The 57,671-nt window shown below is 59.2% G+C and carries 51 protein-coding genes (1 of these 51 only partly in view); 28 read left to right on the forward strand and 23 right to left on the reverse strand.

Features of this window, described 5'->3' with window-relative positions; all coding sequences use genetic code 11:
- Positions 1–13: 13 nt before the first annotated feature.
- The 12 genes from M0412_RS21780 to M0412_RS21835 all read right to left on the reverse strand — a co-directional run bounded on the left by M0412_RS21780 (position 14) and on the right by M0412_RS21835 (position 14,227).
- Complete coding sequence (locus M0412_RS21780; RefSeq protein ID WP_269702342.1) at positions 14–1,261, reverse strand: glucarate dehydratase family protein; 1,248 nt, start codon at positions 1,259–1,261, stop codon at positions 14–16.
- A 1-nt stretch (position 1,262) separates the two neighbouring features.
- Positions 1,263–2,060: a sugar phosphate isomerase/epimerase gene (locus M0412_RS21785; protein WP_269702343.1), complete on the reverse strand. Its 798-nt coding sequence runs from the start codon at positions 2,058–2,060 to the stop codon at positions 1,263–1,265.
- Positions 2,057–3,091 carry a hydroxyacid dehydrogenase gene (locus M0412_RS21790; RefSeq protein WP_269702344.1) on the reverse strand — a complete coding sequence of 345 codons (1,035 nt, stop codon included), beginning with the start codon at positions 3,089–3,091 and terminating at the stop codon, positions 2,057–2,059. The genes M0412_RS21785 and M0412_RS21790 overlap by 4 nt, the downstream gene beginning before the upstream one ends.
- Positions 3,088–4,257: an SGNH/GDSL hydrolase family protein gene (locus M0412_RS21795; protein ID WP_269702347.1), complete on the reverse strand. Its 1,170-nt coding sequence runs from the start codon at positions 4,255–4,257 to the stop codon at positions 3,088–3,090. Before M0412_RS21795 ends, M0412_RS21790 begins: the two co-directional genes overlap by 4 nt.
- A gap of 16 nt (positions 4,258–4,273) precedes the next feature.
- Complete coding sequence (locus tag M0412_RS21800) at positions 4,274–5,023, reverse strand: SDR family NAD(P)-dependent oxidoreductase (RefSeq protein ID WP_142842964.1); 750 nt, start codon at positions 5,021–5,023, stop codon at positions 4,274–4,276.
- 17 nt (positions 5,024–5,040) lie between these two features.
- Positions 5,041–7,371, reverse strand: a complete 2,331-nt coding sequence (locus M0412_RS21805) for an alginate lyase (protein WP_269702349.1) — start codon at positions 7,369–7,371, stop codon at positions 5,041–5,043.
- Positions 7,372–7,442: 71 nt separating this feature from the next.
- Complete coding sequence (locus M0412_RS21810; protein WP_269702654.1) at positions 7,443–8,972, reverse strand: extracellular solute-binding protein; 1,530 nt, start codon at positions 8,970–8,972, stop codon at positions 7,443–7,445.
- Between the two features lie 60 nt (positions 8,973–9,032).
- Positions 9,033–9,914 carry a carbohydrate ABC transporter permease gene (locus M0412_RS21815; protein WP_035223884.1) on the reverse strand — a complete coding sequence of 294 codons (882 nt, stop codon included), beginning with the start codon at positions 9,912–9,914 and terminating at the stop codon, positions 9,033–9,035.
- Positions 9,915–9,925: 11 nt separating this feature from the next.
- Entirely contained in the window at positions 9,926–10,855 is a 930-nt protein-coding gene (locus tag M0412_RS21820) for a sugar ABC transporter permease (protein ID WP_142842962.1), read from the reverse strand.
- The gene (locus M0412_RS21825; protein ID WP_269702355.1) at positions 10,852–11,967 is read right to left on the reverse strand and encodes an ABC transporter ATP-binding protein; all 1,116 of its coding nucleotides are present in this window, start codon (positions 11,965–11,967) and stop codon (positions 10,852–10,854) included. The genes M0412_RS21820 and M0412_RS21825 overlap by 4 nt, the downstream gene beginning before the upstream one ends.
- Positions 11,968–11,997: 30 nt before the next feature.
- Positions 11,998–12,708, reverse strand: coding sequence for a GntR family transcriptional regulator (locus M0412_RS21830; RefSeq protein ID WP_052819159.1), 711 nt, complete (start codon positions 12,706–12,708; stop codon positions 11,998–12,000).
- Between the two features lie 292 nt (positions 12,709–13,000).
- Positions 13,001–14,227 (reverse strand): MFS transporter, encoded by a 1,227-nt coding sequence (locus M0412_RS21835; RefSeq protein ID WP_269702359.1) that lies wholly within the window; start codon positions 14,225–14,227, stop codon positions 13,001–13,003.
- 121 nt (positions 14,228–14,348) lie between these two features.
- On the opposite strand from M0412_RS21835, the gene M0412_RS21840 reads away from it, so the two are divergent.
- From M0412_RS21840 to M0412_RS21905, 14 genes are all read left to right on the forward strand, one after another.
- The gene (locus M0412_RS21840; protein WP_174374476.1) at positions 14,349–14,942 is read left to right on the forward strand and encodes a TetR/AcrR family transcriptional regulator; all 594 of its coding nucleotides are present in this window, start codon (positions 14,349–14,351) and stop codon (positions 14,940–14,942) included.
- 178 nt (positions 14,943–15,120) lie between these two features.
- Positions 15,121–16,875, forward strand: coding sequence for an alkaline phosphatase (locus M0412_RS21845; protein ID WP_142842959.1), 1,755 nt, complete (start codon positions 15,121–15,123; stop codon positions 16,873–16,875).
- A 114-nt stretch (positions 16,876–16,989) separates the two neighbouring features.
- A complete protein-coding gene (locus M0412_RS21850; RefSeq protein WP_052819162.1) occupies positions 16,990–17,454 on the forward strand; it encodes a hypothetical protein in 465 nt (154 codons plus the stop codon).
- A 4-nt stretch (positions 17,455–17,458) separates the two neighbouring features.
- Entirely contained in the window at positions 17,459–18,148 is a 690-nt protein-coding gene (locus M0412_RS21855; protein WP_269702364.1) for an ABC transporter ATP-binding protein, read from the forward strand.
- Positions 18,145–19,602: an FtsX-like permease family protein gene (locus M0412_RS21860; protein WP_142842957.1), complete on the forward strand. Its 1,458-nt coding sequence runs from the start codon at positions 18,145–18,147 to the stop codon at positions 19,600–19,602. The genes M0412_RS21855 and M0412_RS21860 overlap by 4 nt, the downstream gene beginning before the upstream one ends.
- A 259-nt stretch (positions 19,603–19,861) precedes the next feature.
- Positions 19,862–20,320, forward strand: a complete 459-nt coding sequence (locus M0412_RS21865; RefSeq protein ID WP_142842956.1) for a DUF1801 domain-containing protein — start codon at positions 19,862–19,864, stop codon at positions 20,318–20,320.
- 254 nt (positions 20,321–20,574) lie between these two features.
- A complete protein-coding gene (locus M0412_RS21870) occupies positions 20,575–21,612 on the forward strand; it encodes an NAD(P)-dependent alcohol dehydrogenase (RefSeq protein ID WP_142842955.1) in 1,038 nt (345 codons plus the stop codon).
- Positions 21,613–21,987: 375 nt separating this feature from the next.
- Positions 21,988–22,872 (forward strand): helix-turn-helix domain-containing protein, encoded by an 885-nt coding sequence (locus M0412_RS21875; RefSeq protein ID WP_269702367.1) that lies wholly within the window; start codon positions 21,988–21,990, stop codon positions 22,870–22,872.
- Positions 22,873–22,969: 97 nt separating this feature from the next.
- Positions 22,970–23,881 (forward strand): ABC transporter substrate-binding protein, encoded by a 912-nt coding sequence (locus tag M0412_RS21880; protein ID WP_080820364.1) that lies wholly within the window; start codon positions 22,970–22,972, stop codon positions 23,879–23,881.
- 71 nt (positions 23,882–23,952) lie between these two features.
- Positions 23,953–25,455, forward strand: a complete 1,503-nt coding sequence (locus M0412_RS21885; RefSeq protein WP_269702372.1) for a sugar ABC transporter ATP-binding protein — start codon at positions 23,953–23,955, stop codon at positions 25,453–25,455.
- A complete protein-coding gene (locus tag M0412_RS21890) occupies positions 25,445–26,422 on the forward strand; it encodes an ABC transporter permease (RefSeq protein WP_142842952.1) in 978 nt (325 codons plus the stop codon). Before M0412_RS21885 ends, M0412_RS21890 begins: the two co-directional genes overlap by 11 nt.
- A gap of 39 nt (positions 26,423–26,461) precedes the next feature.
- Positions 26,462–27,193, forward strand: a complete 732-nt coding sequence (locus M0412_RS21895; RefSeq protein ID WP_269702374.1) for an SDR family oxidoreductase — start codon at positions 26,462–26,464, stop codon at positions 27,191–27,193.
- A 90-nt stretch (positions 27,194–27,283) separates the two neighbouring features.
- A complete protein-coding gene (locus M0412_RS21900; RefSeq protein WP_269702376.1) occupies positions 27,284–28,894 on the forward strand; it encodes an FGGY-family carbohydrate kinase in 1,611 nt (536 codons plus the stop codon).
- 57 nt (positions 28,895–28,951) lie between these two features.
- Positions 28,952–29,677, forward strand: coding sequence for an SDR family oxidoreductase (locus tag M0412_RS21905; protein WP_065117861.1), 726 nt, complete (start codon positions 28,952–28,954; stop codon positions 29,675–29,677).
- 104 nt (positions 29,678–29,781) lie between these two features.
- Here M0412_RS21905 and proP read toward each other — a convergent pair whose 3' ends face one another.
- The 3 genes from proP to M0412_RS21920 form a co-directional block, all read right to left on the reverse strand.
- Entirely contained in the window at positions 29,782–31,302 is a 1,521-nt protein-coding gene (gene proP, locus M0412_RS21910) for a glycine betaine/L-proline transporter ProP (RefSeq protein ID WP_269702380.1), read from the reverse strand.
- 160 nt (positions 31,303–31,462) lie between these two features.
- Positions 31,463–31,759 carry a PRC-barrel domain-containing protein gene (locus tag M0412_RS21915; protein WP_003522015.1) on the reverse strand — a complete coding sequence of 99 codons (297 nt, stop codon included), beginning with the start codon at positions 31,757–31,759 and terminating at the stop codon, positions 31,463–31,465.
- A 229-nt stretch (positions 31,760–31,988) separates the two neighbouring features.
- A complete protein-coding gene (locus M0412_RS21920) occupies positions 31,989–33,965 on the reverse strand; it encodes a bifunctional diguanylate cyclase/phosphodiesterase (RefSeq protein ID WP_269702393.1) in 1,977 nt (658 codons plus the stop codon).
- A 339-nt stretch (positions 33,966–34,304) separates the two neighbouring features.
- Between M0412_RS21920 and M0412_RS21925 the strand changes: the two genes are divergently transcribed.
- The 4 genes from M0412_RS21925 (at position 34,305) to M0412_RS21940 (ending at position 39,210) form a co-directional block, all read left to right on the forward strand.
- Positions 34,305–35,144 (forward strand): inositol monophosphatase family protein, encoded by an 840-nt coding sequence (locus M0412_RS21925; protein WP_142842949.1) that lies wholly within the window; start codon positions 34,305–34,307, stop codon positions 35,142–35,144.
- Between the two features lie 55 nt (positions 35,145–35,199).
- Positions 35,200–35,808, forward strand: coding sequence for a dual specificity protein phosphatase (locus tag M0412_RS21930; RefSeq protein ID WP_269702395.1), 609 nt, complete (start codon positions 35,200–35,202; stop codon positions 35,806–35,808).
- Positions 35,802–37,487, forward strand: a complete 1,686-nt coding sequence (locus M0412_RS21935; protein WP_269702397.1) for a metallophosphoesterase — start codon at positions 35,802–35,804, stop codon at positions 37,485–37,487. The genes M0412_RS21930 and M0412_RS21935 overlap by 7 nt, the downstream gene beginning before the upstream one ends.
- A gap of 79 nt (positions 37,488–37,566) precedes the next feature.
- The gene (locus tag M0412_RS21940) at positions 37,567–39,210 is read left to right on the forward strand and encodes a Na/Pi cotransporter family protein (RefSeq protein WP_142843015.1); all 1,644 of its coding nucleotides are present in this window, start codon (positions 37,567–37,569) and stop codon (positions 39,208–39,210) included.
- Here the strand turns inward: M0412_RS21940 and M0412_RS21945 are convergent.
- Positions 39,207–40,193 (reverse strand): LacI family DNA-binding transcriptional regulator, encoded by a 987-nt coding sequence (locus tag M0412_RS21945; RefSeq protein ID WP_142842946.1) that lies wholly within the window; start codon positions 40,191–40,193, stop codon positions 39,207–39,209. The two genes, M0412_RS21940 and M0412_RS21945, sit on opposite strands and share 4 nt — an antisense overlap.
- A 517-nt stretch (positions 40,194–40,710) precedes the next feature.
- Between M0412_RS21945 and M0412_RS21950 the strand changes: the two genes are divergently transcribed.
- The 7 genes from M0412_RS21950 (at position 40,711) to M0412_RS21980 (ending at position 48,822) form a co-directional block, all read left to right on the forward strand.
- Positions 40,711–42,564, forward strand: a complete 1,854-nt coding sequence (locus M0412_RS21950; RefSeq protein WP_269702399.1) for an iron ABC transporter permease — start codon at positions 40,711–40,713, stop codon at positions 42,562–42,564.
- Entirely contained in the window at positions 42,564–43,697 is a 1,134-nt protein-coding gene (locus M0412_RS21955; protein WP_046801011.1) for an ABC transporter ATP-binding protein, read from the forward strand. The genes M0412_RS21950 and M0412_RS21955 overlap by 1 nt, the downstream gene beginning before the upstream one ends.
- A 34-nt stretch (positions 43,698–43,731) precedes the next feature.
- Positions 43,732–44,856 carry an ABC transporter substrate-binding protein gene (locus tag M0412_RS21960; RefSeq protein ID WP_269702402.1) on the forward strand — a complete coding sequence of 375 codons (1,125 nt, stop codon included), beginning with the start codon at positions 43,732–43,734 and terminating at the stop codon, positions 44,854–44,856.
- 14 nt (positions 44,857–44,870) lie between these two features.
- Complete coding sequence (locus tag M0412_RS21965) at positions 44,871–46,019, forward strand: ABC transporter substrate-binding protein (protein WP_269702404.1); 1,149 nt, start codon at positions 44,871–44,873, stop codon at positions 46,017–46,019.
- A gap of 95 nt (positions 46,020–46,114) precedes the next feature.
- On the forward strand, positions 46,115–47,185 hold the full coding sequence (locus tag M0412_RS21970; protein WP_269702657.1) for an ABC transporter substrate-binding protein: 1,071 nt from the start codon (positions 46,115–46,117) through the stop codon (positions 47,183–47,185).
- Between the two features lie 60 nt (positions 47,186–47,245).
- Positions 47,246–48,163 (forward strand): inositol monophosphatase, encoded by a 918-nt coding sequence (locus M0412_RS21975; RefSeq protein WP_269702406.1) that lies wholly within the window; start codon positions 47,246–47,248, stop codon positions 48,161–48,163.
- 32 nt (positions 48,164–48,195) lie between these two features.
- The gene (locus M0412_RS21980) at positions 48,196–48,822 is read left to right on the forward strand and encodes a dual specificity protein phosphatase (RefSeq protein ID WP_142842939.1); all 627 of its coding nucleotides are present in this window, start codon (positions 48,196–48,198) and stop codon (positions 48,820–48,822) included.
- Between the two features lie 120 nt (positions 48,823–48,942).
- Here the strand turns inward: M0412_RS21980 and M0412_RS21985 are convergent, their stop codons facing one another.
- The 3 genes from M0412_RS21985 to M0412_RS21995 all read right to left on the reverse strand — a co-directional run bounded on the left by M0412_RS21985 (position 48,943) and on the right by M0412_RS21995 (position 52,609).
- The gene (locus M0412_RS21985; RefSeq protein ID WP_269702408.1) at positions 48,943–50,499 is read right to left on the reverse strand and encodes a TerC family protein; all 1,557 of its coding nucleotides are present in this window, start codon (positions 50,497–50,499) and stop codon (positions 48,943–48,945) included.
- A 332-nt stretch (positions 50,500–50,831) separates the two neighbouring features.
- The gene (locus tag M0412_RS21990; protein ID WP_269702410.1) at positions 50,832–51,482 is read right to left on the reverse strand and encodes a DedA family protein; all 651 of its coding nucleotides are present in this window, start codon (positions 51,480–51,482) and stop codon (positions 50,832–50,834) included.
- 110 nt (positions 51,483–51,592) lie between these two features.
- The gene (locus tag M0412_RS21995) at positions 51,593–52,609 is read right to left on the reverse strand and encodes a DUF1402 family protein (RefSeq protein ID WP_142842936.1); all 1,017 of its coding nucleotides are present in this window, start codon (positions 52,607–52,609) and stop codon (positions 51,593–51,595) included.
- 230 nt (positions 52,610–52,839) lie between these two features.
- Here M0412_RS21995 and M0412_RS22000 point away from each other — a divergent pair, with 230 nt between their 5' ends.
- Positions 52,840–53,508: a transglutaminase-like cysteine peptidase gene (locus M0412_RS22000; protein ID WP_142842935.1), complete on the forward strand. Its 669-nt coding sequence runs from the start codon at positions 52,840–52,842 to the stop codon at positions 53,506–53,508.
- A 31-nt stretch (positions 53,509–53,539) separates the two neighbouring features.
- Here M0412_RS22000 and M0412_RS22005 read toward each other — a convergent pair whose 3' ends face one another.
- Both M0412_RS22005 and phnF read right to left on the reverse strand, forming a co-directional pair.
- Positions 53,540–53,764, reverse strand: coding sequence for a hypothetical protein (locus M0412_RS22005; RefSeq protein ID WP_142842934.1), 225 nt, complete (start codon positions 53,762–53,764; stop codon positions 53,540–53,542).
- A gap of 17 nt (positions 53,765–53,781) precedes the next feature.
- Positions 53,782–54,504: a phosphonate metabolism transcriptional regulator PhnF gene (phnF, locus tag M0412_RS22010; RefSeq protein ID WP_269702413.1), complete on the reverse strand. Its 723-nt coding sequence runs from the start codon at positions 54,502–54,504 to the stop codon at positions 53,782–53,784.
- 106 nt (positions 54,505–54,610) lie between these two features.
- Between phnF and M0412_RS22015 the strand changes: the two genes are divergently transcribed.
- Positions 54,611–55,330, forward strand: coding sequence for an HAD family hydrolase (locus M0412_RS22015; protein WP_269702415.1), 720 nt, complete (start codon positions 54,611–54,613; stop codon positions 55,328–55,330).
- Positions 55,327–56,007, forward strand: coding sequence for a pyridoxal 5'-phosphate synthase (locus M0412_RS22020; RefSeq protein ID WP_269702417.1), 681 nt, complete (start codon positions 55,327–55,329; stop codon positions 56,005–56,007). Before M0412_RS22015 ends, M0412_RS22020 begins: the two co-directional genes overlap by 4 nt.
- A gap of 66 nt (positions 56,008–56,073) precedes the next feature.
- On the opposite strand, the gene M0412_RS22025 is transcribed toward M0412_RS22020, so the two are convergent.
- Together M0412_RS22025 and M0412_RS22030 are read right to left on the reverse strand one after the other, a co-directional pair.
- Complete coding sequence (locus M0412_RS22025; RefSeq protein ID WP_269702419.1) at positions 56,074–57,159, reverse strand: ABC transporter ATP-binding protein; 1,086 nt, start codon at positions 57,157–57,159, stop codon at positions 56,074–56,076.
- Positions 57,156–57,671, reverse strand: the 3' portion of a protein-coding gene (locus M0412_RS22030) for a carbohydrate ABC transporter permease (RefSeq protein WP_046801001.1). The gene runs 312 nt beyond the window's last position; 516 of the gene's 828 nt are visible here — the last part of the coding sequence; the start codon falls outside the window, past its right edge — the gene reads right to left on this strand; it ends in the stop codon at positions 57,156–57,158. Before M0412_RS22030 ends, M0412_RS22025 begins: the two co-directional genes overlap by 4 nt.

The following is a 57,671-nucleotide window of genomic DNA, read 5'->3' on the forward strand; positions in this document are numbered from 1 at the left end:
CGGCCATGCAGGCTTACCAACGCGGCACACGCCTTTCATAATCGGGGTCGAAGAGCTTCATGTAGGCTGTGTCGTCGCGTTCCTTCATCGCGGTCTGCTCATAGAGAGCCGCAAGTTCGGTGAGCTTCTGCCGATTGAGGCTGACACCAAGTCCGGGCGCTGTCGGCACATCCAGACGACCGTTTCGGAATGTGAAAGGGGTGGCCTCGATCACATCGACGCCTGTCCATGGGTAATGTGTGTCACAATCGAAACTGAGGTTCGGCGTTGCGGCGGCCACATGCACCATTGCAGCAAGGGTAATGCCAAGGTGGGAATTTGAATGCATGGAAACACCAAGCCCCAGCGTCTCGCAGGTCTTTGCGAGATGGGTCGAAGCGCGCAATCCGCCCCAATAATGGTGATCGGACAGCACGATCTGCACCGCATTTTTACGGAAGGCGTCGGCGATCTGGTCGAATTCCAGAACGATCATGTTGGTGGCGAGCGGGATTGAGGTTGCGGCCGCCACCTGCGCCATCTGGTCCATGCCGATGACCGGATCCTCGAGATATTCCAGAATATTTTCAAGCTTGCGGGCAATATAGATGGCCGTTTCCACCGTCCAGCCGCCATTGGGATCGATCCTCAGGGGGTGATGGGGGAAGGCTTGCCGCAGCTTCAGCATCGTCTCGATCTCGAGATCGGGATGCAGCACGCCGCCCTTCAGTTTCAGCGATTGAAAGCCGTAGGCGTCGACCATTTTCCGGGCTTCGCCGACCATCTGGTCAGGGGTCAAAACCTCCCCCCATTCATCCGCTGCTTCGCCGATATGGCCTGCAAATTTGAAAAACAGATAGGCGCTGAAAGATACGCTTGTGCGAACCGCGCCACCAAGCAGGTCTGAAACCGGCCGGCCGAGCAGCTTGCCCTGTATGTCAAGGCAGGGGACCTCGAAGGCCGAGGCAACCACATCCGTCAGCTTGTGATCGGCGACAGCCGATTTGGCATTGATGCCGCCACCGCCCGGCAAGGCCGCGATGACACGCGATTTCAGTTCGTGAAGATGAAACGGGTCCAAGCCGACGAGGGCTGGCGCGGCGCGGCGCAACCCGTCCAGCGCCTTGATGCTTCCGTAACTTTCCCCAAGCCCGGTCGTGCCGTCGTCGCATATGACTTCGATAATGGTGCGCAGCGCATGGGGTTGATGGACACCCTTGCAATTCAGCAATGGCCGGTCTGGAATGGCGACCGGAGTGAGGTGGATTTCGGCAATGCGCATATCAAGAAACTCCTTGTCGCCACCAGTGGCGCGCAGCCTTCAGCGCGTCTTCCAGTGGTGGCAGTTGAGGGTGCCAGTGGCGTTCCCATTCGAGGCTGAGGGGAATTTGCCGTTCGTCCGGCTGGAGCAACGAAAGCAGTTCCGCGATGGGAAAGTCGCCCTGGCCGGGCAAGACGTAGCGCCGTTTTCCGTCTCTATCGGTCGTGCTGTCCTTGACGTGCAGATGGACGACGTTTTTTGCGACGTGGTGCCAAAGCATTTTGAGATCGGTGCCCCTGGCCCATGTATGATGGGTATCCCACAATATCCGGGCCGTCGGCACGTATTCCAGAAAAGCGAGCAGCTGATCGAAATCGGCCAGCGCATCATGGGTTTCGATCATCAGCTCGACATTCAGCCCGCGTGATTGCCGCAGACCTTGCCACTCGTCCAGCAGCGCCGCTGCGCGATCCAACTCCTCCGCCCCAATTGTTTTGCCACCGTCGAATATCCGCAGACAGGCGATGTTGGCAGCTTCTGCCCAATCGATGAAGGGGTCTAGCTCGGAGAGACTACTGCTGCCGAACAGCCGCATGGATGTGTTGAGAGCGGCAATTCTGAGGTTGCGTTCGGTCAGGAAGGCGGCAAATCGGGCAGGGGTGCCGAACTCGGCAACGAGCGCGGCGATCAGGTCTATGGTGCCGGATAGTGCGCGCAATTCCACGCTTGTTACACCATGGCGGTTTGCCAGATCGGCCGTCTCATGCAGGCTGAGTTCGGAGCAGCCGAGGGTCGAGAAACAATAGTTGGAACCGCTCATGCCATACGCTCCATATCCTGCTTATGGACCGGGTGAAGGGGCGGAAGACCCGCCACAAAGCGTTCAATCTCGGTAATGGCCAGATCGGAAAGTGTACGCAATTCGTTACCCAGCGCCCCGGCTATATGAGGGGTGAGCACGACATTGGGCAGGTCATAAAATGGGCTTTCCGTTGGCAAAGGCTCGGGTTCGGGCGTGTCGATCAAGATGCGCAGCCGTCCGGAAAGCGCCTCGGCCAACAATGCATCGTGATCGACGAGCCAACCCCGCGCGGTGTTGATGAAGATGGCATGATCGGCCATCAGTGCCAGTTCGCGCGCGCCGATCATATGGTGCGTTTCCGGCAGGATCGGCGCATGCAGCGAGACCACATCGGACCATGCGAGAAGCTCGTCCAACTCCGTTTTTCTCGCGCCGAGGGAGGCTGCTTCTTCTGCTGAGAGAAAGGGATCGTAAACGACGATCTCAAATTTGCTGCGCGCCAGCATCTCCATCACCAGCCGCCCGATGCGTGAGGCACCGACAATGCCGACCTTGCGGGCATGATTGCCGAGATGGGCCAGGCTTTTGCCACGCCTGCTGCCAAAAACACCGGTGCCGCGCTCTGCCCTGTGTTCATCCCGCAGCCGAAAGACATCCTTGCCGCACATGATGATGGCCGCATAGGTAAATTCGGCAACCGGCACGGCCATGGCGGAAGCCGCAGTCGTGACGAGAATATCGGACGTCTCCCAGAACTCTGCGGGTGCAACCATCCGCACCGACGATGCGGCATAGGCCAGCATTTTCAGCCGTGGTGCGCGTGAAAGTCGTTCGCGGGTGAGGGACGGCGTACCCCAGGCGGCGAGTAGAATATCTGCTTCGGCGAGAGCTTCGGCACCTTCCGCCGTGTCGAAATCCGTATGGGGAAAACCCGGAATGATATTCGTTATGGCATTCAACCGCGCCCATTCGCGCGAACCGAAAAAACCTTCGGGGAGCTCGCTGCGCATGGCAATCAGCAGGCGTGGTTTGGTCTCATAGTGTTTCATGCGCGCACCGGATTTGAAATAGGGCGGATGTCGATCTTGGAAACATCGATCTCGATCGGTTGCGAACCGGACTTCAGGATTACATCGAGAAAAAGCGCAGGCGGTGTTTTGCCCGGCCGCAGTTTCAGGGGAGGGGTCCTTAACGCGCCTTGCCACTGTGCCGACGGAAAGGAAAAAAGCCTGCCGTCATCGGCGCGAAACGGTGCGAGCGCTGTCACTGCCTGTCCTTCGTCTGCGACATCTATCAGTCGCAGCGATATTCCCAGAACGCCCTCATGGGCCGGCACCTCCACGTCGCAGATCGCTTCCACCCAGACGCCGATGCCGGGGTGGACAAGCTGCCCGCCGAGACGATGGTTCTGCTCACCCGTTTCGGTAACGATCCGGGCCGAGAGATCCGATGCGAGATTGCCGGCTGGATTGTTTACCGGATCGAAGCAATCATCCTTGGAAAGGAGCCGGGCCGGCGCACGGGGCACGATCGTTTCGAGATAATCCGCCAGCAACTTTCCGACGGCAAACGCGCCGGGTACGGAAAAATGGGTTCCGTCATCGGAATAGCCGGGATATGGCTCGCCGAAATCGCTGTTGGGATCGACCCACGCCGCGTTCCAGTCGAAGACATGGCAATTGGCGTTGTTTGCGGCAAATTCGATGCTTCGCCGGTTTATCCAGTGCGCCTTGGCTCGCTCCGCACCACTCGGTGGCCATTTCCCGACGCTGCGCGCCAGAATGGGAAGCAGGATCACGGTCTTGCCGGCGGCGAACAGGGCCGAAGCAATCCTTGCCCGTGTGTCGGCAATCGTCTGGCGCGTTTCCACCATCATGTCGTTGGTACCGGCATCGACAATGACGAGATCGAAATCCGATTGCAGCAACCGTGGCAATCGCCGCTCGATCTCGACCGCCTTTTGGCCGGAGACCCCGAAGTTGAGGCCGGAAAAGAACCGGCTGACACCGGGCCGGTTGCTCGGCTCCCAGCCGGGCGGCACGGATGGATCGTGATGAACCGGGCAGCAAAGCCTGCCATGCGACAGGACCTCGGCCCAGCTCATCCAGCCGCGTGCCGATGTGGCAAGCGAGCTGGCGTCGCCAATATGGTTCTGCTGGACGAGCGAGGTGCCGAGAATGGCAATCCGGCTCGCCCTTGGTAACGACACGGACATGGTTTTTACCGGGATATCAGGAAAACAGGACGCCGCCATTAATGTCGTAGCAGGCGCCGGTGACATAGGCGGCATCGTCAGATGCGAGGAAGGCAACCAGACCGGCGACGTCTTCGCTCGACCCTTCGCGCTTGAGCGATGTCGCGCCGGCCACCCGTTCGCGCACCTCAGGCTTGGTGAAGGTGTCGTGGAATGTGGTTGAGATCATGCCCGGGCAAACGGCGTTGACGCGGATATCGGGGCCGACTTCCTTGGCAAGCCCGCGGGTGAATGTCATCACGGCACCCTTGGAGGTGGCATAGGCAAGAGCGCCGGGGCCGCCGCCATCACGGCCAGCCTGCGACGAGAAGGTGACGATGGCGCCACCCTTTGCCATTTTGGGCAATGCGGCCTTCGCCGTCAGGAACAACGATGTCAGATTGACGTCGAGGACCTGATGCCAGAAGGCTTCATCCATCTCTGCAATTGTCTTGCGGGCGATCAGGCCGCCGGCAACATGGACGAGGCCATGGATCTCACCGAATTTGTCGGCAGCTGCGGATATGGCCGCCTCCACCTCGGTTGCTTTCGTGAGGTCCGCTCTGATCGCCAGAGCCGAACGGCCAAGTTTCTCGATTTCGGCGACGGCCGCGGCCGCGCCTTCTGCGGCACCATTATAGGTGAGAACGACATTGGCGCCTTCCTGCGCAAAACGGAGGGCACATGCCCGGCCGATATCCCGGCCAGCGCCGGCGACAACAACGGTCCTGTTGGTAAAACGCTGCATTGGAAAACCTCGTATGATTAGAACTGTTTGGGGAGAGAGAGCTTGAAACGCTCGTCATCGACATCACTGAAGTAGATGTCGGTGGAAAAACCCTGGTCATCGATGAAGCTGAAGATGCGCTTCGGCTCCTTCAGGCTGTAAGGCACGAGAAGGGTGACAAGGCGATGCCGGGTGGCGGCCGGAACCGTGGCGCAGACATGGTGGTGAATGTCGAGCCCTTCGAATTCCTTCGGGTCGATATCGGGAAAACCTGCCACGGCGCTGATTTGCGGTGTGCCGGCCGAAGAATAGACGAACTGTCCGTAGAAACCGGCTTTCTGGCCATTGTAGCGGAAGCTCGACCTGCCGGTCTGCGGGGCTCCGAGTGTATGGCAAAGCCATTGCAGTTCCTGGGGTTCCGAACATTCCACCTCGTCGACAATCACGAAATAGCTGTCATTGACGAAGTGGGTTTCCCGCAGCACCTTTTGAACCAGCGGGTTCGCAACCTGATAGGCGGCGGTTGCATCGCCGACGATGCGAACATGGCCGGGCTTTTCCTCCACCGAGACGATACGGCCGGCGGCGCGGCGCGCCAGCGCCTTGTCCTTTTCCGCATATTGGCCTTTGCCGCCGATCAGCACGGCGTTTTTCGACCGTGTCTGACGCCGCCAGTTCAGATGCATCTGCGAATTGAACGCCACATAATAACCGGACTGGATCGCCAGATCTTCGCCATGGGCATAAAGCACAAAGGCGTTCTGGTCGCCGTGGCTATGGCTGAGTGAGCCATAGGGGCTGGATTTGAAGACGAATTGCAGATGCTTGTCCGGGTCTTCCATGTCTTTCTGGATGGTCGCCCAACCGATATCATCGAAAACGGCGAGTGCCGGCAAGTCGGCGGGCGACACGGCTTCCACCTGCCGGTAATCGTGGCGATAGACGAGATCGTCGAAGTTCAGGTCCCACCAGCCGTAATTGTAAAACGCCATTTCAGTGCCGGTCGCATCGGCCTTGATGTGATCGAAATACCATTGGTAGTGGCCATTGCCGGTGACGCCGGCGAATTGCCGGACGTTGTAGCCGAGTTTCAGGCCGGGAAGATCGCCGAGCGTGGAGTCGTCGCCGAAGTTGGCGCGACGGGTGCCGGGCGCCTTGGTGTAAAGCGGGAAGCGGCCGGTATTCTGGAAAAACGGCCGCTGATAAAGGTCGTAACCGATATAGGAGCGGATCAGGTTGGCGGCCTCGATGAGATAGGCCATGCCTGTCATCCAGTAATGTGGACCTTCCGCCCAGCCGCCATCGGTTCCGGCCCATGGCGAATAGAGCGTGGCGAGGAATTCGACGGTATAGTCGAGCCATTCTCCGGCCTCATCGCTTTCGCCCTGAAGCGCGATGCAGGCCGGTGTCAGCACAGCCGAGAGCGAACGCACCGCATGGCTGTCATAGGGAAAGACGTGAATGCGGGCATGTGCGATGACATGATCGGCAACTTCCCGCGTCCGTTCGAGAAGAACGGATCGAACGGTCCTGCGTTCGTCTTCGCTCAGGTGGTCGTACAGCCAGTCATAACCCCAGGCGAGTGCTACGACGACACGGAACCCCGCCTCGTCATTATAGGCGCGCGAGGTCGCCCCTTTCGGGTCCCAGGCGGCGACGGCCAGCAGCCATGTGCGGGATGCATCGAGAAGATCGTCACGCTCGAGCACACGGCCGGCGATGGCCAGGTGCCGGATCGCATAGATCACTTCCTGGCAATCTATATACATCTGCCGCCAGAGCGTGGCGACACGCATGTTGTTGGGATAGGGCTGCGGTTCCGGCATAACCGGCCGCTGCAGCCATGGTTCAACCGATTTTTCGTAAAACTCGGTCCAGCCGCAATGGTTGGGGTCCTTCGCAACGGCATCGGTGAAGGCGCTCAATTGCCCGGAGTTGAGCCACAGCCGGGGATGGCTGGTTTGCGCGGCGGCGTGGCGGGCAGACCTGCCGGGCAGCGGCGTTTTTGGCAGTGCGGCACCGATCTCGAAACTGCGCACGGCGCTCCAGTTGGAATGCGCTGTTGCGGATTTCTGATCCCAAAGCGCGTAACACCAGTGATAGTGGCCCTCCGGCAGCGCTTCATCCGGTGTGAAGAAATTCCAGGCGAGATCTTCGAAGACGAGCGTTTTTTTGTCCGCAAAGCCGGGATCGGTTGAAATGCGCAGCACGTAACGCGCGCCGTCGTCGATATCGGGTAGCCATGAAAAGCGCGGAGGGTTCTCCGTCGGCTGTGCTTCTTCGCTCGGCTCGTAGCCAATGGTCAATGAGCCCGGGCGGGGTTCATCGAGAAGTGTCTGTCTGGAGATGGCCGGGGCAGAGGGACGCATTGCGCTCTAACTCCTATGAAAACAGATGGGAAAGGATGGCGGCAACAAAGCCGCCATCATGGTCGGAGGGTTTATTGCGCCGCCTTGTACTGGCGGTCATAGGCCGATTGCATCATCTTGATGACCTCGTCGTAACCAAGGGCGGTGAGGCGCTTTTTGTAGGCGTCCCAGCCGGCATCGACGTCCTGGGCGCCGAGAATCCAGGTCTGCTGCATTTCGGTCATGTAGGTGAGGATGCTCGGCCAGTAGCGGTCGAAGGTCGCCTTTTCCTCGGAGTTCAGGGAAACGCCCATGAACTCGTCCTTGAGGCAGTTGCACTTCTCGTACATGTCGATGCCTTCAAGCGCGATCTTGTTTGTCCACTGGCGCTCATATTCGTAATCCATCCAGTATCCGCGCGGGATCGCCGCACCGACTGCCCATAGCTGGGCATTGACCGGATCCTTGTTATCGAGGATTTCCTTCTTGAACTGCGGTTTGCCGTCGACCATTTCGTAAGTGAGGCCCTCGACGCCGAAGTTCGACAGGATGCGGCCCTGCTGCGAGAACCAGAAGTCGAAATATTTGATGGTTTCGACGGGGTGTTCGTTGGTCGCCGAAATGGCCCAGCCAACGGGCTGGACACGCAGGCGGCGGGAATCTTCGAAACGCTCACCTGAAACTGTCTTGGGCGGCAGCATCGGCTTCAGCGCAAAACCTTCGATCTTCGGTGACAGGGCGTCATTATAGGTCGAGGTGCTGGCAAACCAGTCATGTGTCATGCCGCCGAGATTGTTGCCCAAGAGATATTCGCGCGAGCGGGCACCGCGGGTGAATATTTCCTTGTCGATCAGCCCTTCCTTGTACCACTTGGCGACATTGGAAATGCCGGTCTTGTAGTTTTCTTCCGCCCAGGGGTGACGCAGTTTTCCGTCATAGACCGCAAAGTCGCCATAACGCTCCGATCCCGAAACGCGGGCGTCCCACAGATTGATGAGGCGAACGGCATCGATTTCCTCACGGGCAAAATAAGGCACCTCATCCTTGAGGCCGTTGCCGTTGGGGTCCTTGTCGCGGAAGGCTTTCAAAACCTCGTAGACCTCCTCCGGTGTCTCCGGCTGCTTCAGGCCAAGCTTGTCGAGCCAGTCCTGGCGGATGAACCAGCCGCGCGAGAACTTGCCATCGGGCACATAGGGAATGAAATAAAGCTTGCCATCCGGTCCGGAGATGGCGTTGCGGATTTCCTTGTGGCTGTCGAAGAACGCCTTGAGATTGGGGGCGTTTTCCTCGATCAGCTCGTCGAGCGGAATGAATGCGCCCTCCAGCCCGTAACGGATGAAGTCTTCCTTCAAGCCGCCGGTGGCGTCGCCGCCGACGATATCGGGAAGATTGCCCGAGGCGATCAGAAGGTTGAAGGCGTCGCGGCTGCTGGTGGTCGCCAGCGACGCCACGTTGCGGACATGAATATTGGTGATTTCCGCGGCCTTCTGCTCCACCGGCCATTTTTCCGAATAGACGTATTTGTCGCGGAAGTGGAAATGGATCGCCAGTTCCAGCGGGTCTTCGGTGATCTTGCCCGTATCCTGTGCCAATGCCGGCAGGGACAGGGTTGCGGCTGTCATCAACGCCAGTAGGGGCGCGCCTTTTCGTAGTGCTCTCACAGGTTCTCCTCCCTTGTGCTGCTACTCTTTGACCCCACCCAGCAGAATTCCTTTGGTGAAATACTTCTGCGCGTAGGGGTAGATGATGAGGACTGGAATGATCGACGCGATCATGATCGCCGATGTCACCGTCTCGAACGAATAGTGGGCGGTGAGCAGGCTTGAGGCGAATTCGTCATTGGAGTTGAGGTCGACGATGACGCGCTTCAGATAGACCTGAAGCGGGATTTTTTCCTCGCCGCGCAGCAGCACCATGGCCCAGAAATAACCGTTCCAGCGCGACACGATGCAGAACAGCGCGACGGTGACAATTGCGGGTTTCGACAGTGGAATGAATACCTTCCACAGCAGCTGCAATTCGCTGGCGCCATCCATCTTGGCAGCCTCTTCGAAGGATTTCGGCACGGCTTCGAAAAAATTGCGCAGCAGAATGACGTTGAACGCATTGGCCGCGAAGCCAAGAATGATGCCGAAGCGGCTGTCGAGAAGCCCGAGATCGCGCATGTTCAGGAAGAAGGGGATCATGCCGGCGTTGAACCAGAGCGTAAATGCGATGGCGATGTTGAAGAAGGTGCGGCCACGCAGGCGTTTGCGCGAAAGGGCATAGGCTCCGGGGATCATGATCAGCAGGCTCATGAGCGTGCCGCCGAAGGTGTAGATGAAGGTGTTGCCATAGGCGACCCAGAACATCCTGTCGGACAACACCCGGTCATAGGCGGCAAGTGTGACATCGACGGGCCAGAGCGTGACGCGGCCGGCGGTGACGGCAGCGCCCGAGGAGAGCGAGACCGACAGCACGTAAATGAAGGGATAGAGCGTCGACAGGACGAACAGGCCGAGAAGAATGGCGTTTGCCCAGCCGAAAATCTTGTCGCCGCGGGAATAGAGATTGAAGTTTGCCATGTTTCAGCTCCTCACCACAGCGATGTCGACGAGACTTTTCGGCTGATGCGATTTGCCGAATAGACGAGGACGAAGGCGATGACGGCGTTGAACAGGCCGGCGGCCGTCGCCAGATCGTATTGGGTGCCCTGCAGGCCGGTGCGGTAGATGAAGGTGGAAACGACGTCCGCCGTCTCGTAGGTGGATGGGCGGTAAAGCAGGATGATATATTCGAACCCGACTTCGACCAGATTGCCGATGCGGATGATCAGCATGATCACGATTGTCGGCAGGATGCAGGGCAGGGTGATGCGCCACATCATCTGCCAGCGCGACGCGCCATCCACCCGGGCGGATTCGTAAAGCGTCGGGCTCACGCCGGCGATGGCGGCGAGATAGACGATGGATTCGAAGCCTGCCTCTTTCCAGACGGATGAGCCGATATAGACGGGGCGGAACCATTCCGGCTGGGTCAGGAAGTAGATCGGCTCAAACCCAAGGCCTTTCAGCATAAGATTGACGATGCCGATTGATGGCGAGAGGAAATTGATGACGATGCCGGCGACGATCACCACCGAAATGAAGTGCGGCAGGTAAACGACCGTCTGCGCCCAGCTGCGGGCAATGCCGCTTTGAATTTCGTTGAACATCAGGGCCAGAATGATCGGCACCGGAAAGGCGAAGATCAGGCCAAGGCCGCTGATGGTGATGGTGTTCCAGAAGGAACGAATGAACATGTCATTCTGGAAAAGCTCCACGAAATTCGCAAATCCGACCCAGGGGCTCTTTTCGATGCCGCGAAAGATCGAGAAATCCTGAAATGCGATGACCAACCCATACATGGGTTTGTAAAGGAAAACCGCAAACCAGATGAGCATCGGCGCGAGCAGGAGATAGAGCTGCCAGTCGCGGCGCATGTCTTCCTGAAGGTCGTGAAGGCGCCCCTGAAAATCCTGTTTCATGGCCGCGCTCCATCCCGGGTTTTGAGCGATCTCCCGGTCGCCGCATCAAAGACATGGACGCGTGCGGTATCGATGGAAAGTCGGTTGACGCCGTTGAGGGCATGGTCACCATAAAGCGTTTCGGCTTTGGCGATGAATGGCTGGCCATCGGCCTTCCCATGCAGCAGTGCTTCGGCGCCCAGAGGTTCCACGAGGTCGATGCTGCAATTTAGAACATCACGGCCATCGCCAGCCTCCACCGACATGATTTCCGGCCGCACACCGAGCTTGACGGCCTGTCCTTGCGTTGCGTTCTTCGCGAAGGCATCGGGAATGTTGAAGCGCTGCCCGGAGCCGCCGCTCAGGACAACGGTGACACGGCCGTCATGGCTTTCGATCGTCCCGTCCAGAAGGTTCATTGGCGGGGAGCCTATGAAACTTGCGACAAATGTGTTTGCCGGCTCGAGAAAAACCTCCATCGGCGAGCCGACCTGTTCGATATGGCCGCCATTCATGATGACGATGCGGTCGGCAAGTGTCATCGCCTCCACCTGGTCGTGGGTGACATAGATGCTGGTGGCCTGCATACGCTTGTGCAGCAGCTTGATTTCGGCGCGCATGTGGGTGCGCAGCTTGGCATCGAGATTGGAGAGGGGTTCGTCGAACAGGAAGATTTTCGGCCGGCGCACGATGGCGCGGCCCATGGCGACGCGCTGGCGCTGGCCGCCGGAAAGATCGGCCGGCTTGCGGGCCAGATATTCGCTAAGCCCCAATATCTGTGCGGCTTCCGCAACGGCCTTGTCGACGACGGCCCGCTTCTCACCCCTGACGCGCAGGCCGAACGCGATGTTCTCGGCCACGCTCAGATGAGGGTAGAGCGCATAGTTCTGGAATACCATGGCGACATCGCGGTCTTTCGGTGCGACCTTGTTGACCACCCGGCCGTCCATCGAAACAGTGCCGTCCGAGATGTCCTCCAGTCCGGCGAGCATGCGCAGCGTGGTGGATTTTCCGCATCCCGAAGGACCAACGAGGACAACGAATTCCTGCGGCTGTATGGAAAGATTGATACCGTGGACGACTTCGAGGGCGCCATAGCGCTTGACGACGTCGTTGATTTGAACTGCAGACATGAAAGGCCCCTCCTCAAAAGCCTTGAATGTTCAGTCAGGCGTCTTCGACCCCCGTGAGGCGCGCTTCCTCGTGACGCGCGTGTTGACCTGCTCGATGAAGGTCCAGATCTTCGGGTTCTTGGAGAGTTCTGCGATCTTGGTTTCGAGTGATCCGAGATGGCGCTGGACGGCTTCGCGTGCGGCCTCGATATCGCCCGACTCGATGGCGCTGACGATCGCTTCGTGTTCCTCGATCACCTTTTCAGTGCGACGAACCGCAAAAACGCGCTTCAGATGGCGCATCCGGTCCATTTCGCCTTTCGCCTGATTGACGACGCTCCAGGCGCCGGGAAGGCGGGCTGCGGCGAAGATGGTGCGGTGAAATTCCTCGTCCAGCAGGAAGAAATCCGTGAATTCCTCGTCCTCGGCAGCGGTGCGCTGCTGGGAAATGCAGGTTTTCAGACGGGCGATGTCTTCCAGCGAGTGCCGCTTGGTTGCCTCGATGACGGCGCCTTCTTCCAGCTTGAACCGGATGAAGCATGCTTCCATGTAACGCTGCACGTCGATGGGCGAGATATAGGTGCCGCCCTGCGGCACGACAGTTACGAAACCTTCTTCGGAAAGGCGAATGATCGCCTCGCGCACCGGCGTCTTGCTGACATGCAGGAGCGCTGCGATTTCCTTTTCCGACAGTGCACGCCCGGGAAGCAGCTTCACTTCGACAATCAGTTTGCGAAGCAGGGCATGGATCCGGTTTGTCATGTTTCCATCAGCCGGCAAGTCTCGCGGGGTGACGAGTTCGGACAATGGCAGCGATGGAAACTCAAGAGCGTTAGACATATCAATTACCAAACTGAGATATCAGATTATGTAGTGACATATCTATTGTGTTTTTGAGAGTCAAGCGCGAATGATCGGTTGGGAAGCGCCACGCCGAAAAACCGGAGCGATCTTTTGATCGCTCCGGCGCAAGGGTTTTGATTTTGAAGGGAGTTTCAGCGAAGGCCAAAAGCGCCTTGCGGGCATGATAATGCCAGCTGTTTTGCCGCCGTTATTATTCCGCGGGCTGTACCGCACATGCTGGGTCGGAGGGTCTCTGCTCTCCGGAAAGGCTGCGCTGACCGAGGCCAATGATGGCGACTGTCGAAAGGCTGGCAACAACGGACATCCAGAAGCCGTTCGTGGGGCCGAAATTATCGATGACCCAGCCGGAGATGAAGGCGCCGAGCGCCATGCCGATACCGATGCCGGTCATCACCCAGGTCACGCCTTCCGTCAGCATCGATTCCGGCACGCGGCGTTCGATAAGGCCGAATGCGGTGATGAATATGGGCGAGATTGCAACGCCGCTAAGGAAAACCGCAAAGGCGAGCAGGGCAACGGTCGTGGTGGCAAAGAGAAGCGGCAGGGCGGTAAGCGCAAGGACGCTGACGGCGATCAGCAATTGCCGTTGCAACGGCATTTTCGGATTGATCGCGCCAAGCAGCAGGCCAACAACGAAAGAGCCGATGGCATAGACACCGATGACAAGGCTGGCGGCTTCCGGCTGGCCGAGCTGTTTGGTGATGGCCACAGCGCTTACCTCGGCCGTGGCGAAGGTCGAGCCCACGAAGATCAGGGCGAGTGTGATGATCTGGACCGGCCGCAGCCGTATGGCCGATTGCTGCCGTTTGCCGCCTTCCACCGGGCGCACCTTGGGTTCCGTCGACCGCTGCAGCAGGAAGGCAAAGGTGCCGAGCGCCAATGAGGCCGTGCTGATCATCATGCCCGCTTCCGGAAAGAGCGAGACCGCAAGCCCGACGGAAAGCGATGCGCCGGAAATATAAACCAGCTCATCGGCGGCGGATTCAAAGGCAAAGGCCGTGTTCAGCTCTGGCCGGTCGCGGAAGATTTCCGTCCAGCGGGCCCGCATCATGGCGGGGATGCTGGGCATGGCGGCGGCAAGGAAGGCTGAAAGGAACAGGGTCCAGACCGGCCACCTCTGGTTCGTGGCGAGGATCAGAACCACAAAGGCGATGACCGATATGATGGTGGCCGGGATGAGGACCCTGCTCTGGCCCTTGCGATCCACCAGGCGGGAGATCTGCGGTGCCGCAGCCGCATTGGTGAGTGCGAAGGTTGCCGAGACGGCGCCGGCAAGCCAATATTCGCCATGGGTCTGGGAAAGCATGGCGACGATGCCGATCGGCGCCATCGCAATTGGCAGGCGGGCAAAGAAGCCGGCAGCGGAAAAGCCCTTCGCGCCCGGAGCCCTAAAAATTTCTCTGTATGGATTAGACATCGGGATGCACCTTGTTCAGGGAGTATCTACCACACACATACGTGGCGTATGTGAATGAGATAATTGCATACGTCGCGTATGTCAACTAATATACGTGATGTATGTGGACTACGGAGAAAAAATGCGCAAACCCCGCAGTGAAATGATTGCCGAGACACGGGCAAAGCTGCTGTCCGCCGGTCGCAAGGCATTTGGCAGTATCGGTTATGCCGAAGCGTCGATGGACGACTTCACCGCCGAGGCGGGGCTGACCCGTGGTGCGCTCTATCACCATTTCGGTGATAAAAAGGGCTTGCTGCTGGCGGTTGTCGCTGAGATCGACGCGGAGATGACGAAAAGGCTCTGTGAGATCTCGTCGAAAGCCGCGACCCGGTGGGACGGTTTCATTGACGAGAATGTCGGTTATGTCCGCATGGCGCTTGAGCCGGAAATCCAGCGGATCATGTTTCGCGATGGACCGGCCGTGCTTGGTGATCCCTCCCGCTGGCCAAATGCCAATGGCTGTATCTCCGCCGTTGCGCGAAGCCTTGATGTGCTGAAGCAGGAAGGGACGATCACCGATATTGACCCGGAGGCGTGTGCCCGTTTCATCAACGCGGCAAGCAGCAGCGCCGCCCAGTGGATCGCCAATTCCGACGATCCTGAGACGACTTCCAAACGGGCGGTTGAGAGCTTCCGAACCTTGCTTGAAGGGTTGCGCATTCACAAAGGCTGATGCGCGTCCGTTCAGGCGGGCACCTCTCGACTGAAGGGAGAGCGGCGGCGTGTTGAGCGCCGCCTAACAGCTTCCCCGTCAGCGCAAGCTTTCACGACATGGCAATCAGCAAGTCATCCAACTGTCATATGGCGGGTCTAGGAGAGGTTGTGGTTTTCACATGTCTCGTGAGGGGAATATGCGCAAAATTGTTGCTGCTTTGGTCGCTACGACCTTTCTTGCCGGCGCCGCTCAGGCTGCCGAGGTCTATCCGCTTGATCGTGCTACGATCCTGACCGGTTCACCGTTTGATTTCAAAGCGGAATTCGACGCCGTCGTAAAGCCGGAAGACGTCAAGATCACCGTCAATGGCCAGGATTACAAGGCTGTTCTCGGCAAGGACGTCGAGTTCGTTGCCGAAGAGAAGAACAAGGACAAGGTTCTTGGTTCGGCCGTCATCCTGCGCGGCATCACGCTCGCCAATGCCGGTGACTACAAGGTTGAAGTTTCGGCCGGTTCCGAGACCAAGAACGTGACCTGGACGGTTTATGGCACGCCTGCCCAGGCGAAGGCCAAGAATGTGATCTTCCTGATCGCCGACGGTCTGTCGGTTGCCCATCGCACTGCCGCCCGTATCATGTCCAAGGGCATGACCGAGGGCAAGGCCAATGGTCGTCTCAACATGGATGACGTGCCGCCGGTTGCCTTCATCGGCACCTCCGCCACCGACGCCGTCGCCACCGACAGCGCCAACACCATGTCGGCCTACATGACCGGCCACAAGACTGCCGTGAACGCTATCGGCGTTTATGCTGACCGTACTCCGGCTTCGCTTGACGATCCGAAGGTCGAAACGCTGGCTGAAGCCCTGCGCCGCCAGACCAAGAAGTCGATCGGCATCATCTCCACCGCCGAACTGCAGGATGCGACGCCGGCTGCCGTTGTTGCCCATACCCGCAAGCGTGGCGACAAGGCCGACATTAACGGCATGCTGTTCGACGTGAAGCCGGATGTGCTTCTCGGCGGCGGTTCCGCCTACTTCCTGCCGCAGGCGACTGCCGGTTCCAAGCGCAAGGACGACAAGGACTATATCGCCCTGTTCAAGGAAGCCGGTTACACGCTGGCGACCAGCAAGGCTGAACTTGCAACGGCTGCCGGCACCAACACCGGCAAGATCCTTGGCCTGTTCCACACCGGCAACATGGATACCACGCTTGACCGCGAGTTCCTGAAAAAGGGCACCACGGGCAAGTTCCCGGACCAGCCGGGTCTGGTTGAAATGACCAAGGTTGCGCTCGACAGTCTGTCGAAGAACCCGGAAGGCTTCTTCCTGATGGTCGAAGCGGCCAACGTCGACAAGATGTCCCATCCGCTCGACTGGGATCGCGCTGTCGTCGATACGATCGAATTCGACAAGGCCATCGGTGTCGCCCGCGAATTTGCGGCCAAGAACCCTGATACCCTGATCATCGTCACCGGTGACCATACCCACGGCGTTTCCATCATCGGCACCGTTGATGATGACAAGCCCGGTACGGACATGCGTGAAAAGGTCGGCACCTATGCCGAAGCCGGTTTCCCGAACTACGAAGACAAGGACGGCGACGGCTATCCGGACAAGGTCGACGTTTCGCGTCGTCTGTTCCTGAACGCCAATAACGGTCCGGATCATTACGAAACCTTCCGTCCGAAGCTCGATGGCCCGTTTGCGCCGGCCATCCAGAACGAAAAGAAGGAATATATCGCCAACGAGCAATACAAGGATGTTCCCGGTGCCGTGCTGGTCACCGGCATCATTCCGAAGAGCTCCGACAGCGGCGTACACGCGGTTGATGACGTCGTGCTGCAGGCCGAAGGACCGGGTGCCGAAGGCTTCCGCGGTTACATGGAACAGAGCGATGTCTACAAGGGTCTCGCCGAAGCTTTCGCTCTCGGTGCCAAGCAGACCAACTAATATCTGAACGGGGTAAGGGCGCGCCACCATGGCGTGCCCTTGCCGTCATTTACGGTCCTGCATTGCCGGCCAAGACGGCTGACGATGAAAGACCTTTCAGGAAGGAAAATGGTCATGAGCAAGCCTGATCCGGCGCGGTTCAATCGCCGCCAGACCCTTGGTCTCATTGCTGGGCTGCCTCTGCTGGCCGCTGGCACGCGTGCGCAGGCGAAAAGCGACATCACCTTCGATGAGCTCTATGGCAAAGTTAGCGTTCTCGGGCTGGAGTTTTCCGAGAAGGTCAAACAGCTGAACGGCAAGGAGGTCGCCATGCGCGGCTTCATGGCGCCGCCGCTGAAGGCTGAAGCACAGTTTTTCGTGCTCACCGAAATACCCATGTCGATCTGCCCGTTTTGCTCCACCGATTCAGACTGGCCGGACAATATTGTCGTCGTCTATCTCGGCGAAAAACAGACCTTTACCCAGCCCAGCCAGACGATCGAAGTGCGCGGCACACTGGAAACGGGTTCCTGGACCGATCCGGATACCGGTTTCGTCAGTCTCCTGCGCATTCGCCAGGCAGAATACGCGACGGTTTGAGACCATGCTGCCTCTGAAGATAGAAAATCTTGCCGTCTCCTTTCCCGGACTGGCGGCTCCGGTTCTTGTTATCGACCATCTGGAAATCGCTGCCGGAAGCCACGTGGCGCTCACGGGTGGTTCCGGTTCGGGCAAGAGCACCCTCATCAACCTCATCGCCGGCCTTGAGCGCGTTAAGACCGGCCGCGTCGTGTGGGGGAACGAGAACATCGCTGATCTTGCCGAAGGCCGTCGCGATCGTTGGCGAGCTGCCAATATCGGCCTCGTCATGCAGGAGTTTTATCTTTTCCCCGGTCTCTCTGCACTGGATAACATCCTGTTGCCGGCCCGCCTGTCGCGCGTGGCGAATGCAGAGCTTATAAAACGTGCAGAATCCCTGTTTGCGACCGTTGGCCTCAAGCGCCCCGGACAGCATGTCGAGACCATGTCGCGGGGTGAAATGCAGCGTGTTGCCATCGCCCGGGCGCTGCTGCGCAGCCCCGGTGTCATCATTGCCGACGAACCGACGGCCAGCCTCGATCTCGAAAGTGGCGAGGCGGTGGGCGATTTGCTGCTTGCCGTTGCAGCCAGCACCGGCAGCACACTGATTGTCGCGAGCCACGATCAGCATTTGATCAGTCGCCTTGACCGGCGCCTGACCCTCAGTGGCGGCCGTCTCGTTGCCGATACTGAGCGGAAGGAGATCGCAGCATGATCGGTTTCATCCTTGCCGACCTGCGTCGCCTGTGGCTGGGCGGGGCCGTCGTGGTTCTGCTGGTGGCGCTGGCCACCGCACTTGGTGTGGCGGTCACGTTGCAGGAACGGTCTTTGCGTCTCGGCAGCGCCCGTGCTGCCGATAAATTCGACCTCGTCGTTGGCGCTGCCGGCAGCGAAACACAGTTGATCCTTTCATCCATCTTCCTGCAGGCGGCGCCCCTGCCGCTGGTGGATGGCACCGTCCTCACCCGGCTTGCCGCGGATCCGCGTGTTGCATGGGCCGCTCCTGTCGGATTTGGCGATTCTTTTGCCGGCTATCCCATTGTCGGCACGACGACGAGCCTCGTCAGCAACACCACGCCCGGTTTTGCCGAGGGCAGGATGTTTGCTTTGGAAGGCGAAGCGCTTCTGGGCGCTGCCGTCAACCTCTCCGTTGGCGCCGAGATCAAGCCGATGCATGGCACCGCCGAAACCGGCGGCCGCACCCATACCGAGATTGCCTACAAGGCCGTCGGCAAGCTGCAGCCGACCGGCACCCCCTGGGATCGCGCCATTCTCGTTCCCATTCAGGCTGTGTGGCACGTCCATGGTCTTGGCCAGGAACATGGCCATGATCATGACGAGGGCGAGCAGGAGAATCATGGTGAGAGCCATGGGGAAGGCCACGCGGCCGCGCGTGATGAGGGGCATCACGAGGATGGCCATGATCACGCCCATGAAGGCGGGGCACATCATGGGGATGGTAACTCGCATGTCGAAGGTGAGGCCGGCCACGCCGATGCCATTATTCAGATCGGCACGCCGCAGGAGCCAAAAGCTGCTTTGGTGCCCGGTGCCTCTCCGGGACATGCCGAGTCCGATCATCATGGCAGCATCGATCCCGATGCGCCGATCGTGGAGACCTTTGGCGAAAACATGCCCGGCCTGCCGGCCATTCTCGTCAAACCGAAGACGATTGCCGATGCTTATCGGCTGAGACAGGAATATCGCAGCGGCAACACGCTTGGCGTTTTCCCGGGTGAGGTACTGACGGGTCTTTATGCCACGCTTGGTGATGCCAAGATGGTTCTGGGGGCGGTCGCTGCCGGTTCGCAGGGATTGGTGGCGGCAGCGTTGATGCTGGTAACGGTAATCCATGTCGGGCAACGGCGCAGGCAGATCGGCGCATTGCGGGCATTCGGTGCGCCCCGCGGCTCGGTCTTCGCCATCGTCTGGCTGGAGCTTTTCTTTCTGGTGGCGCTTGGTGTCGGCATTGGTTTTCTGCTCGGGCTGGGCGCTGCCCATATCGGCGCGCAGCTGTTTACCGCAAAAAGTGGCGTGATCCTGCCGGTCGGCTTCACCCGCGAAGATTTGCGCCTTGCGCTTTTCCTGCTGGGTTTTGCCGCTGTTCTGGCCGCGATACCGGCGCTGCTTGCCTATCGCCAGTCTCCCGCAGCCGCACTCCGCGCCTGAGAGTACCTATAAGCCACGGTTTTTAGATCTATCGAATGGGGGCCAGTCGGGGTGACTGGCACGGTCGTGCCCCTTGTTTCGATCTTCATGCCGACAGATCGGGTTGTGTCGCCTGCAACCTGGCTTCGAACATGCCCTCCGGCGCGGGAAGCGAAAGGCGTAGATAAAATATAGTTTTTTTACTGCGGTCGCTTTTTGTGGCAGGCTTCCCCCACGCCTGCGAAATCGGCGGGAAACTGCGTGACACTGGAGGGACGAGATGGCTGAAAAGAAACCGGAAAGAGCTGCCGAAACCGCGGAGGTCACAGCTTCCGCTGTCACACCGAAACTTCTTTCAGGCGGCAATCCACAGATTGCCAAGGGGTACGGCGATGCGCCGGTGCAGGCCTATATTGCCGCCATGCCCGGCTGGAAAAGCCCGGTCGGAGCGCGGATCGACGCGCTGATTGAAAACCTGGTGCCGGGCGTGCGCAAGGCCGTAAAGTGGAACTCGCCTCTCTACGGCATGGAGGATGGCGTCTGGTTCCTCGGCCTTCACTGTTTTGCCAGATATATCAAAGTTAGTTTCTTCAACGGTGCGTCCCTGGAGCCGCCACCGCCCGGTGCGTCGAAGCAGCCGAAGGTTCGTTACCTGGATATTCACGAGGGCGCTTTCGATGAGGCGCAGTTCGCTGAGTGGGTGAAACAGGCAAGCCGGTTGCCGGGTGAAAAGCTCTAGGGCGGGGTGTTTCGTTAGGCCCTGCAGGGAAGGCAATGCCCCGGCATGGGCAGACGAATCATGTCCTGTTTTCCGCTCTGGAAAAGCCATGACGCCCGGCCGGTGATGAGAAATCGCGGGCGCCTCGATACAGTTTTTCCCTCGTGAAGAAAAACCGGCCGATCCGGTGGATTTCTGTTTACTTTTGCCGAAGTTGCACGCCATCACGCTGATTGAACTCGCTGCCAGGCGTATCGCAAACCATGGAGAATGAGATGAAAGCACTGGTGCTGGAAGAAAAAGGCAAGCTCTCGCTCAGGGATTTTGACATTTCGGGTGAACTCGGACCGAAGGATGTGCGCATCCGCACCCATACGGTCGGCATCTGCGGCTCGGATGTCCATTATTATACTCACGGCAAGATTGGCCATTTCATCGTCAATGCTCCCATGGTGCTCGGCCATGAGGCGTCGGGAACCGTCATCGAAACCGGTGCAGAGGTGACGCATCTGAAGGCCGGTGACCGTGTCTGCATGGAGCCTGGCATTCCCGACGCGACGTCGCGCGCATCCAAGCTCGGCATCTATAACGTCGATCCCGCCGTTCGCTTCTGGGCGACACCGCCGATCCATGGTTGCCTCACGCCTGAGGTCATCCACCCCGCCGCCTTCACCTACAAGCTGCCGGACAATGTGTCCTTTGCCGAAGGCGCCATGGTGGAACCCTTCGCCATCGGCATGCAGGCGGCACTCAGAGCGCGCATCCAGCCGGGCGATGTCGCCGTCGTCACCGGTGCCGGCCCGATCGGCATGATGGTGGCGCTGGCAGCACTTGCCGGCGGTTGCGCCAAGGTCATCGTTGCCGATCTCGCTCAGCCGAAGCTGGATATCATCGCCGCTTATGACGGTATCGAGACCGTCAACATCCGCGAGCGTAATCTTGCCGAAGCCGTGGCAGCTGCTACGGACGGCTGGGGCTGCGACATCGTCTTTGAATGCTCGGGCGCCGCACCTGCCGTGCTTGGCATGGCGAAACTGGCACGGCCCGGCGGTGCAATCGTGCTTGTCGGTATGCCGGTGGATCCGGTGCCGGTCGATATTGTTGGCCTGCAGGCCAAGGAGCTTCGGGTTGAGACGGTTTTCCGTTACGCCAACGTTTATGACCGGGCAGTTGCCCTCATCGCATCCGGCAAGGTCGATCTGAAGCCGCTTATTTCCGCAACCATTCCCTTCGAAGACAGCATCGCCGGTTTTGATCGTGCGGTGGAGGCACGGGATACGGATGTGAAGCTGCAGATTCTGATGCCGCAATAACGATCAGGCCAATTGCCCGCTGATGACTGAGCGGCAGATGCCCTGCGGAAAAGTATAAGCGCGAACTGCCGGTGATCGGTCGTTCGCGCTCTAAAAATTCATCAAATCTCTCCCCGACATGCATATTATATCGGCGTATCACGCAAAATTGCGCGAAAAAATCAGCGCAACTGCCAGCTTAATTGGCAGCCTCTGCATGCAACTATTCAATTTCCGACAAAAAAGAGTCAAAAAAGTATCGGTAATTTCCCCGGCTTGATGTGGAAGTAAATGCGCGGCAGGCCATATGCTCCCTGTTAACGCCTGGGACGAGCCATAAAGAGGAATGGCCTTGCTCCGCAAATACGGCGGACGTGACTGATGGGAGGAATATTAATGCAGCCCGATCTGGAACTGGTACACATCCGCAAGGGCGAATCCTTCGCTGCCTGGCGGCATGGCTATCCGTTCCGCACCGTGCGCTGGCATTATCATCCCGAATATGAAATTCACCTGGTCGTTGCCACGTCAGGCACGTTCTATATCGGTGATTTCGTCGGTCGCTTCACCCCCGGTCAGCTCATCATGACCGGTCCCAATCTCCCCCAGAACTGGATCAGCGAGATCGAGCCGGACGAGATCGTGCCGACACGCTCTCTCGTGATCCAGTTTCCGGAGAGCTTTATCGAGGATGCCTGCACCTCCATGGCCGAAATGGATGTGGTGCGCGCCCTGCTGGATCGCAGCCGCCGCGGCATTCTGTTTGACGACGAGACGAGCGACCGGGTTCGCCCGCTGGTGCTCCGGCTGATCGAGGCGCAAGGGCTGACGCGGCTTGCGCTTTTCTGGGAAATTCTCGACCTGCTCGTCAACGCGCCGTCTTCCGAGGTGCTGGCAAGCCTGAGCTATGAACTTGATCTGACCGGCATCGGCGACAGCGGCATCAACCGCGCTCTGTCGCATCTGCGCCAGCATCTGACGGAACAGGTCGAGGAAATCGATCTTGCCGACATGGTGGGCCAGAGCCCGAGTGCCTTTTCCCGTGCCTTCAAGCGTCATACGGGAACGACGCTGGTGCGGTATCGCAATCAGTTACGCATTGATCTTGCCTGCCAGATGCTCTTGGCGGATCAGGACGTGAAGGTGGCGGAGGTCTGCTACGATGTGGGCTTTTCCAACCTTTCGAATTTTAACCGGCATTTCCTGAAATTGAAGGGAATGTCGCCGTCGAGGTTCCGAACCATATTCGCAGCCCAGAAGGCAGCGGTCATGGCGGATTAAACCAGCGACACATCGCCGATTTTTACCAATTCGGGCAGAGGGCTGTCCGGAAACGGGCACTTGTTGCCCCAACTTTCCAAACGGGAGGAATAGTGAGATGAAAATGAAATCCAAGTTTCTGATGGCAACAGCCGCAATCGCAATGATGGCTGCTCCGGCGCTGGCGCAGGAAAAGCTGAAGATCGGCATGACCTTCCAGGAGCTGAACAACCCCTATTTCGTATCGATGCAGGAAGCGCTGAAAGAAGCCGCAGCAAGCATCGGCGCTGACGTTGTCGTGACCGATGCCGGCCACGATGTGGCAAAGCAGATTTCCGACGTTGAAGACATGCTTCAGCAGAAGATCGACATTCTGCTCCTCAACCCGACGGACAGCGCCGGTATCGAAGCCGCCGTGCATGCTGCAAAAGCTGCCGGCGTGATCGTCGTTGCTGTCGACGCCAACGCAAACGGCCCGGTCGACACCTTCGTCGGCTCGAAGAACCGTGACGCGGGCTACAAGTCATGCAAGCATCTCGGTGATGCGCTCGGCGGCAAGGGTGAAGTCGCGATCCTCGACGGCATTCCGGTCGTGCCGATCCTGCAGCGCGTTGAAGGTTGCAAGGCAGCGCTTGCCGAATTCGCCGACATCAAGCTGGTTGATACGCAGAACGGCCGTCAGGACCGCTCCGTTGCTCTCGGCGTCGTTGAAAACATGATCCAGTCGCGTCCGAACCTCGCCGGTATCTTCTCGGTGAATGATGGCGGTGCGATGGGTGCACTCGCCGCTATTCAGGGTTCCGGCAAGGACATCAAGCTGACCTCGGTAGACGGCGCTCCGGAAGCAGTGAAGGCGATTGCCGAGGGTGGTCCTTTCATAGAAACCACCGCGCAGTTCCCGCGTGACCAGGTCCGTGTCGGCCTTGCCATGGCGCTTGCCCAGAAGTGGGGCGCGCGCGTGGTGCCGAAGGAAGTCCCGATCGACGTTATGGTCGTCGACAGCAAAAACGCCGGCGAGTTCAGCTGGTAAGAACTCCTCCCAGGCCCCGTCCCCATCTAGTATGGGGGCGGGGTTAAATCCCGACCATTGAGGAGGGTGAAATGCTGGAACTGAATGGAATAAGAAAAAGCTTTGGCAAGATCGAAGTCCTGCGCGGCGTCGACCTTGAGGCGCGCGCCGGCGAGGTGCATGCGCTTCTGGGCGAAAACGGCGCCGGCAAGTCGACTTTGATGAAGATCCTGTGCGGCATTTTGCAGCCATCAGACGGTACGATCCGCATTGACGGCAAGGATCGCCGCTTCGCCAATTATGACGAGGCGATTGCCGCTGGCGTCGGCATCGTGTTTCAGGAATTCAGCCTGATCCCCTATCTCAATGCCGTTGAAAACATGTTTCTTGCCCGCGAGATCTGCGGGCCGCTTCGCCTTTTGAACAAGGGCGCCATGCGCAAGCGCGCGGCCGAGATCATGAGCCGTCTGGCCGTGGATGTTCCGCTCGACGTGCCGGTGCATCGCCTTTCGGTTGCCCAGCAGCAATTTGTCGAAATCGCCAAGGCACTGTCGCTGGATGCTCGCATTCTCGTGCTCGACGAGCCGACCGCGACGCTCACGCCGTCCGAGACCGAACATCTGTTCAAGGTCATGCGTGAACTGCGACGTCAGGGTGTGGCGATCATCTTCATTTCCCATCACCTCGAAGAAATATTCGAGATCTGCGACCGCATCACCGTTCTGCGCGATGGTGAGCTTATCGGTTCCTGCCTGACTTCGGAGGTCGACAATGACCGTCTGGTCGAGATGATGGTCGGCCGGCGCATCGAATCCAGCTTCCCGCCAAAGCCGCCGCTCGATCCTTCCGCCGCAAAAGTGATCGAAGTGGAAGAGCTGCAATTGAAGAAGGGCGGCCCCGTCTCGCGCTTTGCGCTGCGGAAGGGCGAAATTCTCGGCTTTGCCGGGCTTGTCGGCTCGGGCCGCACGGAAACGGTTCTCGCCATGTTGGGCGCGCATTCCGCCTCGCGCCGCAAGATCAAGGTCGATGGCGTGGACACGCGTTTTTCCGGCCCTGATGAAGCGCTGATGCGCGGCATCGGCTTGCTTCCGGAAAGCCGCAAGGAGGAGGGGCTGATCACCAGCTTCTCCATTTTGCAAAATATTTCGCTGAATAATTACCGCAAATACCGCAAGGCCCACTGGTTCCTCGATCTCAAAAAGGAACTGGAGCACACGACAAAGGCCATGGCGCAGGTGCAGGTGAAGGCGCAGGGGCCCTATGCCCGCGTCGACACGCTGTCGGGCGGCAACCAGCAGAAGATCGTGATTGCCCGCTGGCTGAACCATGACATGCGCGTGCTGATCTTCGACGAGCCGACACGCGGCATCGACGTTGGGGCGAAGGCGGAAATCTACTCGCTGATGCGCGAATTCGCCGCCAAAGGCTATTCGATCATCATGATCTCCTCGGAGCTGCCGGAAGTGATCGGCATGTCCGACAGGGTCTGCGTCTTCCGTTCCGGCGGCATCGTCGCCACGGTCGAGGGCGAAGACATCAATTCAGAAACAATAATGACAAACGCCACCACCGGGAGAGTTGAACATGTCGCTTGATGCAAACACCGGCGTTGCCGCGAAAACGGGCGGTTTCAGTCTCGGCGCCATGCTGCGTTCGCCGCTCGCCCTGCCTCTGGCGGGCCTGATTGTCGTATCGATCCTGATGGGGCTTGCGAGCGACAATTTCTTCAGCGTCAACAATATCATGAACGTGCTGCGGCAGGTTTCCGTCGTCGGCATTCTCGCCGTCGGCATGACCTTCGTCATCCTCACCGGCGGCATCGATCTGTCGGTCGGTGCGGTCATGGCGCTTGTCGGCACGCTGTCGGCCGGGCTTATGGTGAATACCGGCCTGTCTCCCGCGGTTGCCCTGCCGGCTGGCCTGTTCATCGGTCTCGGCATCGGTATCTTTAACGGTGCGCTCGTCGCCTGGGGCAAGATGCCGGCCATCATCGTCACGCTCGCCACCATGGGCATGGCACGTGGCCTCGGCCTCATCTATTCCGGCGGCTATCCGGTCAGCGGCATTCCGAGCTGGATTTCCTGGTTCGGCGTCGGTCGCGTCGGTGTCGTTCCCGTACCGGTCATCATCATGGTGGTGATTTATGCCATTGCCTGGGTGCTGTTGCAGCGCACGGCTTTTGGTCGCCACGTCTATGCACTCGGTGGCAACGAACTTGCCGCCCGCCTTTCGGGTGTGAAGACCCAGCGTGTCAAACTTGCCGTCTATGGCATTTCGGGTGTCACCGCAGCACTTGCCGCCCTCATCCTCACCGGCCGCCTGATGAGTGGCCAGCCCAATGCCGGCGTCGGCTTCGAACTGGATGCCATCGCAGCGGTCGTTCTCGGCGGCACGGCGATTGCCGGCGGCAGGGGTCTCATCCTCGGCACACTGATTGGCGCAGTGCTGCTCGGCATTCTCAATAACGGCCTCAACCTGATGGGTATCAATCCCTATCTGCAGGATGTCATCAAGGGCGGCATCATTCTGCTGGCCATCTATATCGGGCGCGAATGGCGCTGAGCCGGCCCGGAAATATCTTCATAAACGCAGGAGAATTAAATGTCTGAATCGCTGCAAGGCAAGATCGCGGTCATCACCGGTGCCGCATCCGGCATCGGGCTTGCCACAACAGAAGCGCTCTTGGAACAGGGCGCAACCGTGGTCATGGTCGACTGGAACGAGAAAGCCTTGAAAGACCTGGCTGCCAAGCTTGGTGACCGCGCCATCCCGCAGGTGACGAACCTGCTCGATGCCGACAGCTGCAATGCCATGATCCCGGAAATCCTTGGGAAGGTCGATCATATCGACATCCTCTATTGCAATGCCGGCACCTATATCGGCGGTGAGCTGACCGAAACGACGCCTGAAGCCATCGACAAGATGCTGAACCTCAACGTCAACGCCGTGATGAAGAATGTGCAGGCCGTCGTGCCGCACATGTCGGAGCGCAAGACGGGCGATATCATCGTCACCTGCTCGATCGCCGGTCATTTCCCGACCTATTGGGAGCCGGTCTATTCGGGCTCGAAATGGGCGATCACCAGCTTCGTGCAGGGCATGCGCCGCCAGATGATCCCGCACGGCGTGCGCGTCGCACAGGTCTCTCCCGGCCCGGTCGTCTCCGCACTTCTGGCGGACTGGCCGGAGGAAAACCTCCGCAAGGCCAAGGAATCGGGTAGCCTTATCGATGCGAGCGAAGTGGCCGATGCCGTTGTCTACATGCTGACGCGCAAGCGTACCGTCACCATCCGCGACATGCTGGTTCTCCCGACCAACTTCGACCGCGTTTAAAAACTTCTGGAGCGGCTGGGGAAATCGGAACCGGTCCAGCCGCTCCATATCGTTCAAGCACCGGATGATCCGCTCCGAGGAGTATCGCAAATGGCTTCCTACCTTGTTGGCGTCGATGTCGGGACAGGCTCGGCGCGGGCCGGTGTCTTCGATGTCGCAGGCAGGCTTCTCGCTACCGCCAAGCGCCCGATCAGCATGCACCGTGAGGATGGCGGCATTGCCGAACAGTCGAGCGGTGAGGTGTGGCAGGCGGTTTGCGACAGCGTGCGCGAAAGCGTTTCGCGCGCCGGCATTAATCCGGCCGAAGTTGCCGGCATCGGTTTCGATGCCACCTGCTCGCTGGTTGTTCGCGGGCCTGGTGATGAGACCCTGCCGGTCGGCGCTGCCGATCATCCCGAACGCGATATCGTCGTCTGGATGGATCATCGCGCCGTCGAACAGGCGGAGCGCATCAACGCCGGCGAACATGCCGTCCTGAAATATGTCGGCGGCCGCATCTCTCCCGAAATGCAGACGCCGAAGCTTTTGTGGCTTCGTGAAAACCGGCCGGATGTCTATGCCCGTGCCGAGCATTTCTTCGACCTGACGGATTTTCTGACATGGAAGGCTTCCGGCGCGCTTGATCGTTCCGCCTGCACGGTAACCTGTAAGTGGACCTATCTTGCTCATGAAAACCGTTGGGATGCGGAATATTTCAACCACATAGGGCTTGGCGATCTCGCCGAACAGGGCTTCCGCCGCATCGGTGAAAGCGTCGTCCATCCGGGCACGGCGCTGGGTAACGGCCTGACCGAAGAGGCGGCAAAAGCCATGGGGCTGGTTGTGGGCACGGCGGTTGCGGCGGGCCTGATCGATGCCCATGCCGGCGGTGTTGGCACGGTGGCTGCGGGCGGCGATGCATCGCGATGCCTCGGTTACGTCTTCGGCACCTCTTCCTGCACCATGACCACCACCACTGACCCCGCCTTCGTGCCGGGTGTCTGGGGGCCTTATTATTCCGCCATGGTTCCTGGCGCTTGGTTGAATGAGGGCGGCCAGTCCGCCGCCGGCGCGGCCATTGATTATCTGGTGCAGTTGCATCCTGCCTTTGCCGAGGCGAAGGTGCTTGCCGAGAAGGAAGGCAAAGCCTTGCCGGTTTGGCTTGCCGACCGCGCGCTTAGCCTTGCCGCATCCGCTTCCGCCGCAGCGGAAGTCGCCGAAGATTTTCATGTGGTGCCGGAGTTCCTCGGTAACCGTGCCCCCTTTGCAGATCCCCATGCCCGCGCCATCATTGCCGGCTACGGTATGGAAACCGGTGTGGATTCGCTCGTCGCGCTTTATGTGGCGGGGCTTCTCGGCCTCGGTTACGGGCTTCGCCAGATCATCGAAACACAGGCCCGCAACGGCGCGCCGGTGGAAACCATCAGTGTTAGCGGTGGGGCCGGCGCTCATCCGCTTGCCCGGCAGTTGCTGGCGGATGCGACTGGCCTCCCGGTCGAACTCACCGAATGTGAAGAGCCGGTGCTTCTCGGATCTGCGATGCTTGGCGCGGTTGCCGCCGGAACCTATCCGGACCTGATGGCGGCGATGCCCGCCATGTCGCGGATCGCCAGCTGTGCTTCGCCTGATCCTGCATTTCAGAAGGTTCATCAGTCGCGGTACGACGCATTTCTGGCCCTGCAAAATGCGGCGCGCGCCATTCGATCCGCCAGCCATTCCTGAACCGCGTCACAAGTTTAGATCATCCGGCCGTATTGGCCGCAAAATAACGAGGATTCCATGCAGTTTTCTGGAAAGTCCGTCATCATCACTGGCGCAGGTAAAGGCATCGGCCGCGCCTGTGCGCAGCTGATGGCCGCACGCGGTGCGGAAGTGGTGGCGATCAGCCGCACGCAGTCCGATCTCGACAGCCTGAAAAGCGAAATCGGCGGCCGTTCGATCCGCGTCGATCTTGCCGATGTCGCCGCCACCCGTGCCGCCATGGCGGAAGCTGGCCCGTGCGACTTCCTGATCAACAGTGCCGGCATCAATGTGCTGGAAAGCGTGCTCGACATGAGCGATGCGGGTTATGAGGCGGTGCTGGGCATCAACTTGCGCGCCGCTCTCGTCACCTGCCAGGAATTTGCCCGCGCCCGTGTCGCCAAGGGTGGCGGTGGCGCAATCGTCAACATCACATCCATCGCCGGCCATCGCGGTTTTCAGGATCACCTGTGTTACGCAGCGTCGAAGGCAGGTCTTGAAGGCGCAACCCGTGTTCTCGCCAAGGAGCTTGGCGCGCACGGTATCCGCGTTAATGCCGTTGCCCCGACGATCACGCTCACCGAACTGGCGGCGGAAGCCTGGAACGATCCGGTCAAGAGCCAGCCGATGATGGTTCGCCATCCGCTTAACCGTTTTGCCGAAGCTGAAGAGGTGGCACAGAGCATCGCGCTGCTGCTGTCGGATGACAGCAAGATGATTTCCGGCGCCGTATTGCCTGTGGATGGCGGTTTCCTCGCCGTTTGAGACAGGACAAGCTGGTCTCAAAGCGGATCGCTGAAAACCACTAAAACGAATGCGCGGGGTGCAGGATGCACCGCCGCGCATTTCATTTTTATGATGTGGCGTTGTCAGGTCAGGTCCGGATGTCGGCCGACGAGTTCTTCACGTTTGGTCTGCAGAATCCTCTTCTGCTCCTCCAGTTTGACGAGTTCCTCGTCAATCTCCTCGACGCTTTTTTCAATATGCAGATATTGCTCGGCCAGAAGCGATTTCGCTTCCTTTCGGCTGGAGGCATTTGGTGTATCGCCATATAGCGGCCGGTTGGCCGTTTCCTTCAGGAAGAAGGTCGTGACGATGCCGAAGACGGCTGCGACCATGAGGTAATAGGCCGGCATGTAGATGTTCTCGGTTATCTCTACCAGCCAGGCGGTTACCGTTGGTGTCAGCCCGGCGACGATGATCGAGATGTTGAACGCGATTGCCAAAGCGCTGTAGCGGATGCGGGCCGGGAAGAGGGCGGGCAAGGTCGAGGCCATGATGCCGATCAGGCAATTGAGCGCGACTGCGAGAATGAGCAGCCCGAAGAATATCTGCACCACCTGGCCACTGGCGATGAAATGAAAGGCCGGCAGCGAGAACAGCAGGATCGCCGTGCTGCCAACGGCAAGAAAAGGCTTGCGGCCAATCCGGTCGCTGAGCAGCCCGATTGCAGGCTGGACGAACAGCATGCCGACCATGACAGCAATGATGATGAGAACGCCGTGATCTTCGCTGTAATTCAGCGTTTTCGACAGATAGGTCGGCATGTAGGTGAGCAGCATGTAATAGGTCACGTTGGTGACGAGAACCATGCCGATGCAGATCGCCAGCGATCGGGTATGCTCTCTGGCGATTTCCGCGATCGGCACCATCGGCCGCTCCTTGAGCGACTGGCGGTCTTCTTCTTCAGCACGCTGCAGCCGTTCGGTAAAGGCTGGCGTTTCTTCCGCGGCGTGGCGGAGATAAAGGCCGATGAGCCCGAGCGGCGCGGCGAGGAAGAACGGGATGCGCCAGCCCCAGTCGAGGAATTTCGCCTCTCCCAGGGCAGTGCTGAGCAGCACGACGAACCCCGCGCCAAGCACGAAGCCGGCAATCGAACCGAAATCGAGCCAGCTTCCGAGATAACCGCGTTTGCGGTCCGGTGCATATTCCGCCACGAAGATGGCCGCACCGGTATATTCGCCGCCGACGGAAAAGCCCTGAACGAGCTTGCAGAGCAGCAAAAGGATCGGCGCCCATATGCCGATGGTCGCGTAACCCGGAATGAGGCCGATGCAGAAGGTGCTGGCCGCCATGATGATGATGGTGAGAGAGAGGACTTTCTGCCGCCCGAACCTGTCACCCATCGCACCGAAGAAAATGCCACCGAGAGGACGAATGAGAAACGGCACCGAAAATGTTGCCAGCGCCGCCACCGTCTGAACCGCGGGAGCAGCTTCGGGAAAAAAGACCTTGCCGACAGCGTACGCGACAAAACCGTAAACGCCGAAGTCGAACCACTCCATGGCATTGCCGAGGGCGGCGGCGGTAACGGCTTTTTTGACCTTTTCGTCATCGATGACGGTCACGTCGTCAATGCTCAGCGGGCTGGCCTGAATCTGACTGTTCAATTGTTGTCCCCTTGAATGCCTTGCAATCAATTATTGCGCGCAATGAAAATGCCTGACATGCGCAAGCGTTCCATTTGCCGGCGGAAGCGGGCAGGGAGTGACCCATATAAACGAACGCCCGGCAAATGGCCGGGCGCTTCTGAAGTCTGGTGGGATGGATTTAGTGACGATGCTCGGGCATGTCCTTCAACTGGTCCTTCGTCCATGACGTAACCGCGTGGACATCACCGTCCTCATCCCGCATGAAATCGAGATCGCTGAGCGGCACGGCCACGGGCTTTGCGCCGATGCCGAGGAAGCCGCCGACATCGATGATGGCGGTGCTGCCGGCTCCAACACCGTGGACATGGTCAACCTTGCCGACCTTGTGGTCGTCCGCACCATAAACGGTCGCTCCTTCGAGCACCGAAGGTGTGAGTTCCGTTTCAACCAGACGTACGTGATTGGTGTGATCCATTGTTCTTCCTCCTGTCTTGGTTTGCACAAAACAAACTCCCGCACTGCAAAACCGTTCCATCCAATTTTGCGGCGGGCAAAGGCAGGTTATTTCTCATCGGTACATTGTTGGGTCCCTGGCGGATGCCCGTCCGAACAACTGGAGGAGCAGGCAGCCCTTCTGCGGGAGGCACTTGGTCCTCCTCTCCCTGCCGGCTGAAAAAGGGCGGCCGTTTGCTTCTACCATCAGGTCAACTCGCAATGGCAGCTTGTGACTTTCCTGCGCTGTTGCGGGTCGCCGCGCGGCGTCCAGAAAGAAATTCATCGACATCCTCTTCTCGCAGCGGCGGCGCATAAACATAGCCCTGCACCAGCGTGGCACCGAGGCCTTCAAGGGCTGCAAGCTCTTCCGGTGTTTCGACCCCTTCCACCACACATTCCAGTCCCATATCCCGGCTGAGGGTGAGAAGCGATTTGACGATCTTGTAGCTCGCCGGCTTTTCGTGCAGGTCGGTCACGAAACTGCGGTCGATCTTGATCTTGGTGAGAGGCAGGGCGTGCAGCCGCGTCAGGCTGGAATAACCCGTGCCAAAATCATCCAGAGAAATCCCGCAGCCGAGACGCCGCAACATTTCGACCGACTGCCTGACCTGCTCGAAATCATGCGCAAAGGCCGTTTCGGTAATTTCAAGGTCAAGACGCCGTGCATCGAAGCCGCTGTTTTCGATGATGCCGATCAGGGACAGCACGCCTTCGCAGGAATTGAGATCATGGGCCGAGAGATTGAATGATAGCCTGATGGAGGGCTGCCATTGTGATGCGGAAGCGAGCGCCTTTTTGAGAAGCGGTCGCGTCAGCGAACTGACGATACCAGCCCGCTCGGCGATGGAGAAGAATTGGGTGGGCGGCACATGCCCGAGGATCGGGCTATGCCAGCGCGCCAGCGCCTCAAAACCGTCGGTTCCTCCATCGCGTATATCGACGATTGGCTGGAACACCACTGAAAGCTCGTTTTCCATATCGCGCTGCTTGAGCAGATGTTCGATGCGGGCTTCGATATTGATCTGCTTTTCGTGTTCCGCGTCGAATAGCACGGCATCGCCGCGCCGGGTCTTCTTGGCATGATAAAGGGCATAATCTGCCCTGTCGAAAAGCTGTTCCAGCGTGGAGGCGAGATTTGGAAAGACGGCTATCCCCATCGAGGCGGAAACATGCACCGTTCCCTCCGGCATATGGTAGGGCGCTCTTAGCTGTTCTGAAATTGCATTGGCATTGGCAACGAGCTGCACATCATCGGGTATGATCGGAGCAACGATGGCAAATTCGTCGCCGCCCAGCCGGAACGCCCTGCTGGCTTTCAGATTGGCGGTAAGGCGTTTGCTGACATTGACCAGCAGTCTGTCGCCGACGGAGTGTCCATAGAGGTCGTTGACCGGCTTGAAGCCGTCGAGATCGATGACGCCCAATGCCAGCCGGGTTCCTGCGGCTCTGGCCTTTTCCAGCTCGACTTCCAGATGGGTGAAAAAAGCGCGGCGATTGGGTAGCTCGGTCAGGCTGTCCATATTGGCAAGCAGCAGGTTCTCGTTGCTCAGCGCTTCCGTACGCTGCTGCGAGACGACCATACGTTCGAAATTGCGGTAGTTGGTCAACAGGATGGACATCATGCCGGCGCAGACCAGCAGAACATTGATGGCAATGGCGATGAATGTCGGTTGCCGTGAAGCCAGAAAGAAGACGATGAATGCGCCGTTGACGATGAGGGTGACAATGAATGCGGCAGATCTCACATACATCAGACAGAAGATGCAGGAAATCACCGTGATCGCCATGTAGAAGGCGACGTGAGACTGCATATAGGCGTCCCCGTAAGGCACCAGCAAAAAAGACCATAGCGTGAATGCCATGGCGATGCCGACCGCCAGGCGGTTTGTGCGCTGGAGTGCCGCATGGGCCATTTTCGGCTTCGGATCGATGCCGCGCGTCTTCCACCAGAATGCGACCCGGAGCGTGCAGCCAAGGGTGAAAAGACTGGGAACTCCAATGGTGAGCCAAAACGGCGCCAGTTGCATATGCGTAATGGCCAGCGCCCATGTACTTGAAAGCAGTATGAAATACATCATCGGCATCTGCCGTGTGAAGGCGCGATACTGTGCTTTCAGCAAGTCCGGATTGTCAGATCGAACAGACATGAAATTTTGAAATTTTTGTTTGGCAGTTAGTATTTTCATTGGCCGCTCATCAAGTAGAGAGCGGCGTTGATAACATAAATACAGTTACATCATTGAAAATACACAGGGTTAATCGAGGGAAAACCATATCAACCTCGAGATGTGTACAATTGTCTGTCGCAACACATCATTTGCATTGGTCAAAGTGCGCTGATACGTCTTGAGTGATCCAGAACAAGCGTTTAATTCAGCGCCATCAATTGCGATGGATATCCTGCACGGGCAGGATTGGCCATGTCCGATCCGAAACAATCAATTCCTCCAAAAATCGCGCTTGAAAACATTGAACGCGCGTGCAATATGAACACGCGTTCACTCTAAGGGAAATGGTTGTTGCGCATGGACTCGATGCCTTATCCGGATACATTGACGGCTCGCGCCGAACTCTGCCGCAGCGTTATTCTTTCCGCCGGGGAACTGGTGCTGAAAGGCTTTCAGGGCGAAGCGACGCGCAGCTTTTCGATGAAGGGGCCGCAGGACTTTCTGACCGTGACGGATGCTGCCTCCGAAGCGCATATTCGCGGCGCCATCGCGGCGTGTTTTCCTGACGACAGTTTTTTCGGAGAAGAAGGCGGTGGGGAGATTGGCGAGCGCGTCTGGGTGGTGGATCCCATCGACGGGACTGCGAATTTCGCCCGCGGCATTCCACATTTCTGCATCTCCATCGCTTATGTCGAAAACGGTCGAACCGAGCTCGGCGCGATCTATAATCCCGCGCTTGACGAGCTTTATTTCGCCCGTCGCGGGGAGGGGGCGACGCGCAACGGCTTGCCGATCCGGGTGTCGGAGACGGAGCGTTTCGATGCGGCGTCGATCGAAATGGGCTGGTCGACCCGCGTGGCGAATGACATCTATCTCGATGTCGTCAAGAACCTGCTCGATATGGGCACCAATGTCCGCCGCGCGGGTTCTGGGGCCATGGCGCTTGCCTATGTGGCTGATGGCCGCTCCGATGCCTATCTCGAATTGCATATGAATTCATGGGATTGTCTTGCGGGACTGCTACTCGTCAGCGAAGCTGGCGGCGATGTCTGCCCTTTCCTGGAAATCGGTAGTCTTGAGGATGGCGGGCCGGTGCTGGCGGCAGCCGGTGGCGTTGCCAAAGGTGTGAGTGAGGCATCGAGCATACCTCTGGCCGAGCGGCAGCCATCCGGTGGGCAGCGGGTCGCATCGGCCTGATTTTAGGCGAAGCTTAGCCCTCGAAAGGGCGGCTTGGCGCATGTGGAGGAATGACATGGATGGACCCGTTTATGCCCGGCCTGCAATCAGCCTGATTGCGGAAGGGCTCGGCCCGCATAATGCTGCGCTTTACATCGGCGGCAGCGATGGTGCGAGCGATCTCGGGCTCCTGCGCCGGCACGGCATTACCACTGTCGTCAATTGCGCCGTCAACCTCGATATCAATCTCGTGCAGGCGGCGGCGGAAGAGGGCGACAGACGCCCCGTGGGTTATGGCGATATCCGCTATTACAAGCTTGGCCTGATCGACGGAGAAGGCAGCCCCGACACGATGATGCTGGGGGCCTATTATATTCTTGACGGCGCGCTTCGCCAGACCATGCCGAAACGCGAAACCTATCCGTTTCCCGATGGCGGCAATGTGCTGGTCAATTGCCGCAGTGGCCGCAGCCGCTCCGTTTCGCTGGTGGCGCTTTTCCTCCATAAGCAGCAGCCGCATCTTTACCCCACCCTTGACGACGCGGTTTCCGTGATCCGCACCAGGCGGGAATTGCGGCCCGACGAATGGTTCGAGACGCCGAAACCCATGCTTTATGCCGCCGCCCGCCGTGCTTCCGACTGGATCGACATGGTTGAAGGCAGAAAGACCGTCCAATCATGCTGACACGTGCGCTTCCCTCCGTTGCCGTCATTGCCGACGCGCATTTTCATGATACCGCCGCCGATTTCGGATTTCCGGGCATCGAGATCGATGGCGAGCGCATCACCATGCGCAGCTGGTCGGACACGCGCGAATCTACCCGGGTTTTCAACGAGAGCGCCGATGCGCTGCATGCGGCGCTGGAAGAGGTGCGGCAGCGCGGCATTCGCCATGTGGTGCTGCTGGGCGACTATACCGATGACGGCCAGCGGGCGACCAGCGAAACGCTGAAGGGCATTCTGGAGCAGCATCGCGATGCCCATGGCACCGCCTTTTATGCATTGCCCGGAAACCACGATATTTTCGGCCCGCGCGGCCGGCACCATACCAAGGAATTCCTGACAGAAAATGGCCGATGCCTTTCCGTTTCGAGCGATGCACGGCGGGCCGGAGACCAGGTTGTCATCAGCGACCGGATGTATTGCGAGGGCTATCCAGTGGGCCTCGGCCCCATGGCGGCTTTCGGATACTTCCGCCAGCCGGACTACATTCATTGGGAAACGCCGTTCGGTCTCTCCGACTTGGCGGAGGACCGCCTATACGAGGTGCGCTCGCCCGATGGCCGCAATGTCTACCAGCTGATGGATGCCTCCTATCTCGTCGAGCCGGAGCCGGGTCTCTGGTTACTGATGATCGACGCCAATATTTTCGAACCGCTCGACGGTGCGTTCGAAAATGGTGAGGAAGCAGCTTTTACCGACAGCACCTCCGGCGGCTGGAATGCGCTTTTGCGCTGCAAGCCCTTCATCATCGACTGGATTGCCGATGTGCGTCATAGGGCAGAGGCGCTCGGCAAAACGTTGCTTGGCTTTTCCCACTATCCGGCGCTCGATCCTTTTGATGGCGCAAGCGGTGCCGAGGGCGCGCTGTTCGGCGACACCAATGTCGTGCGCCGCACGCCGCGCAAAGCGGTGGAGGATGCGCTGCGCGACGCCGGGCTTGCCATCCATTTCAGCGGGCACCTGCATGTGGAAGGTGTAACAAGGCGCGAGGAAGGGGAGAATTCGCTCACCAATATCGCCGTGCCGTCGCTGGTGGCCTTTCCGCCCGCCTTCAAGGTTGTCCACCCATCGCGGCAGGAAATCACTGTGGAGACGGTGGAGATGGACGCTCTACCGATCAACAGCCGCATTTGCCGAGGCTATGCGCAGGAAATGGTGTTGGCCGGCGAAGATGAGGACCGGGCATTTACGGCGGGTAACTACGGTGAGTTTCTGCTTGGCCACAAACGGGCGCTGATCAGGCACCGTTATTTCATCAAGGAATGGCCGGCCGAGGTGGTAGCGGCCGTTGCGGATAAAACCGTGCAGGATGTTATTGGCCTGATTGTAAAAAAGGGCACATCCACATCGGACGGTCTCGCGCTGGCTTCTGAATTGCCGATGTTCGAGCTGATTGCCGATTGGTATTGCCTGCGTCAGGGTGCGGGTCTTGCCCTGCCGCATATCCAGCCAGAGCGGCTTTCGCTCTATCGGGTACTTGCGGAACGCTTCGGCCGCGAGGCGGATTGCCACGACGGTTCCGTTCAAAGCTTTATCGAAATCTTCTTCGGTGCGCTCGGCCTGTTTCTGGAACGTGCTGAAGGCAGTTCGCGTGATCTCACGCTTCAGCTCCCTCAACGATATGAGCGCGTAGCGGTTTGATCTGAAGGTTTTGCAACGGGCCGCCGCATCGCAGCCCGGAGTGCAGACCGGCGGCATGGACGACAAGCGAGGTGATCCGATGGAATCGGTCGTTGTCAGCATCAATCTGTTCGGCGCGGTGGCGCTGCTGCTTTTCGGCCTTGCGCAGATCAAGGACGGCATGTCGCGCGCATTTGGCGCCAGGCTTCGCACCGGTCTTGCAGCCGGCACACGGGGCGGTTTTCGCTCCTTCGTTGCCGGTCTCGTGGCGACGATCGCCTTGCAGAGTTCGACCGCAACCGCGTTGATGGTCGCTTCTTTCGTTGAAAAAGACCTTATCGCGCCGGCCATGGCGCAGATCGTGCTGCTGGGGGCCAATGTTGGCACCGCGATGACCGCGTGGATTGTCGCGCTCGGGCTCGGCTGGCTGTCGCCGATGCTCATCCTCGCTGGCGTCATCCTGCTACGGGAAAAATCGGCGCAGCGGCAGGGAGCGGGTGCGGCCCTTGCCGGCGTCGGCCTGATGCTGCTTTCCCTGCACCTTCTTTCCGCGGCGACCGATCCGATCAGACAATCTCCGGCGCTTGGTCTCTTCATTTCATTGCTTGGCAATGCCTGGCCGGTGGCGCTGATTTTCTCCGCCGTCCTGGCGGTACTGGCATCTTCCAGTCTGGCGATTGTGGTTCTCATCCTGTCGCTCGCAGCAAGTGGCGGCATCGAAACGAGCCTTGTCATCGTGCTGGTGCTCGGTGCCAATCTCGGCGGTGCGGTGCCGCCGGTGCTGGCAACGCTGAAAGCGCCGATTGCGGCGCGGCGGGTGACTGTCGGCAACCTCATCGTCAGGGCCATCGGCTGTCTTCTGGCCCTGCCTCTTGCCGGATATGGCGCAGTGCTTCTGGATATGTCGCCCTTTTCGCACGCCAATCTCGCTGTTGATGCGCATCTTTTCTTCAATCTGGCTGTTGCCGCCATCGCATGGCCGCTCTCGCCGCTGCTTTTGCGGGTAACGAAGGCAATGCTGCCGGAAAAAGAGGGAGGCGAAAGCAGCCACAGCTATCTCGACAGTCACGATCTCGATCAGCCGGTTGCAGCACTTGCCGGTGCGAGCCGCGAGGTGCTGCTGGTCGGCGACCTGATCGAGCGCATGCTGCGGCAGGCAAATGGGGCGATGCGCGATAGCGACGTCGCGAAACTCAACGACATCAGCACGCTGGAAGGCCGGGTCGACCGTATTCAGCATGACATCAAGGTCTATGTCTCGAAGGTCGGGCATGACGGGCTTTGCCGCAAAGACCAGCGCCGCGCGATGGATATCGTCGAATATGCCATCAATCTCGAACATATCGGCGATATCATCGAGAAAGGCATCCGTCCGGAAATCGCCAAGAAGATCGATCTTGGCCTGCAGTTTTCTGCTGACGGCAAGAATGAGCTGGAGCGTCTTTTCGCCGTCACACTGGATAATATCCGCATGGCCCAATCGGTTTTCGCGACCCGCAATGCTGATCTTGCCCGCCGGCTGGTGGAAGTGAAGGAAGATGTGCGGCGCCTCGAAAAGCAGTCTTCGGAGCGCCATCTGCAGCGCCTGCGCGACGGCCGGGCCGATAGCATCCAGACCAGCTCCGTGCATCTGGACATGCTGCGCGACCTCAAACGCATCAACGCCCATATCGCCGCCGTTGCTCATCCGATCCTCGATGAAAGCGGCCTCCTGATCGAAAGCCGCATCAAGCAGGTTGGTTAGCGCGCGGTGATGCGCTCGACCATGGAAACGGGCACGACCTGAAGCCGGGTTTCCGGCAGGTCGCTGTCGAGTGCGGTCAGGACTTTCTCGGTCAGCGCGTCGAAGGATTGGGCAACGGTGGTCAGTTGATAGCTTTTCCAGCCGGCCTGCGGAATATCATCGAAACCGACGATCGAGAGATCTTCCGGCACCCGGCGACCCATTTCCAGACGTGCGGCGTCCATGAAACCGAGCGCCAGCAGATCGGTCACGCAGAATGCGCCATCGATCGCCTTGTCGGCCAGCAATTCGCAACCGGCCTGATAACCGCTGTCATAGCTCGTTGGTCCGCCGGACCAGGGAACGACCTCGATGCCTTCGATGGTCATGCGCTGGGTGAAGGCGCCGGCGCGGCGCAGCTGCGCCGGGGTCTGGCTGCCGCTGGAAATGACCGCGACCTTGCGGCACTTGGCCGCCACAAGCCGCATGGCGGCAAGGTCGGCCCCGTGGGAATCGTCGCTCAGCACCATATTGGTGTCAGTGCGGTCGAGACGCTGGTTGATGAGGATGAGGCGCACGCCATTGGCGATGCATTCATCAACGATCGAAGCCGGCGGTTCGCCGGAGAGAACGACGATCGCCTGGGCGCGGAACTCGAAAAGAAGCTCGATCAGCGGCGCGATGTCCTTGCGCGCATCCGCCGCATTCAGCAGCAGGCATTGCAGGCCGCGGCGCAGAAGGCCGATGCTGAGCAGATCAAGCTGCTTTGAAATGAAGGGCGAACTCAGATTGGCGCCGACGACACCGATGAGGTTGGAGCGATCATTATTAAGGCCCTGCGCCAGACGATTGACGCGGTAGCCAAGTTCCTGCGCGGCTTTCAGCACCTTGCGCCGCACCACCTTCGAAACGCTCCCGCCGGGAGTGAAGGTGCGCGAGACGGCGGAGCGCGAGACCCCGGCCTTTTTTGCCACCTCTTCGGCTGTCACGAACCCTCTCGCCATTCAACTCCCCCGGTTGCGAAATCCTATGCCTGATATCACAGGCGATGTGGCGTCGGCTATTCCAATCGAAATTTTTCGGCTGCCTGCCGCTGCGCTTGAGTGGGATGACCGCGCACATCCCGGGTAAATGTCTCATTCGTTCCATTGCCCTCGCGTCGGGAAAAACATTCCTCTGAATGTCGCGCTCAAAAAATTACAGTTTTGTGACAAAAAGACGTTTTAAAACAAATAAATAAGATAGTGATCACGTGTGCATTTTTTCGTTGACAAAACGTCTTTTAAGACGGATCATGCATTCCAAGGTGAAGTGAGTTATGGAATTTTTATTCTACCTCCGCTTTGCCGGCGATGTTTTCGGGAGGAGCTGGGATCATCGTTGTGGGCGGGTTGGAAGCCCGCTTCTGAAGCATTGATGCATTGTTGAAGGTCACGCACGCGCCGTCTGTTTTTCAGGCTTCGCGAAGGCAGATGCTTGCCGGCGTGTCAGGGCAATGGCGTGGCCATACGGGGAGAGATAATGGCTCTTTTAAGCGAATCGACGAAGGCGGAGGCATTGGGGCGTCCCCCTGCGACCGCGCCTTCGGCATGGCAGGCCTGGCGATACCGCCTCAAGGTCGCGCTCCGGGAGCCGACGACGCTGATCGGCGTTCTGACGGCCCTGCTTTTTACCTATCTGATCGTCGTTCCGATCATTTCGATTATTCTCGACGCCGTCCGCGTCCAGTTCGGCCATGAACGGCGTCTTGGCAAGGATGTTGGCGACCTCACGCTTTATTATCTCGACAGGGCGTTTTTCTCGCCTGTCGCGACAGACCTCTTCTGGCGGCCGCTCTTTAACACGCTGACAGTGGCTTTCGGGGCGATCGCGCTTTCGCTGGTCATCGGCACCGTGCTTGCCTGGCTTATCAGCCGGACGGACATGTTCGGCCGCCGCTGGTTCGCCACCGCGCTGATCGTGCCCTATATGCTGCCGGCCTGGACCTTTGCGCTGGCGTGGACGACCCTGTTCAAGAACCGCACCGTTGGCGGCCAGCCCGGCTGGTTCGAGGCTATCGGCCTCACACCGCCGGACTGGGTTGCCTATGGGCGTTTCCCGATCACCATCATCCTTGCCCTGCATTATACGCCTTTCGTCATCCTGCTGTTCGGCTCGGCGCTTCGCCGCTTCGACTCGCAGCTTGAAGATTCCGCCCGCATTCTCGGTGCACACCGTTATCAGGTGGCCTTGCAGGTCATCATGCCGCTGATGCGCCCGGCGCTGTTGTCTTCCATGGTGCTGATCTTTGCGAAGTGCCTCGGTGAATTCGGCGTACCCTATGTTCTCGGGCTGCCCGTGAAGTTCGAAGTCCTGTCCACCTCGTTGTTCCGCAGCATTGCTTCGCGCCAGACCGGTGTTGCCGGTGTCGTTGCGGCCTCAATCATGCTCATCGGCATCGTCACGCTGATGATCGATGCCCGCCTCGTTCGCGAAGCGCGCCGGTTCGTGACCATCGGTTCGAAAGGCTCGATGAACCGGCAAAACCGCCTCGGCAAGATGCGGCTTCCGGCAACCGGCTTTGCGGCTGCCATCTTCATCCTCAGCGTCGGTCTGCCGCTTCTGACGCTGGCGCTCTCGACCATCATGAAAATGCCGGCCAAATTCACGCTCGACAACTTCACGCTCGATTACTGGATTGGCACCAACCTCAACACCGTTGCTCTGCAGACCGGCGTTCTTTTGAGCCCCGATCTATGGGCGGCGGCGAAAAACACGATGATGATCGTCGGGCTTGCCTCGCTGACATCAGGCGTTCTCGGTCTCCTGGTCGGTTATGTCGTCATCCGCACGCCGGTGCGCGCCCTTTCGGTCTATCTGCGACAGGTAACGTTCCTGCCCTATCTCGTGCCCGGCATCGCTTTTGCCGCCGCCTATTTGTCGCTGTTTGCCGTTCCGCGCGGGCCGATGCCGGCGCTCTATGGCACGGTGACGATCCTCATACTGGCGCTGATTGCCGACCAGATGCCCTATGCCTCACGCGCCGGCATCTCGGCCATGACGCAGCTTGGAAAGGACCCGGAAGAGGCGGCGCAGATTGCCGGCGCCGGCTGGTTCCGTCGCATGATCTCCATCGTCATCCCGATCCAGAAGGGATCGCTGGTGACGGGGGTTCTCCTGCCCTTCATCTCGGGCATCAAGGGCTTGAGCCTCTTCGTCATCCTGGCCGTGCCGAGCACGGACGTGCTGACCACCTATTCGCTGCGACTGGTCGATTACCACTACACGCAGGCCGCCAACGCCGTGGTGCTGATCATCGCCGGCATCGCCTATTTCGGTACGCAGTTGGCCCAGAAACTGACCCGCACAAATCTTGCAGAAGGACTTGGAAGCTGATGCCTACCATCAACCTGCGCGGTGCGCAGAAAAACTACGGTGTGAATTCCGCAAATGCGGTTTCCGATCTCGATCTTGAAATCCGTGACGGCGAGTTCATGTGCCTGCTCGGCCCTTCCGGCTGTGGCAAGACCACGACGCTGCGGATGATCGCCGGCCTCGAAAACCTCTCCGGCGGGGAAATCCGCGTCGGCGACCGGGTGATCGATTCCGTTACCGATGGCATCTTCGTGCCGCCGGAAAAGCGTGAAATGGGCCTGGTCTTCCAGAGCTATGCGCTGTGGCCGCATTTGACGATCGAGCGCAACACGGATTTCGGCCTGCGTCTGCGCAAGCTGCCGAAGGCCGAACGTGAAGCCCGTGTCGAACGCGTCATGCAGGCGCTCGATATCGCCAAATATCGCGATCGTTACCCGTCGCAGCTTTCCGGTGGCCAGCAGCAGCGCGTGGCGCTTGCCCGCATGCTGGCCGTCAATCCCGGCGTTCTGCTTCTGGACGAACCACTCTCCAATCTGGATGCCCGGCTGCGGCTGGAAATGCGCGCCGAACTGAAGCGGCTGCACAAGGAGTTCAAGACCACCATCGTCTTCGTGACGCACGACCAGTGGGAAGCCATGACGCTTGCCACCACCATCGCCGTCATGAACGAGGGCACGCTGCAGCAGATGGGCACGCCGAACGATATCTATGATCGCCCGGCCAACCGCTTCGTCGCCGAATTCGTCGGCAGCCCGCCGATCAATATCCTGACCTTCGGCCAGCCCGGCGTCTCCGATGTTGCCGATAAGGGGGAGGCCTATTTTGCAGCGCGTTATCCGCAGCTGCGCGGCATTGCCTCGGTCGGCATGCGGCCGGAGGCGATGGGTTACGTGATGAAGCCGGAAGACGTGCCACAGGGCAGCTTCTCCGGCGAGATGACGGTGACGGGCGTATTGCCAACCGGCGGCAGCTGGATTCTTGAACTGAGAAGTGAAAACCACACGCTGTTCCTCACCACTCATTCCCTGCCGCGTATCGACAGCGGCGACCGCGTGTTTTTCCACGTGCCGCCGGAAGCCCTGCACGCTTTCGATGCAAAGGGACAGCGGGTCACCGAGGCAGACGCCGTTCTACGCAACAGCACCTACAACTGAAAACGCCGGCAAAAACGGCTGAAGGAGAAGCAGTATGAAGCGGACAATGACGGGTTTGAGCCGGCTGTTATGTGCAACGGCAATTGTCGCAACGTTTGGCGGCGCGGCGAAGGCGGAAGAGCCGTTCGACCTCAATGCACTGATCGAGGCGGCAAAAAAGGAAAAACCGATCACCGTTTATGACAGCACCGGCAAGATCGTCGAAATGGCGAAGAACTTTGCCGCGAAATATGGTGTCGGTGCCGAGGGTGCGAAGGTCAAGGCCTCGGCCCAGCTGGAAATGATCATCCGCGAGGCGCGCGCCAACAATATTCAGGGCGATGTCTCGATCATCAGCGATGCGCCGGCGGCGATGGCGCAGCTTATTCCGATGGGTTTTGTCGAAAGCTGGCTGCCGCCGGATATGGCCGGCAATATTCCGCCGGAATATCAGGATCCGCTCACCGTCGTCACCAGCGCCAACGTCTGGGCCTATAATAGCGAGCTTTTCGACAAATGCCCCGTTTCCAACATCTGGGAACTGACCGACCCGAAGTGGAAGGGCAAGGTGGCGATGCAGGATCCGCTGGGCAAGGCATCCTATGTCGACTGGTTCAACCAGATGGCCAAGCACGGCGATGGTGAGGTGAAAGCCGCCTACAAGGCGCTCTATGGCAAGGATCTCGAAACAGCAGAGACGAGCGCGACCGCAGCCTGGGTAAAGGCACTTGCTGCCAACGCCCCGCTTTTGACCGACGCCGATGCGGCGGCCGCCGAAGCCGTGGGTTCGCCCGGCCAGAAGGACGCGTTCATGGGCCTCATCAGCTCGGCCAAGTTCCGTGACAATGCCGAGAAGGGCATGAAACTTGGCCTCTGCAAGGAGCTGAAGCCGTGGGCCGGCTGGCTTTATCCGGGCGTCGGCCTGATTACCAAGGGCACGAACAGCCCGAACGCGGCGAAGCTCTTCATTCACTACATCATGACCGCTGAAGGCATCGCGCCGCAGGCAATCGACGGCAAGATGTCGACGAACAAGGAGGTGAGCCTGCCTGCCGACGAGCCTTCGGGTATCGGCGCGGTTCTTAATGACATCCTGCCCTACAGCATGGCCACCAGCCTTGACGACTGGGATGCGCGCGAAACCTGGCAGGACTTCTGGCGCGTGAACTACAAAAAATAACGGGGGAGCACTTGGTGACGATCACTACTCAGAACAGGAATGGCAATGAGCGCAGGCGGCGGGGGACCGCCTCCGCAATTTGCCTTGGCTTCTCGCTGGCACTCAGCGGGGCCGCCTATGCGCAGGACGCTTTCAATCTCGAGGCGCTCATCGATGCTGCGAAGAAGGAAAAGCCGATCACCGTTTATGCGGTGACCGGCAAGATCGTTGATACCGCGCAGGCGTTCACCGCCAAATACGGCGTGCAGGCGAGCGGCAAGAAGGTGAACGAGGCGACGCAGGTTGAGCTGATGATCCGCGAGCATCGGGCCGGCAATGTCGTCGGCGATGTCAGCGTCGCAACCGATGTCGCCTCCGCCATGGGGGAGCTTTTGCCGGAAGGCATCGCCACCAGTTGGTCACCGCCGGATATGGAAGGCGATATTCCGCAAAAGCTGCGCGATCCGCTCGTGGTCGTCTCGGATCCGCATGTGTTTACCTACAATACCGAGAAATACGACACATGCCCGGTCACCAATATCTGGCAGCTGACGGAGCCGCGGTGGAAGGGCAAGCTGGCCATGCTCGATCTCTTCGACAAGCCGCTTTATGCCGACTGGTTCAACCAGATCGAAACCCACCACGATGCCGATGTCGCCACGGCCTATGAGGACCTCTACGGCAAGAAGCTGGAAACGGGCGAAAAAAGCGCAACGGCAGCCTGGGTGAAGGCCTTTGCCGAAAATGCGCCGCTGCTGACGGATTCAAGTTCGGTTGCGGATGCGGCCGGTGCGCCGGGGCAGGCCGATCCCTTCTTCGTCATCACCTCGGTGGCGAAATATCGTGACAATGAGGCCAAGGGGCTGAAGCTCGGGCTTTGCAGCGGCGTAAAGCCCTTTTCCGGATTTCTATACCCCGGTTTCGGCTTGATTGCCGGGCAGACGAAAAGCCCGAATGCGGCAAAGCTTTTCCTGCATTACCTGATGACGGAAGAGGGCATCGCACCGCAGACCGCCGACGGCAAACTCTCCGGCAACACGAAAATCGCCCTGCCGGCGGATGAACCCTCGAAGGTCGCAGATCATCTCGATGAGCTGATGGCGTTCGATGCCGCAACGGCGGCCGACGACCTCGACAAGCGCGAAGGCTGGCAGGATTTCTGGCGGGTGAACTACAAAAAATAAACGGAAGGCGGGCGCCAAGCCCGCCTGTCTTTTCCTTGGGAGGGGAAACGATGAAAAGAACCAATTTGAGAGCGGCGTCAGCTATTGCTGCGGCAATGATCGGATTGTCTGCAATGGCCGCTGCGGCCGAAGAGGCCTTCGATCTGGATAAGATCCTGGCGGCGGCAAAGCAGGAAAAGCCGATCAATATCTATGACAGCACCGGCAAGATCGTCGAGATGGCCGATAAGTTCAGCGCCAAATACGGGCTGAAGGCAACGGGTGTTAAGGTTTCGGCCAATAGCCAGCTGGAAATGATCATCCGCGAAAGCCAGTCCGGCAATGTGCAGGGCGATGTGGTGCTGATTACCGATGCGCCATCGGCACTCGCACAGCTTCTGCCGGCGGGTTTTGTCGAGAATTACCTGCCGGGCGACATGGCGGCGAAAATCCCGGCGCAGTTTCAGAACCCGCTGGCAATTTCCACCAACGCCAACGTCTGGGCCTATAATACCGAAGCCCATGACAAATGCCCGGTGGGCAACATCTGGGAACTGACCGAGCCGAAATGGAAAGGCAAGGTCGCCATGGTCGATCCCTTGAGCAAGAGCACCTATACGGACTGGTTCAACCAGCTCGAAGCCCATGGAAATCAGAAGGTGGCTGCAGCCTACAAGGCCCATTTCGGCAAGGAGATAGAGGAAAAAGGCGCGTCGGCCGCCTGGATCAAGGCAATGGCTGCAAACGGCCCACTTGCCACCGAAGGTGATGACCCGGTGGCGGAAGCTGTCGGTGCGCCCGGCCAGAAACAGCCTTTCTTCGGCCTGCTCAGTTCGGCGAAGTTTCGCGACAATGTCGACAAGGGTTACAAGCTCGGCCTCTGCACGGGCCTCGATCCATGGGTCGGCTGGACCTACATCAAGCTTGGGCTGATCGCCTCCAAGACCAAGAGCCCGAATATGGCGAAGCTCTTCATCCATTATGTCCTGACGGAAGAGGGCATCGCCCCGCAGATGAAGGACGGCAAGCTGCCGACCAATATCGACATCAAGATGCCGGCTGACGAACCCTCGGGGCTTATGAAGGTCGCCGACAGGCTGATGGGCTATGATTCCGCCACCGGCCTTGATGACTTCGACCGCCGTGAGGAATGGCAGGACGTCTGGCGCGTCAACTACAGGAAATAATCCCGGCTGGCGCGGCCCAGGCCGCGCCTCCTCCTTCTTTTTTGAATGAACAGACTGGATATGCCAATGCAGACCGCATCTTCAACCGAGCGCAAATCTGGAAATGAGGCGGCGCTTTCCCGCTCGATGCGGCTGATGGAAATCGCCGAGACGGCGGCGCGTGCCGTGCGTGATCCGCTGCTTTCGGCATTCCGCTCGGAAATGGCGGTGGACTATAAAGTCGATCTCCACGACATCGTCACCATTCATGACAAGCGTGCTGAAGCCGCCATTCGTGCCGTCATTCTCGCAAGCGAACCCAATTCAGCAATCATGGGCGAAGAAGGCGGCCAGATCGGCAGCGGCGATGTGCAGTGGTATGTCGATCCGATTGACGGCACGGCTAATTTCGCCCGTGGCCTCGCCTTCTGGTGCGTGTCCATTGCCGCCGTCATTGACGGCGAGGCCGTTGCCGGCGTGGTCTATGATCCCGTGGCGGACCAGATGTTTTCCGCCAACCTTGAAGCTTCCTATCTGGACGGAGACAAGCTGCGCTCCCGCAGTGTTGCAGACGAGACCCGGGCGACCTTGATCACCGGTTATCCTGTCTCGCGTGATTTCCGGCTGGATGGGCGGGAAGCGGCGCTCGCCAATTTCGGCGCTCTTGTCGAGACCTTCTCGACATTGCGCCGGCCTGGCAGCGCCGCGCTCAGTATCGCCCATGTTGCAGCGGGCTGGACGGATGCGGCCGCCGGTTTCGGCGTTAATGCCTGGGATGTGGCCGCAGCCATCCTCATTCTCAAAAATGCTGGTGGAACCTATGAGCCACTGACCCTTGGAAAGGTGGCGGAAGGCTCCGCCGATTTCCTCTGCCCCGGCTATATCGCCACGGGCGAAGGGGCGAACTACCCGACATTGCAGCGGGTGGCGCGGTCCATATCCGCAGACCGCACCGCAAGGGCAAAAGCGCAGCATAGCCAGCCGGCCACAAAGGCCTGAAGACGTAATATCGGCACCGACGGAGACATGACATGCCACAACCGGAAAAGATCCAATCCCCAGAGCAGGAATCCCGCGAATTGCCGAAGCTCAGCCGCATCTATGAGCGGCATCCGCTTTATGGCGTCGATCTGTTCATTTCGGGTAAGGAAGGCGCAAGCGACCTCAACCTTCTGCGTCAGAACGGCATCACCACCGTCGTCAATTGCGCCGTTAATCTCGATTTCAATTTTGTGGAGCAGCCGCAAATCGTTTCCGATCATGAGGGCAGTGTCTATGGGCCGGGCGAAATCCGTTATTACAAGATCGGCCTGATCGATGGCGCCGGAAACCCCGATACCCAGATGGTTGCTGCCCATTATATTCTGCGGGCGGCGCTGGAGCAGATATTGCCCGACAAACCGTCCTATCCCCGGCGGGAGCGCGGCAGCGTGCTCATCAATTGCCGGGGAGGACGTTCGCGTTCCGTCGCCGTCGTTGCGCTTTTTCTGCACCTGACGCTGCCGGTGGAATTCCCGACGCTTGACGATGCCATCGACTTCGTTCGCGTGAAGCGTGAATTGCCGGAAAACGAATGGTTCAAGGCACCGAAGCCCGTGCTTGCGGACGCTGCCCGCCGGGCTGCCGGCTGGATCGCGATGATCGACGCCGCGCATTAAAGAAAGGCCGCCTCGGTCCTCGCTGATTTCGGGGCAGTGACAAACCCTCGGCACGAGGCCGAGGGTGACGCCGTGTGTGCCGAGAGGTCGCCAGTCAGGCATCCTCTCGGCCGTTCGGTTTTAAGCTTCGCTCACCGCGTCATTCCACGCCCGGACCTTCTCGATGTTCCGTTCTGAACGGGATACGATCTCGAAAGCGAAGCCGTCGCCGGAAACACGCTCGCCGACCTCGGGGAGGCGGTTGAGACGCCACAGGATGTAGCCCGCGACGGTGGAGTAACGGTCGGCCTCATCCACGAGATCGATGTCGAGAAGATAAGACGCCCTTCTGATATCGACGGCGCCGTCGATAAGCCAGGAGCCGTCTTCCGCCTTTTCCGAAATCAGCAGTTCTTCGCCTTCTTCAGGGAATTCGCCGGCGATCGCCTCGAGAATATCCGTCGGCGTGGCGATACCCTGCAGCGTACCGTATTCATCGATGATGACAGCCATCTGCAACGGGGATTTGCGCAACTGTTCCATGACCTGCAGGGCCGTGGCGCTCTCATGCACCACAAGCGGCTGCCGCAGCGAGCTTTCAAGGTTCAGGCGGCCGTCACGCAGAAGATCGCGCAGCAGGTCCTTTGTGGCCGCGACACCGAGGAAGGAGTCCAGCTTGCCCTGCGCGAGCATCAACCGGGAATGGTCGAGTTCCAGCAGGCGGTGGCGCAGCGTCTCCGGGTCGGCGTCGATATCCAGCCAGTCGATCTCGGTGCGTGGCGTCATGATCGAGACGACGGGGCGTTCGGCAAGTGTCAGCACGCCGCGGATCATGTCCTTTTCTTCGGATTTGAACAGGTCGCTGAGGGTGGCCTGTTCGGCGATAAGATCGGCCGTCTCGCCAAGCGGCTGTTCACCCACCCGGCCGCCGAGAAGCCGCAGAATGGCATCGGAGGTGCGCTCACGCATATCACCGGCGGTGATGCGCTTTTCGCGGTTGCGCCTGCCAAGCTGGTTTGCCGCCTCAATGAGCACGGAAAAGCCTATGGCCGCATAGAGGTAACCCTTCGGAAGATGGAAACCGAAACCTTCGACGATCAGGCTGAACCCGATCATCAACAGGAAGCCTAGGCAGAGAATGACCACGGTCGGATGTTTCGACACGAATGTCATCAGCGGCCTGGAGGCCGCCATCATCACGGCCATGGCCACGCAGACGGCGGTGATCATTACCCAGAGATTGTTGACCATGCCGACGGCGGTAATGACGCTATCGAGCGAGAACACGGCGTCGAGTACGACGATCTGCACGATGACCTGCCAGAAGACCGCATGGACCACCTTGCCCTGCTTCGGCTTGTGGTCACCCTCAAGCCGTTCGTGCAGCTCCATGGTTCCCTTGGCGAGCAGGAAGGCGCCGCCGATGATGAGGATGAGATCGCGTCCGGAGAAGGAGAAGTCCGCGACTGTAAATAGTGGCCGCGTCAGCGTGACGATCCATGAGATCGAAAACAGCAGCAGGACGCGCATGATGAGCGCCAGCGACAGGCCGATGACCCGAGCCTTGTGGCGCTGGTGTGGTGGTAGCTTGTCGGCAAGGATCGCGATGAAGACGAGATTGTCGATGCCGAGAACGACTTCGAGAACGATAAGGGTGACGAGGCCGATCCAGATGTTCGGATCTGCTAGGAATTCCATGTTCAGGAGCCTTTATGGGAATGGATGCGAACACGTAAAGCCCCGGACTGAACATCCGAGGCTGAAAGCTGTCGCGTTGAGGAAAACAAGAAAATCCGAGGCTGGCTGCGCTTCACGCGAGCCAGCCTCGTTCGGTGTCGACTACTGTCGGTACTGTCGCCTTCGTCAGGCATAGGGCGAATTTATCCCGCTATCCGTGAATTCTTGTGCGGGCTGAATTAGCAGATTTCTCCTGGACGGGAAAGCATTTTCATCCAGCCTGGCCTGATGCCGGCAGCTGGAGCCTGATGTGGGGTGCTTGCAGAACGGCGAAATCTGCCGGCGCTGCGCCATCACCGCGCGCGGCTTGGCCTCTTCCTCGCGGGGGTCATGCGTCGCGTGATCAAGGCGCCGACAAAGGCGATCAGAATTGCGATTGCCGTCGCCAGAACCGCAAGGCCCAGCCAGTGGACTTCGGTGAGTTCGCCAAACTGTTCGGCGCCCTTTGCCGCGAGCCAGCCAGGGGCAAGCAGCACCGGCACCCAGAGAATGGCGGAGGTGATATTGGCGGCCTGGAAGCGGCGCTGATCCATGCCGATCATGCCCGCGACCAGAGGAACCGTGCAGCGCAAAGGTCCGAAAAAACGGCCGAAAAACACGGCAAAGAAGCCATATTTCCGGAAAAAGAGCCGCACCCGAGCGACCCGTTCGCGATAGTGCCGCAATGGCCATCGATGGACCACGCTCGGCCCCAGCCATTTGCCCATCATGTAGGATACGATGTCGCCAAGTACCGCACCGAGGATCGCTCCCGTGACCACGGGAAAGGGGTCGATGACGCCGCTGCCGACCAGCCCGCCGATCAGAAGCATCAGCGCCGTGGCCGGAATTATGAGCCCGAGAATGACGATCGATTCCCCGAAGGCAATGAAGCCGACAATCACACCCGCCCATGTCTGATGTGTGCGAATGAAGGTTTCTGTTGTTTCGAGAAGACTGTCCAAATCGAACTCCGCAGATATTCAAGATGACGAAATTGTTATCGCCGTCCGAACCATAACCAACGCGATGGCCGGCTCACTCAAGGATTGACGAGGTGGCGACGGAACGGTCGCTATCGCGTTTTCTCGCCGATGTCCGATGTCGTTCGCTGGTCGACGCCCTTGCCATCAAGAATGTTTTTCAGGATGGCGAGGCGGTCGTTGATCAGCCATCCATAGTAATTTTCAACCGGCAGGCGGGTTTTTGCGCCCGCATCCACCGCCACCCGCAGCCGTTCGGCGCGCCGCCTTGGCTGGCCGACATTATAGAGCGTCGCGGTAATGCCGGGATTGCCCGAGATGTCGAAGCCCTTTTCCCGGTAGGCATCGATGGAATCTCTGATGATGGCGGCGATGTAGATGATGCTGCGGTCGGGGTCCATGACGTCACGGTAGATTTCCTTCGGCCTGTCCGCCGAGAGTTTCGGCAGGCCGCTCGTTTTGTTGACGAGATCGCTGACCTGCAACGCCGTCAGCGGGCTGATCTGGCCAAGACCGAAGGTCTGCCCGGCATAAAAGGGCTGGAAGAAGGCGCGCTGGAACGAGATGGCCTCGTAGCTGGCGCCATCCACCACCTTGCCGCGGAAATCTTCGTCCCAGACGGTATCGCGGCAACTCCATTGTTCGGAGGTGGTGGCAAGCGGCTCGCAGGACCGGAATTCCGGCCGCTGGAGGAATGACTTCAGGGAAACGCCATTATAACTGAATTTGATATCGAGTTCGGCGTAGGAAATGGCCTTGACGTAATAGGTCTGCAGGCGATCCACGGCCGAGACGTTGAAGGTGTGCTCACCGACGATGGCACCGACAATGTGGATCGGGTCGATGCCATAGGCCGCTGCTGCCTTCCTGATCTTGCTGAGAAGGGCGGGCTCGCTGTTCAGGAGGTTAATCGTCTTGCCGAATTTTTCCTCGTAGGTCGTGTAGAAAGCCTTGGTCCGGATCGCCGAAGCGCGTGGTATTTCCGGCTGCTCGGCGGAGCGATTACCGGGAGGAACGACAGTCATCTGCTGCGCGACGGCGTAAGAAGGAAGGCAGGCCAGTGTCATGATGACGGTGGCTGTGCGGGTGATCTTCGCAAACAGGCTCATGCAACATTCTCTGTAACGGGGATTCATCGTGGTGGTGTGTCTTTCTTAGGCAGGCCATCCCCGCATGGCAAGTTTGCCGCCGCTCACATTCCCGTTCTTGGCGATTACGAAGGGTGTCGCACGACCCGGCGGTAGCAGGTTCGCCAATTTTCGGGATCGTTAAAAGTCGAGCGGTTTGTTTCATTTGAACTCAAACCGGCAGCGATAGGTCATGTCATCAGGAGATGAACATGAGCTATTTCAACAAATTGCTGCAGGCATGTTTTGTTCTGACCGTGGCCGGTCTGCTTTCACCGGCAGAGGCTTCGCCGTCGATGTCGACGGGCGCGATCACTTCCCAGCCGGTTGGACATTATGAATTCTGCCAGCGGCATTCGGCGGAGTGTCAGCCCGTGAAGGCCATGCCGCCGCTTCATCTCACGCCCGACAACTGGAAAACCATGGTTTCGGTCAACAGCGCCGTCAATGTCGAAATCGATCAGCGCTCCGACATGGAAGTGTGGGGCCACGAGGACTACTGGGAATATCCCTACAAGGGTGCGGGGGATTGCGACGACCTCGTGCTGGAAAAGCGCAAGCGGCTGATGGATATCGGTCTGCCGGCCTCCAACCTGCTGATCACCGTTGTCCGTGACGAGCGGGGCGATGGTCATGCGGTCCTCACGGTAAGGACGGATCGCGGCGATTTCATTCTCGACAATATGAAGCCGAAAATCCTCCGCTGGGACGAGACGCCCTATAGCTATCTCAAGCGTCAATCCACCGATCATGCCGGTCGCTGGGTGGATATTGATGGCTCCGGTTCGCCGGCCATCGCCGCGCGGGAGGTCGATCGCGGCACCGCCGTGCCCGCAACCACCGCGCGCCGTAACATCATCGATCTGTTCAGGAACCGCTGAACCAGCGGTTTCCGGGAGCCTGCTGCAACACCTAGTCCTGGCGTTTCAGGGCGTCGACTGCGGCTTCTGCGCGTGCTGCCGCCTCCCTTGCTTCGCGCGCAGCATCGGAGGCTGCTTCAGGGTCGGTGGAGGAACCATCATAGCCGCCCATGGCGCGCTCCCCTATGCCGATGTGAAAATCCTTCAGCTGGAAAGCGGCAAATGCCAGGAGGGCGGCCATGCCAATAAAAAGGCAGGTCTTCATGTTCCGTTTCATTCGCGTTTCCCCGATATTCAGTCGGTGATATGCAATTCGATCGCTTGTGACGAGAAGCAGCCGATGAAGCAGGATATCGGGTTGCCGTCCGTCGTCTGGTCTATCGCGGTATAGGCGAGGACCGGCAGGGATTTGGATGATTTGAGGAAATGATGTTCGTGAGGAGCGGGCAGTCTTGCGACGACGATTGTTTTTGCACGGTGATAATCATCCACGCCGAACCGTTTCAGCGTTTCGCTGATCGATCCAAGTTCCTCGAAAATCTCCGGAAAACCGGAAAATCGTGTCGCGCAACAAAAGCGCGTGCCGATGCCGATGGGGTGGCCGTTGGCGTAAGCGCTGATTTCCAGGGCAATCAGCGGCGCTTTTGCACCGAGACCAAGAGCTGTCGCAACGTCTTCCGTCGCCGGTTCAAGCCACCAGCGCAGCAGTTTGCGTTCCGGGCGCGCATTCACGGCTTCAAGATTGCGGTCGAAATGCATGCGGCGGCCAACGACGTAAGGGATCGGCGCTTCGCTGACAAAAGTGCCGCTGCCGTGCAGAATACGCAGCAGGCCTTGTTCTTCCAGTGATGCCAGCGCCCGGCGTGCGGTCATACGGTTGACGTTGAACTCTCGTGCGATGTCCTGGCTGGAGGGAATTTTTTCGCCGGGCTTCAACTGCCCCTGTTCGATCCGCCCGCGCAGTGCGGTGGCGACCTGCCGCCAGAGCGACTGTGTTTCTGATGTTCCGTTGTCCATGCGCGGCGTCCGATTGTCTTGCAGATGTCACATGAATGAGTTTAAAGGTATATACCTCTAAAACGAGGTTTATTCCATCTATAACTCATTCATCCCGGTTGTTCGCATGAATACCAGTATTTCGCGTTATCGCTACATTGTTTGGGATTTTGAGGGCACCCTTGCCGTTCGCAGGGGACGTTATACCGGCGCGCTGGAGGCCGCAGCGGGATTGGCCGATCCCGCCTTCCTCGGCATGGCTGACAATATCCGTCCGTTTTTGTCCGGGGCGTTTCCCTGGCATCGGGCGGAACTCGCACATGCCTTCGTGGAAGATGCGGAAGGGTGGTGGCGCGCCATTCTCACCGCAGCCGAAGCAGCGCTCGTGGCGCTGGGCATGGACAGAAGCATGGCGGCGGAAGTCGCAGAACGCTCGCGTGAGATCTATCTCGATCCCATCGGCTGGGAAGTCGATCCGCAGGCGATGCCCGTGCTGGGGCAATTATCTGATGCCGGCTGGCGTCATGTGATCCTGTCCAATTTTGCGCCAGAACTGCATTCACTGGTGAAAAGCATCGGGCTCTCCGGTTACATGGATCATGTCTTTTCCTCCGGGCAGATCGGCCTTGAGAAGCCCTCGGTCGCGCTTTTTCGTCATGTGGCCGGGGTTCTGGCACCGCATCGTGCTTGCTGGATGATCGGTGACAATCCCCATGCCGACATTGCCGGTGGTCGCGCCGCCGGTCTTTCGACCATCTTGCTGCGACCTGAAGGCCTGGGGCCCGGACTTTCGGTCACTGAGCTTTTCGCCATTCCCGCCATTATTTTAGAGGAGAACAGACCATGACATGTTCCGAGGCCATCGCCCTGTCGATGAAAGACACGCTGCGCCAAATCCCGTCGCTGAAAGCGCCGCTTCCGGAGTGTGATCCGCTTGCGCTGCCCGATACGCCGCAGGACGCTTTCGCCCTGTGGCTGCACGATGCCCTCAATGCCGGCATCCGCGAGCCGCACGCCATGACCTTGTCCACGGTGGACGAGAATGGCTGGCCCGATGCCCGCATGCTGATCCTGAAAAACCTCGATGAACGCGGCTGGCATTTTGCGGTTAAGGCCGAGAGCCCCAAGGGGCGGCAGATCGAAAACAGGTCGCATGTCGCTTTGACCTTCTACTGGTCGGCGCTCGGACGGCAGGTCCGCCTGCGTGGCCCCGCAATCATGCTTTCTGACAGTGAATGTGCGGAAGATTTTCTCGACCGGCCCGTCAGTTCGCGGGCCAGCGCCATCGCCTCGCGGCAAAGCGAAATTCTGGAAGCGGGCGAGGGCCTCGAAAGCCGCATGGCCGAGGCGCAGGCACTCATCGCGGCCAATCCGGATTATGTTTCCCCGGGATGGCGTGTCTATGCCGTTGCGCCTGTTGTCGCGGAGTTCTGGCAGGGGGCATCCGACCGCAATCACAAGCGGCTGCGATATGTTCTCTCCGGAGACAGCGCGACCTGGGACAGGTCTCTTCTCTGGCCGTGAAACCGACCCGGACTGTTGGAAACCGTTTTGGTTTGCCAACGGTCCGGTGTTTTGCTTGTCTTCGGCTTATCGGCTTGCGAGACCGACGCCTGTTTCTTCATCGAAGAGATGCATATCGGACGGGTTGATATCGAGGCCTATGACCTCGCCGGCTTTGACCTCGCTGCGTCCCTGCACCGCGATGATCAGTTCCGTGGATGTGCCGGTTGTGAGGAAGGTGGCCGAGCCGGTGGTTTCCACGGCGGAAACGGGCAGCGTCAGTGCCGCGCCATTTGCCGCTGTGGGCCTTATGTGTTCCGGCCTGATGCCGACGATCAGTTGCTGGCCCGGCGGCAGGGCGGCCGGATTGCTGATCGGCTGCGGCGGCTCACCTTCGCCGAACCGCAACAGAAGCGAACCGCCATCCGGGCTGACGGTGGCCGGAATGAAATTCATCGCCGGTGAACCGATAAAGCCCGCCACGAAACGATTGACCGGGCGATCGTATAATTCCAGCGGCGTGCCCTGCTGTTCGATAATGCCATCGCGCATGACGACGACATGATCGGCCATGGTCATCGCCTCAATCTGGTCATGGGTAACATAGACCGAGGTGGCGTGCAGGCGGTCGTGCAGCGCGCGAATTTCCTTGCGCATATGGACGCGCAGCGCCGCATCGAGATTGGAAAGTGGCTCGTCGAACAGGAAAGCCTGCGGATTGCGGATGATCGCCCGGCTCATGGCCACGCGCTGGCGCTGGCCGCCGGAAAGTTCACGCGGATAACGCTTCATCAGCTTTGAAAGACCCGTGGTGGCGGCAACTTCTTCTGCCGCCTTGCGGGCCTCGGCCTTGGCGACGCCGCGCATGCGCAGGGAATAGGTGAGGTTTTCCTCCACCGTCATATGCGGGTAGAGCGCATAGGACTGGAACACCATGGCCACATCGCGCTTGCGGGGCGGCACGCCATTCATGAGCGTGCCGGCAATGCGCATGTCGCCGGCCGATATGGTCTCCAGCCCGGCGAGCGAACGCAAAAGGGTGGATTTGCCGCAGCCGGAAGGGCCGACAAGTGCGACAAAAGTGCCTTTCTTGATGGAAAGGTCGATATTTTTCAGGGCATGAAAGGCGCCGTAATATTTGTTGACGCCGGAAAGTTCGATCTGAAGGGTCATTTGAGTGCTCCTGAGGTCAGGCCGGAAACGATGCGGCGCTGCAAGAGAATGAAGAGGGCGAGAATGGGCGTCACATACATGGTCGCATAGGCCATGATGTTGTTCCATTCGCTGGTATTAGGGCCCATGAAGGAATTGAGGCCGACGCTGGCGGGCTGCAATTCGGCCGCCTGTATCATCGATTTCGAATAGACGAATTCGCCAAATGCCTGCATGAAGATGAGGATGGCGCTGACGAGAATGCCGTTTCTGGCAAGCGGCAGCACGATGTTGAAAAATGCGCCGACGCGGGAATTGCCGTCCACCAGCGCCGCCTCTTCCAGCTCCTGCGGCACGGCCATGAAGGTGGCGCGCACAAGGACCACGAAGAAGGGCATGCTTTTTGCCGCAATGGCGAGAATGACCGAAAGGCGCGGATAATCCAGAAGCCCGAATTGCGAGAAGCCGACGAAGATCGGTGTGATCATCAGCGATGCCGGCAGAACCTGCAGCATGAGGATGAGAAAGAGACC

This window comes from Agrobacterium sp. O3.4 (assembly GCF_041414895.1).
Taxonomy (GTDB): domain Bacteria; phylum Pseudomonadota; class Alphaproteobacteria; order Rhizobiales; family Rhizobiaceae; genus Agrobacterium; species Agrobacterium cucumeris.

Excerpts from the sequence above, each read along its gene's own strand:
- M0412_RS22005 (WP_142842934.1), bottom strand. The coding sequence starts at position 53,764 with ATGAAACGGAACATGAAGACCTGCCTTTTTATTGGCATGGCCGCCCTC.
- M0412_RS21780 (WP_269702342.1), bottom strand. The coding sequence starts at position 1,261 with ATGCGCATTGCCGAAATCCACCTCACTCCGGTCGCCATTCCAGACCGG.
- M0412_RS21845 (WP_142842959.1), top strand. The coding sequence starts at position 15,121 with ATGCGCAAAATTGTTGCTGCTTTGGTCGCTACGACCTTTCTTGCCGGC.
- M0412_RS21860 (WP_142842957.1), top strand. The coding sequence starts at position 18,145 with ATGATCGGTTTCATCCTTGCCGACCTGCGTCGCCTGTGGCTGGGCGGG.
- M0412_RS21905 (WP_065117861.1), top strand. The coding sequence starts at position 28,952 with ATGCAGTTTTCTGGAAAGTCCGTCATCATCACTGGCGCAGGTAAAGGC.
- M0412_RS21810 (WP_269702654.1), bottom strand. The coding sequence starts at position 8,972 with ATGACAGCCGCAACCCTGTCCCTGCCGGCATTGGCACAGGATACGGGC.
- M0412_RS21970 (WP_269702657.1), top strand. The coding sequence starts at position 46,115 with ATGATCGGATTGTCTGCAATGGCCGCTGCGGCCGAAGAGGCCTTCGAT.
- M0412_RS21995 (WP_142842936.1), bottom strand. The coding sequence starts at position 52,609 with ATGAGCCTGTTTGCGAAGATCACCCGCACAGCCACCGTCATCATGACA.
- M0412_RS21855 (WP_269702364.1), top strand. The coding sequence starts at position 17,459 with ATGCTGCCTCTGAAGATAGAAAATCTTGCCGTCTCCTTTCCCGGACTG.
- M0412_RS21885 (WP_269702372.1), top strand. The coding sequence starts at position 23,953 with ATGCTGGAACTGAATGGAATAAGAAAAAGCTTTGGCAAGATCGAAGTC.
- M0412_RS21915 (WP_003522015.1), bottom strand. The coding sequence starts at position 31,759 with ATGGATCACACCAATCACGTACGTCTGGTTGAAACGGAACTCACACCT.
- M0412_RS21950 (WP_269702399.1), top strand. The coding sequence starts at position 40,711 with ATGGCTCTTTTAAGCGAATCGACGAAGGCGGAGGCATTGGGGCGTCCC.
- phnF (WP_269702413.1), bottom strand. The coding sequence starts at position 54,504 with ATGGACAACGGAACATCAGAAACACAGTCGCTCTGGCGGCAGGTCGCC.
- M0412_RS21790 (WP_269702344.1), bottom strand. The coding sequence starts at position 3,091 with ATGAAACACTATGAGACCAAACCACGCCTGCTGATTGCCATGCGCAGC.
- M0412_RS21875 (WP_269702367.1), top strand. The coding sequence starts at position 21,988 with ATGCAGCCCGATCTGGAACTGGTACACATCCGCAAGGGCGAATCCTTC.
- M0412_RS22015 (WP_269702415.1), top strand. The coding sequence starts at position 54,611 with ATGAATACCAGTATTTCGCGTTATCGCTACATTGTTTGGGATTTTGAG.
- M0412_RS21945 (WP_142842946.1), bottom strand. The coding sequence starts at position 40,193 with ATGGCGAGAGGGTTCGTGACAGCCGAAGAGGTGGCAAAAAAGGCCGGG.
- M0412_RS22025 (WP_269702419.1), bottom strand. The coding sequence starts at position 57,159 with ATGACCCTTCAGATCGAACTTTCCGGCGTCAACAAATATTACGGCGCC.
- M0412_RS21820 (WP_142842962.1), bottom strand. The coding sequence starts at position 10,855 with ATGAAACAGGATTTTCAGGGGCGCCTTCACGACCTTCAGGAAGACATG.
- M0412_RS21890 (WP_142842952.1), top strand. The coding sequence starts at position 25,445 with ATGTCGCTTGATGCAAACACCGGCGTTGCCGCGAAAACGGGCGGTTTC.
- M0412_RS21870 (WP_142842955.1), top strand. The coding sequence starts at position 20,575 with ATGAAAGCACTGGTGCTGGAAGAAAAAGGCAAGCTCTCGCTCAGGGAT.
- M0412_RS21835 (WP_269702359.1), bottom strand. The coding sequence starts at position 14,227 with ATGTCTAATCCATACAGAGAAATTTTTAGGGCTCCGGGCGCGAAGGGC.
- M0412_RS21920 (WP_269702393.1), bottom strand. The coding sequence starts at position 33,965 with ATGAAAATACTAACTGCCAAACAAAAATTTCAAAATTTCATGTCTGTT.
- M0412_RS21900 (WP_269702376.1), top strand. The coding sequence starts at position 27,284 with ATGGCTTCCTACCTTGTTGGCGTCGATGTCGGGACAGGCTCGGCGCGG.
- M0412_RS21930 (WP_269702395.1), top strand. The coding sequence starts at position 35,200 with ATGGATGGACCCGTTTATGCCCGGCCTGCAATCAGCCTGATTGCGGAA.
- M0412_RS21985 (WP_269702408.1), bottom strand. The coding sequence starts at position 50,499 with ATGGAATTCCTAGCAGATCCGAACATCTGGATCGGCCTCGTCACCCTT.
- M0412_RS21880 (WP_080820364.1), top strand. The coding sequence starts at position 22,970 with ATGAAAATGAAATCCAAGTTTCTGATGGCAACAGCCGCAATCGCAATG.
- M0412_RS21865 (WP_142842956.1), top strand. The coding sequence starts at position 19,862 with ATGGCTGAAAAGAAACCGGAAAGAGCTGCCGAAACCGCGGAGGTCACA.
- M0412_RS22020 (WP_269702417.1), top strand. The coding sequence starts at position 55,327 with ATGACATGTTCCGAGGCCATCGCCCTGTCGATGAAAGACACGCTGCGC.
- M0412_RS21825 (WP_269702355.1), bottom strand. The coding sequence starts at position 11,967 with ATGTCTGCAGTTCAAATCAACGACGTCGTCAAGCGCTATGGCGCCCTC.
- M0412_RS21840 (WP_174374476.1), top strand. The coding sequence starts at position 14,349 with ATGCGCAAACCCCGCAGTGAAATGATTGCCGAGACACGGGCAAAGCTG.
- M0412_RS21785 (WP_269702343.1), bottom strand. The coding sequence starts at position 2,060 with ATGAGCGGTTCCAACTATTGTTTCTCGACCCTCGGCTGCTCCGAACTC.
- M0412_RS21925 (WP_142842949.1), top strand. The coding sequence starts at position 34,305 with ATGGACTCGATGCCTTATCCGGATACATTGACGGCTCGCGCCGAACTC.
- M0412_RS21935 (WP_269702397.1), top strand. The coding sequence starts at position 35,802 with ATGCTGACACGTGCGCTTCCCTCCGTTGCCGTCATTGCCGACGCGCAT.
- M0412_RS21805 (WP_269702349.1), bottom strand. The coding sequence starts at position 7,371 with ATGCGTCCCTCTGCCCCGGCCATCTCCAGACAGACACTTCTCGATGAA.
- M0412_RS21830 (WP_052819159.1), bottom strand. The coding sequence starts at position 12,708 with ATGACAAACCGGATCCATGCCCTGCTTCGCAAACTGATTGTCGAAGTG.
- M0412_RS21800 (WP_142842964.1), bottom strand. The coding sequence starts at position 5,023 with ATGCAGCGTTTTACCAACAGGACCGTTGTTGTCGCCGGCGCTGGCCGG.
- M0412_RS21975 (WP_269702406.1), top strand. The coding sequence starts at position 47,246 with ATGCCAATGCAGACCGCATCTTCAACCGAGCGCAAATCTGGAAATGAG.
- M0412_RS21960 (WP_269702402.1), top strand. The coding sequence starts at position 43,732 with ATGAAGCGGACAATGACGGGTTTGAGCCGGCTGTTATGTGCAACGGCA.
- M0412_RS21795 (WP_269702347.1), bottom strand. The coding sequence starts at position 4,257 with ATGTCCGTGTCGTTACCAAGGGCGAGCCGGATTGCCATTCTCGGCACC.
- M0412_RS21940 (WP_142843015.1), top strand. The coding sequence starts at position 37,567 with ATGGAATCGGTCGTTGTCAGCATCAATCTGTTCGGCGCGGTGGCGCTG.
- M0412_RS21895 (WP_269702374.1), top strand. The coding sequence starts at position 26,462 with ATGTCTGAATCGCTGCAAGGCAAGATCGCGGTCATCACCGGTGCCGCA.
- M0412_RS21850 (WP_052819162.1), top strand. The coding sequence starts at position 16,990 with ATGAGCAAGCCTGATCCGGCGCGGTTCAATCGCCGCCAGACCCTTGGT.
- M0412_RS21815 (WP_035223884.1), bottom strand. The coding sequence starts at position 9,914 with ATGGCAAACTTCAATCTCTATTCCCGCGGCGACAAGATTTTCGGCTGG.
- M0412_RS21980 (WP_142842939.1), top strand. The coding sequence starts at position 48,196 with ATGCCACAACCGGAAAAGATCCAATCCCCAGAGCAGGAATCCCGCGAA.
- M0412_RS22000 (WP_142842935.1), top strand. The coding sequence starts at position 52,840 with ATGAGCTATTTCAACAAATTGCTGCAGGCATGTTTTGTTCTGACCGTG.
- M0412_RS21955 (WP_046801011.1), top strand. The coding sequence starts at position 42,564 with ATGCCTACCATCAACCTGCGCGGTGCGCAGAAAAACTACGGTGTGAAT.